The organism is Clostridium sp. LIBA-8841, assembly GCF_034439435.1.
Lineage (GTDB): Bacteria > Bacillota > Clostridia > Clostridiales > Clostridiaceae > Sarcina.
On the sequence record NZ_JAPCKJ010000001.1, the window covers coordinates 57,672 to 115,342 of the forward strand.

Annotated in this window: 33 protein-coding genes and 3 pseudogenes (2 of these 36 cut by a window edge); 11 read left to right on the plus strand and 25 right to left on the minus strand. The window is 27.8% G+C overall.

Going from position 1 to position 57,671, the window contains the following annotated elements:
* A protein-coding gene (locus OIF33_RS00205) for a serine hydrolase (protein ID WP_322502208.1) crosses the window boundary here: on the minus strand, positions 1-300 show its beginning. The gene continues 708 nt to the left of window position 1, outside the view; the window shows 300 of its 1,008 coding nt (coding positions 1-300); it begins with the start codon at positions 298-300; its stop codon lies off the left edge, out of view.
* Positions 301-516: 216 nt separating this feature from the next.
* Between OIF33_RS00205 and OIF33_RS00210 the strand changes: the two genes are divergently transcribed.
* A complete protein-coding gene (locus tag OIF33_RS00210; protein ID WP_322502209.1) occupies positions 517-873 on the plus strand; it encodes a DUF6483 family protein in 357 nt (118 codons plus the stop codon).
* A gap of 642 nt (positions 874-1,515) precedes the next feature.
* Here OIF33_RS00210 and asrC read toward each other — a convergent pair.
* The 3 genes from asrC to OIF33_RS00225 are packed head-to-tail and all read right to left on the minus strand — an operon-like array spanning position 1,516 to position 5,307.
* On the minus strand, positions 1,516-2,514 hold the full coding sequence (asrC, locus tag OIF33_RS00215) for a sulfite reductase subunit C (protein ID WP_322502210.1): 999 nt from the start codon (positions 2,512-2,514) through the stop codon (positions 1,516-1,518).
* A gap of 24 nt (positions 2,515-2,538) precedes the next feature.
* Positions 2,539-3,570: a 4Fe-4S dicluster domain-containing protein gene (locus tag OIF33_RS00220; RefSeq protein WP_322502211.1), complete on the minus strand. Its 1,032-nt coding sequence runs from the start codon at positions 3,568-3,570 to the stop codon at positions 2,539-2,541.
* A 15-nt stretch (positions 3,571-3,585) separates the two neighbouring features.
* The gene (locus OIF33_RS00225; RefSeq protein ID WP_322502212.1) at positions 3,586-5,307 is read right to left on the minus strand and encodes a ferredoxin hydrogenase; all 1,722 of its coding nucleotides are present in this window, start codon (positions 5,305-5,307) and stop codon (positions 3,586-3,588) included.
* A gap of 251 nt (positions 5,308-5,558) precedes the next feature.
* On the opposite strand from OIF33_RS00225, the gene OIF33_RS00230 reads away from it, so the two are divergent.
* Entirely contained in the window at positions 5,559-8,261 is a 2,703-nt protein-coding gene (locus OIF33_RS00230) for an SH3 domain-containing protein (RefSeq protein WP_322502213.1), read from the plus strand.
* A gap of 285 nt (positions 8,262-8,546) precedes the next feature.
* Here the strand turns inward: OIF33_RS00230 and OIF33_RS00235 are convergent, their stop codons facing one another.
* The 3 genes and pseudogenes from OIF33_RS00235 to OIF33_RS00245 form a co-directional block, all read right to left on the minus strand.
* A complete protein-coding gene (locus OIF33_RS00235) occupies positions 8,547-8,939 on the minus strand; it encodes an HIRAN domain-containing protein (RefSeq protein ID WP_322502214.1) in 393 nt (130 codons plus the stop codon).
* A gap of 28 nt (positions 8,940-8,967) precedes the next feature.
* Positions 8,968-9,789: a hypothetical protein gene (locus tag OIF33_RS00240; protein WP_322502215.1), complete on the minus strand. Its 822-nt coding sequence runs from the start codon at positions 9,787-9,789 to the stop codon at positions 8,968-8,970.
* 119 nt (positions 9,790-9,908) lie between these two features.
* Positions 9,909-10,130 (minus strand): annotated as a pseudogene (locus OIF33_RS00245) (YdbC family protein).
* 340 nt (positions 10,131-10,470) lie between these two features.
* On the opposite strand from OIF33_RS00245, the gene dndB reads away from it, so the two are divergent.
* From dndB to OIF33_RS00270, 5 genes are read left to right on the plus strand one after another with little or no spacing between them, the layout of a single operon-like run.
* Positions 10,471-11,571: a DNA sulfur modification protein DndB gene (gene dndB / locus OIF33_RS00250; protein WP_322502216.1), complete on the plus strand. Its 1,101-nt coding sequence runs from the start codon at positions 10,471-10,473 to the stop codon at positions 11,569-11,571.
* The gene (dndC, locus tag OIF33_RS00255; RefSeq protein ID WP_322502217.1) at positions 11,564-13,189 is read left to right on the plus strand and encodes a DNA phosphorothioation system sulfurtransferase DndC; all 1,626 of its coding nucleotides are present in this window, start codon (positions 11,564-11,566) and stop codon (positions 13,187-13,189) included. Before dndB ends, dndC begins: the two co-directional genes overlap by 8 nt.
* Positions 13,179-15,335: a DNA sulfur modification protein DndD gene (dndD, locus tag OIF33_RS00260; protein ID WP_322502218.1), complete on the plus strand. Its 2,157-nt coding sequence runs from the start codon at positions 13,179-13,181 to the stop codon at positions 15,333-15,335. Before dndC ends, dndD begins: the two co-directional genes overlap by 11 nt.
* A 2-nt stretch (positions 15,336-15,337) precedes the next feature.
* Positions 15,338-15,727 (plus strand): DndE family protein, encoded by a 390-nt coding sequence (locus OIF33_RS00265; protein ID WP_322502219.1) that lies wholly within the window; start codon positions 15,338-15,340, stop codon positions 15,725-15,727.
* Entirely contained in the window at positions 15,724-16,908 is a 1,185-nt protein-coding gene (locus tag OIF33_RS00270; RefSeq protein ID WP_322502220.1) for a cysteine desulfurase family protein, read from the plus strand. The genes OIF33_RS00265 and OIF33_RS00270 overlap by 4 nt, the downstream gene beginning before the upstream one ends.
* A gap of 80 nt (positions 16,909-16,988) precedes the next feature.
* On the opposite strand, the gene OIF33_RS00275 is transcribed toward OIF33_RS00270, so the two are convergent.
* The 10 genes from OIF33_RS00275 to OIF33_RS00320 form a co-directional block, all read right to left on the minus strand.
* Positions 16,989-19,079 (minus strand): hypothetical protein, encoded by a 2,091-nt coding sequence (locus tag OIF33_RS00275; RefSeq protein ID WP_322502221.1) that lies wholly within the window; start codon positions 19,077-19,079, stop codon positions 16,989-16,991.
* On the minus strand, positions 19,069-20,079 hold the full coding sequence (locus OIF33_RS00280) for a DNA sulfur modification protein DndB (protein ID WP_322502222.1): 1,011 nt from the start codon (positions 20,077-20,079) through the stop codon (positions 19,069-19,071). The genes OIF33_RS00275 and OIF33_RS00280 overlap by 11 nt, the downstream gene beginning before the upstream one ends.
* Before the next feature lie 115 nt (positions 20,080-20,194).
* Positions 20,195-25,366 carry a DNA phosphorothioation-dependent restriction protein DptH gene (gene dptH / locus OIF33_RS00285; RefSeq protein ID WP_322502223.1) on the minus strand — a complete coding sequence of 1,724 codons (5,172 nt, stop codon included), beginning with the start codon at positions 25,364-25,366 and terminating at the stop codon, positions 20,195-20,197.
* A complete protein-coding gene (gene dptG / locus OIF33_RS00290) occupies positions 25,347-26,732 on the minus strand; it encodes a DNA phosphorothioation-dependent restriction protein DptG (RefSeq protein ID WP_322502224.1) in 1,386 nt (461 codons plus the stop codon). Before dptG ends, dptH begins: the two co-directional genes overlap by 20 nt.
* Positions 26,733-26,734: 2 nt before the next feature.
* Positions 26,735-29,095, minus strand: a complete 2,361-nt coding sequence (gene dptF, locus OIF33_RS00295) for a DNA phosphorothioation-dependent restriction protein DptF (RefSeq protein WP_322502225.1) — start codon at positions 29,093-29,095, stop codon at positions 26,735-26,737.
* A 185-nt stretch (positions 29,096-29,280) separates the two neighbouring features.
* Positions 29,281-30,198 (minus strand): hypothetical protein, encoded by a 918-nt coding sequence (locus tag OIF33_RS00300; protein WP_322502226.1) that lies wholly within the window; start codon positions 30,196-30,198, stop codon positions 29,281-29,283.
* A 2-nt stretch (positions 30,199-30,200) separates the two neighbouring features.
* Positions 30,201-30,521, minus strand: a complete 321-nt coding sequence (locus tag OIF33_RS00305; RefSeq protein WP_322502227.1) for a hypothetical protein — start codon at positions 30,519-30,521, stop codon at positions 30,201-30,203.
* A 131-nt stretch (positions 30,522-30,652) separates the two neighbouring features.
* Positions 30,653-31,783, minus strand: a complete 1,131-nt coding sequence (locus OIF33_RS00310; protein WP_322502228.1) for a deaminase domain-containing protein — start codon at positions 31,781-31,783, stop codon at positions 30,653-30,655.
* A 623-nt stretch (positions 31,784-32,406) separates the two neighbouring features.
* The gene (locus tag OIF33_RS00315) at positions 32,407-33,198 is read right to left on the minus strand and encodes an Ltp family lipoprotein (protein ID WP_322502229.1); all 792 of its coding nucleotides are present in this window, start codon (positions 33,196-33,198) and stop codon (positions 32,407-32,409) included.
* A gap of 850 nt (positions 33,199-34,048) precedes the next feature.
* On the minus strand, positions 34,049-36,055 hold the full coding sequence (locus OIF33_RS00320; protein WP_322502230.1) for an FAD-dependent oxidoreductase: 2,007 nt from the start codon (positions 36,053-36,055) through the stop codon (positions 34,049-34,051).
* 414 nt (positions 36,056-36,469) lie between these two features.
* Between OIF33_RS00320 and OIF33_RS00325 the strand changes: the two genes are divergently transcribed.
* Both OIF33_RS00325 and OIF33_RS00330 read left to right on the plus strand, forming a co-directional pair.
* Positions 36,470-36,934: a transcription elongation factor GreA gene (locus tag OIF33_RS00325; protein WP_322502231.1), complete on the plus strand. Its 465-nt coding sequence runs from the start codon at positions 36,470-36,472 to the stop codon at positions 36,932-36,934.
* A gap of 288 nt (positions 36,935-37,222) precedes the next feature.
* Positions 37,223-38,278, plus strand: coding sequence for a transaldolase family protein (locus tag OIF33_RS00330; RefSeq protein ID WP_322502232.1), 1,056 nt, complete (start codon positions 37,223-37,225; stop codon positions 38,276-38,278).
* Positions 38,279-38,530: 252 nt separating this feature from the next.
* On the opposite strand, the gene OIF33_RS00335 is transcribed toward OIF33_RS00330, so the two are convergent.
* Positions 38,531-43,282, minus strand: coding sequence for a discoidin domain-containing protein (locus OIF33_RS00335; RefSeq protein ID WP_322502233.1), 4,752 nt, complete (start codon positions 43,280-43,282; stop codon positions 38,531-38,533).
* 1,349 nt (positions 43,283-44,631) lie between these two features.
* Here OIF33_RS00335 and OIF33_RS00340 point away from each other — a divergent pair.
* Positions 44,632-46,584, plus strand: a pseudogene (locus tag OIF33_RS00340) (glycoside hydrolase domain-containing protein); the annotation flags it as partial.
* 216 nt (positions 46,585-46,800) lie between these two features.
* Positions 46,801-47,073: pseudogene (locus tag OIF33_RS17075) on the plus strand (fibronectin type III domain-containing protein); the annotation flags it as partial.
* Positions 47,074-47,511: 438 nt separating this feature from the next.
* Here OIF33_RS17075 and OIF33_RS00345 read toward each other — a convergent pair.
* The 7 genes from OIF33_RS00345 to OIF33_RS00375 form a co-directional block, all read right to left on the minus strand.
* On the minus strand, positions 47,512-48,282 hold the full coding sequence (locus tag OIF33_RS00345; RefSeq protein ID WP_322502234.1) for an ABC transporter ATP-binding protein: 771 nt from the start codon (positions 48,280-48,282) through the stop codon (positions 47,512-47,514).
* Positions 48,283-48,293: 11 nt separating this feature from the next.
* Positions 48,294-49,832, minus strand: a complete 1,539-nt coding sequence (locus OIF33_RS00350; RefSeq protein WP_322502235.1) for a glycine betaine ABC transporter substrate-binding protein — start codon at positions 49,830-49,832, stop codon at positions 48,294-48,296.
* Positions 49,833-50,115: 283 nt separating this feature from the next.
* The gene (locus OIF33_RS00355; RefSeq protein WP_322502236.1) at positions 50,116-50,829 is read right to left on the minus strand and encodes a DUF434 domain-containing protein; all 714 of its coding nucleotides are present in this window, start codon (positions 50,827-50,829) and stop codon (positions 50,116-50,118) included.
* A 291-nt stretch (positions 50,830-51,120) separates the two neighbouring features.
* Positions 51,121-51,711 (minus strand): hypothetical protein, encoded by a 591-nt coding sequence (locus OIF33_RS00360; protein ID WP_322502237.1) that lies wholly within the window; start codon positions 51,709-51,711, stop codon positions 51,121-51,123.
* A gap of 276 nt (positions 51,712-51,987) precedes the next feature.
* Complete coding sequence (locus OIF33_RS00365; protein ID WP_322502238.1) at positions 51,988-56,055, minus strand: glycoside hydrolase family 2 TIM barrel-domain containing protein; 4,068 nt, start codon at positions 56,053-56,055, stop codon at positions 51,988-51,990.
* A 598-nt stretch (positions 56,056-56,653) separates the two neighbouring features.
* Positions 56,654-57,004 carry a hypothetical protein gene (locus OIF33_RS00370; RefSeq protein WP_322502239.1) on the minus strand — a complete coding sequence of 117 codons (351 nt, stop codon included), beginning with the start codon at positions 57,002-57,004 and terminating at the stop codon, positions 56,654-56,656.
* 381 nt (positions 57,005-57,385) lie between these two features.
* Positions 57,386-57,671 carry the end of an amidohydrolase gene (locus tag OIF33_RS00375; RefSeq protein WP_322502240.1) on the minus strand. Its footprint extends 1,049 nt past the window's final position, so only the last 286 of its 1,335 coding nucleotides appear in the window; the start codon falls outside the window, past its right edge; its stop codon occupies positions 57,386-57,388.

Below are 57,671 nucleotides of genomic sequence, written 5' to 3' on the forward strand. Positions count from 1 at the left end.
TAAAAGTTGTTCTATTGTTATAGAATCATCATAATTTTGAAAATCAATATAATTTTTTATTAAAGAATCAAATTTAAGTTTTCCTTCTTCAACTAACTTACATATAGCTATAGCAGTAAATATTTTTGCTCCTGAAGCAACTCCAAATCTTGTTTCTAGATTATTTTCTCTCTTATTGGGAATATCTGCATATCCACATGTTTTACTAAATATCAATCCATCTTTATCTCTTAAAGTAAGCACTCCCGAAAAGTTTTTTATTTCTTTAATACTATCATTTATTTTATCATAAACGCTCATTTTATCACTCCTCTAATAGTTTCATTCCCATAAAAATCTTCTAAATATATTTTTATTTGTATATCTCTATTTCATTATACCTTTTTCTAGAATTTCCCTATTTAGGTATAATTATAACACTTAAATTTATTTTTAAGATAAATTTAAATTCAAGTCATATATTAATACTATCTTTTAATGGTAAAATATAAATATTAATTAAAAGGAGAAATAGTAATGAGAAATGATTATATATTAGATTTAGCTGAATCCTTAGGAAAAAAATTAGGAAAACTTGTTCATGATGCAAAAGAAGATTCAGAGCCAATTGCAATAGAAAACTTAACAGATAAAGATATATTAACTCTAAACTTAAAAAAGATGATTTCAAAAGGTGAGTATAATGAAGCTGAAAATTTATTATTTTCTTACTTAAATACTAAAAACACTTATAATTTAGAAGATCTTATTATTGTAGCAAATTGGTTTTATAATGAACTTTCTCTTAAAAGTGATGAGAATTTAAACCTTCATAATTTTAGTAGGGCTGAAATTTATCAAGGTCTTGAAGACTTTAAAAATCTTATAGTATAAGTTCATTTTATTAATTTATTTTTGTAACTATTTCTTTTTATTTAAGACATTATTACGTAACTTATAAATGCTAAATTAATATTATTATTTATATAATAGTTTTAACTCCTTATACCCTTAAGTTTACGTATATAAATTATCCAGTATTAAAGATTTTAATACTGGATAATTTAATTTTATGATTTATTTAAAGAATTTAAAATCAAATATTTTTATACCACTTTAAATTTTTTTGATAATTTATAGTTATTAATTAATATAACAAAAGAGATGAAGGTTAAAAACTTCATCTCTTTATTTGATACCAGTAAGATTTATTATCTTCCTGACAATAGATAGGCTTATTATTTTTTATATTTAAGAAATTATTTTAAAAGTAATTTTGCTTTTTATTTTGTTTATTTGTTTTTATCTTGTTTAATTAGTTTAATTTTGTTTACACTTAATTTTGCTTTTTAATTTAGAATATTTATTTATATTTTATCTTTGAATTTAGAATACTTGTAATTCTTTTTATTAATTTTTATATTTTTTGTTCAATTTATCATAGTAATTTTTCATTTGGTTAAACTTGTTTATTTTTTGTATTTTTTCTTTAGAATAAATTGTTTATATTTGATTTTTAATTTATATTAATTTTTTTTATTTGACATTTATGTTAGCTTTATATTCACGCTCTTTCCAGTTAAGTCTTGTAGCAACCTTAGCTTCTTTGTTTAACTGAACTCCATCTAGCATGATTTCTTTAAACTTATTATATCCTGCCATGTCCATTAAGTGGCCACCATGAAGGTATCTTGGTGAGCCTTGCAGAACATGTTTAGAGAATTTTTCCCAGTTCTTTATTACTTCATACAATACTTCTTCTGTAATATAATCTAAGAATACTTCTCCAAGTCTAGGAGTCTTTTTACTTGTTCTTCCTCCTATTAAAACTCTATAATAAGTTTCTTTTGAACGAGTAAAGGCTCTTGTTGGACATGCTTCTACACACTCTCCACATCCTATACAAAGTTCTTCATTTCTTATTACTTTTCCATTCACTTCTTGAATAGCTGAAGTTGAATGAGCTGCACAGGCTCTTGCACATGCTCCACATCCTACGCATCTATCATAATCATACTCTGGAATAGTAACTCCTATTATTCCAAAATCTGTCATATGAGCTTTTATGCAATCATTTGGACATCCAGCTATACATATTTTAATATGATAATTACTTGGAAATATTATTTTTTCTAAGTTTCTTGCTAAATAAGGTGTTTTTGCATTAGCTTTTATACAATGATCTGCTCCAACACAAGCAGATATATTTCTTGCTCCTAAAGTTGGATAACCATAATCATCAACCTCTAAGTCAACATTACAAAGTTCATTTTCAACTTCTTCTATGTATCCTCTAGCTAATTTATTTACTGCCTCTATGTTGTCATATTTTATTCCTGGAATATTAAATGTTTGTCTAGTTCCAAAGTGGAAACTTCCATTACCATATTTCTCTGCTATTTCTTGAACTAGACTTAAATGTTTAGCACTTATTGTACCCCCAGGAACTCTCATTTGAAACATGAATTCTCCTGGAACCTTTGATTCACGGAAACAATTGGTACGTAATTTATCTATATCAATATCTCTATTCATAGCTATACTCTTCTCCCTTTAATATTATCTTCCTAATTCTTCATAAATCTTATCTAATTCATCACTTAATTTATTTACTGTTGTTGCAAAGTTTATATATCTTGGACATATATCTGTACATCTTCCACAACCTACACATATTTGCTCTTTAGAAACATCAAGCTTTGGTCTATAGAATTTATCTAAAACTCTTTGCCTTATTCTTGTAGGAACTATTTCACTCATACTCTTATTTTTTAAAGCAGAAGATTTAACTAACTGACATCCATTCCAAGTTCTTCTCACTTCCTTTAATTTAGAATTATCTGAATGAGTAACTTCCTTAGTAATCATACAAGAACAAGTTATACAGCTCATATTACAGCTACCACAGCCTATACAACGATTTTTATAAGTGTTCCATAAGTCTAATTCTTTAACTTTATCTAATACAACCTTGTCCCATATTTCTATTTCTGGTCTTCTAACCTTTATTTCATTTTCCTTTGCAAATTCCATTTCAAAGTTTTCTTCCTTTGAATTTTCAAAGTATTTATTGAAATCATCATCCTTAACCTTTATAGAAATTTCTCCATCTTCATGGAACTTAACTCCTAAAGAATAGTCATCTGATTGATTAGTACCCATTGAAACACAAAAACATGTATCAAAAGATTTTGGACATCCCATAAGCATAAACTTAACTTTATCTCTTCTATTTCTATAGAAAGAATCATGCTTTAAGGAATTATCTATTCTCTTTATTCCATGTAAGTCACAAGAACGTAAAATTATTAATATGTCCTTTTCCTCTTCTAAATCATCTGTTTTTAAAGATTTACCTTCAAATTGAAGTGATAATGTATGATTTATTGGAATTAATAATTCCTTAGGTGAATATTGTGATTTCTCTTTATACACAACATCACTAAAAGAATTTATCTCTCCATATCTAATATTATTTGTATAACTATGTCTTCCTTCCCCTTCAAAACTTACTGGGGCATATATTTTATATTGTTTTTTTAATTCATTTATTAATTCATTGCTTTCGCTTTTTGATAATCTGTAATCCATAAAAAATCCTCCATATTATTTTTTGTATTTAAGATGAAATAACTCATGTGCTTTTCCTTTAGTTGGTTCACCTATAAATGAATCATACATTTTTAATACAGAGTTATTTTTGTGAGATTTTCTCTTTGGTAAATTCTTATCTTGGTTATATAAAACAGAAGCTCTAAGCTCTTTAATATTAAATAACTCTCTATTTTTAGAAATTACAAATGGTTGTCCACCACCATTTACACAGCCACCAGGACAAGCCATAACTTCTATGAAATGATAATTTCCTTTTTCCATCATTCCACTTTCTATAAAGTTAAATAAGTTTTTACCACCATGAATAACAGCAATCTTATACTCATTGTTTCCTATCTTTATAGTAGTTTCTTTTATTCCTTCTAGTCCTCTTACTTCTTTGTAGTCAATATCTTCTAAAGATACACCCTCTAAGATATCTGTAGCAGTTCTTAAAGCAGCTTCCATAACACCACCAGTGGCACCAAATAATGTACCTGCTCCAGTATATTCTCCCATAGCTGGATCTGCATCTTCATCTTCTAAGTTAAGGAAATCTATATTATTATTTTTGATTAGCTCAGCAAGTTCCCTAGTTGTAAGTACTGCATCTACATTTTTTATATCATCATTCCACATTTCATCTCTATCTGCTTCAAATTTCTTAGCAGTACAAGGCATTACTGAAACTGTAAATACTTTTGAAGGATCTATTCCTTCTACATATGGATAATATGTTTTACTTGCAGCACCAAAAATCTGTTGTGGAGATTTAGCAGAAGATAAATTATTTAATAGATCTGGGTAATAATTTTCTACTAATCTAATCCAGCCTGGACAACAAGAAGTAAACATTGGGAAAGGACCACCATTTTGTATTCTTCCAATAAGCTCTATTCCTTCTTCTAAAATAGTAACATCTGCTGCAAAGTTTACATCAAATATCTTTGTAAAGCCTAATTTTCTTAAAGCAGCATATAATTTTCCTGTTACATCAGTACCATAGTCCATTCCAAAGGCTTCTCCAATAGCTGTTCTTACAGAAGGTGCTATACCTATAACTACATGCTTATCTTTCTCTTTAAGAGCATCTAACACTCTATCCATATGAGATTTCTCACTTAAGGCTCCAACTGGACAAGCAACTACACATTGACCACATAATAAGCATTTAGTTTCATCAAAACAAGCTAAATTTTCTGGCCCTACACAAGTTTTACCCTCTTCATTTCTAAATCCCATGATTTCTGTTCCACTATTTTCTCTGCATGCAGCCACACATCTTCCACATTTTATACACTTACTTCTATCAATAACGATAGATTTACTTCTATTATCTATGTACTTTTCATCATCAAAAACAAAATTTTCTGTTTTCTTTCCATTAACTTTTTTTATAAGTGCTAATAATTCACAATCTTTAAGCCTTTTACAAGTTCCACATTTAAAATTATGGTCATTAAGTATTTGAGAAACTCTTTCTTTTACAGCCTTTTGAACTCTTTCATTGGCTGTATTAATTATGTCTCCCTCTTTTACTTTATAAGAGCAAGCTCTTACTAAATCTTTTTCTGAACTTACTTCAACAAGACAAACACCACAATTCCCCATATTATTGCAATCTTTTAGAAAACATAGAGTAGGTATATCTATATTTTCTCTTTTTGCTAAGCTTAATATGGTTTCTTCATTTTTAGCAATAACTTCTTTTCCATTTATAATTACACGGCACATAATATCTCCTCTAAAACAATTTATTTAAATCAACTATTTTATGGTAGCACCATTAGAATATAATGTTAAATATCTATATCCTTTAAATCATATAAGTAATTACTTATATATAATTTTAAACTTTTGGTTAACACATATTAATTAACATTTAAGATGAATTTTAATTCACAAATATTCCATCATTTATTAACAATTATAATTATGGTATAATAACACTGGAAAATTTTAAAGAAAATAGGAGATGATTTTTAATGGCTGTAGCAATAGTTCAGCAACAGCAGCAAGCAAATGACAAGATTAATATTGATTTATCTAACTCTAAAGTTGCTGTAGTAAAAAGCAAAGAAGAAAGTAATCAACCTGAAAAAAAGGAATTAAATAATAAAGAAGATATTAAAACTGAAAATAAAGTACAGTCTAAAGATGAAGAAAATCAGAATAAATCTAAAGCACCACAAAAAGAACAAACTAAGTCTGAAGAAAAACAGAATAAAAATCAAGGAAAAAGTAATGCTGAAATTAAAGAAGAGGTAAAAAAACAAAAACCTGTTATGGAAGAAATTCAGTTACCTGTTCCAAAACAATCAAGATATGCTTCTTTTGCAGTTTCACCTTATGACTTAAATGACTTTGCATCAGATGTTAATAAAAGATTATATGAATATGAAAAAGTTAAAAGTAATCAATCTGATGCTATGAATGAAGCTATCCGCTTACATAATGGTGACCCTAGTAATACTTGCGTTTTCTTCCAATCTGCTTGTTTAAGAGCAATAGGAATTCCCGTTCCAAATAATATTGGATATACCTCAGTTCTTTGGAATTGGTTAGAAGATAATAATTGGGAGATGCATAGAGATTTTTCAAACATCCAAAAGGGAGATATTATCTTTGCAAGTGAATATCATACTATGTGTTTCATGGGATGGAAAGATAAAGCAAATGGAATAGCTTATGTAATGGGAAATCAAGCCTATACTCAAGGAGATTCTTATTCAAATCGTAATTTAAATGGACAAACTCCTTCTAAAGAAAATGGATGGAATAATCAATATAGAGCTACAAGATATTATAAATATAAAGGAACTCCTGTAAAAGGTAATGGAAATTCTGATATTACTGACACAAGCACTACACCTTCAAACCCTTCTATCTCACAAGATCATAAATATACTGTAGAAGCTTTTAAAGGTACTGTAACAGCTAAGCAAGATGTTTATATTAATGAAAAACCATTCCCTACTACTGAAGGAATAAAGGCTATAGGACTTGCTCATGGAGGAGATACTTTCACTGTAACTGGTAAAGCCTCAAATGGCTGGTATGAGGTTCTTTATAATGGTCAAAAAGCTTACATAAGTAATAAATATACTAACTATATTGAAGCAAAAGAAGATTCATCTAATAAACCAGTTAAACCAACTACTCCAACTACTCCTAATAAGCCAGATGACTCTAAAAAACCAGTTAATCCAAGTGAACCTTCTAAGTCTACTGATGAGTCTAAAGACACTGAAAAGCCTGTTACTCCAGAAAAACCAAACAAACCAGTTGAGCCAACAAAACCTACTGACTCTACTGATGAAAATAAAACACAGGATTCAAATAAACCTGTTAAACCTACTAAGCCAGTAGAACCAACAAAGCCTGAGAAACCTGTAGAACCAAGTAAACCTGCTGAGGCAACCGTGAAAACAGCTTTCATAAAAGCTAATGGTGGTTTATGGCTACACTCTAACAAAGATTCTTATACATCTTCTAGATTGGCTTTAATGAGTAATGGAACAAAGGTTGAGGTTTTAGATGAAAGTGGTTCTTGGTTTAAAGTTAAATATAATGGAAATACAGGTTGGTGTTCAAAGGATTATTTAACTGACATAACTTCTACTAAGGTTCCAAGTGCAGAACCTTCAGAACCTACTAAACCAGTAGCTCCTAATAAACCTGATAATACAGTTGTAAAAACAGCTTCTATAAAAGCTAATGGTGGTTTATGGTTACACTCTACTAAGGATTCGTATATCTCTTCTAGAATAAATATTATGGATAAAGGTGCAAAGGTCACGATTTTAGAAGAAAGCGGTTCTTGGTTTAAAGTTAATTACAATGGAAAAACAGGTTGGTGTTCAAGTGAATTCTTAACAGAACCAGTGCCAGTGGTTAAACCAACTGAGCCTACAAAGCCAGTAGAACCGGCTAAACCTGTTAAGCCTGTAGAACCAAGTAAACCTGCTGAGGTAACTGTGAAAACAGCACATATAAAAGCTAATGGTGGCTTATGGCTACATTCTAGTAAGGATTCTTATGCATCTTCTAGAATAACTATAATGAGCAATGGAGAAAAGGTTGAAATCTTAGATGAAAGCGGTTCTTGGTTTAAGGTTAACTATAATGGAAATATGGGATGGTGTTCAAGCCAATTTTTAACTAATCCAACAGTTACATCTAAAGGCTCAACAACTGATCATGCTGAGGAAAGTAAACCAATTCAGCCAACTACTCCAGTTGAACCAAGTAAACCTATTGAAACAACTGTAAAAACAGCTTACATAAAAGCTAATGGTGGACTATGGTTACACTCTAGTAAAGACTCATATGCTTCTTCTAGAATAACTATAATGAATAAAGGTTCAAAAGTAAGAATTTTAGATGAAAGTGGTTCTTGGTTTAAGGTTAACTACAATGGAAATATAGGATGGTGTTCAAGTGAGTTTTTAACCAACCCATCTTCTTCACAAGTTTCAACTAGCTCTACTAAGCCAAGTACAAAAACAGTTCATATACAAGCTAATGGTGGCTTATGGCTACATTCTAGCAAAGATACCTCTGCCTCATCTAGATTAACTAATATGTATAATGGAGCAAAAGTAACAGTTTTAGAAAAAGGTGATACTTGGTCTAAAGTTGATTACAATGGGAATATAGGATGGTGCTATAATAAATATATTATTTAATAAACTTTTCTATTATTTTAAATTAGTGTTGATTTTAGATAGAACTGTAGGAACATCTTAATGAGCATATAGAGTTTTATTATTTTGGAATAGATAATAGAAACTCTTTGCGAAATTAAGTAATTCTGAGGGACTATCTAAAATCAATATTTACCTAAAATATAGTCTTATATAAAAACTCCTTTTGTTAAAAAACTGGATTTAATCCTCGTTTTCTTCTAACAAAAGGAGTTTTTCATTTTCTCACTAAAGCTCATATTATTCTCTTTCAAAATAAGTATATTTCTAAAAATCATCTAAATATAATCTAATTTGAATATCCTCTATTTCATCAAAGTAATAATCAACACATTTCACCTTGGCTAATATACTTTTACCACCATCCATAAGTCTTGCAAAAACTTTATTGTTTCTTCTTGGTATGTACCCTATTTTCTTTTCTGAATTATATACTGCAATGGCATATTTATCATATTGATTCTCTGATTCTCTTTTTAATCTTAATTCTTCATTTTCTTCTAAATATAAATCGTTGTCTATGTAATACCTTATACCTGCAATGTTTAGTGTATAAAGATAGATTATATTAAAAAAAGGCATTAATTCTTTATCCTTATCTAAAATGTTCATAATACTTGCATTATTACTAATGATTGATAATTCATTTTCCTTACTCATACTTAATTATTAGTGCTTTAACTATTCACTAACCCCTCTCCTTCTCTAAGATATTTTTTATCTTAGTATTTAAAAATTCTATTTTCTCTTTTAACTCTTTAATTTCTAAATTCAGTTCTTTCTTTTTATCATTTATAAAATCAATATCATTAAGCTCCACAATATCAAAAGGAAATTCATTCTTCATTCTATCAATAAATTTTCTTAAATCTTTTATTTTTTGAGATATATCTTTTATTCTTTCATCTATTCCTTTTATATGTATATCATCATTTACGTGTAACTCATTTAAAACTATATCCTTTAAAGCCTCTAAAGTTAATAAATCATTACTCTCATATGCTAATAAAGTTTTTTCCCACAAAAGCCTTTTCTCAGCATCTAACTCTCCCACCATGTCTGGATGAAGCCTTTTTGCTAATTGACGGAATATATTTTTAATTTCTGCAAGCTCCTCTTTAGTAACTGTAGGACTTTCCATTAATTCTTTAGAAAAGGCCATTTTATACTTGAAACTTTTAAGTTCCTTATAGTACTCCTTAAGCTCTTCATCTATTTTTTTATTTATCTCTTTCTCATCAATCTCTTGATCCTTGTTTATATAGTTCATCATTAAAGTAAGCCTATACTTTAAACTTCTAAACTCAATGTTTAATTCAACCTTTCTTTTTAAAAGTCCACCAAAATAACTTAAGTATTTAGCTTCAATAGCAACTTTTTCTTTACTTATAAGCTCCTCTTTTCTCTCAAATAGTTCTATGTACTCTCTATTTAAGTTTTCCAAAAGCTTTTTCTTTTCTCTTACATTCTCTAAATCTATTAATTCTCTTTTGTGTTCTTCATTACTCAAACTCAATCACCTCTCATAATTAAAAATTTATCTCTTTATACAAATTATAACATTCTAAATTTTTTATGTAATTAATAAAAAATAGAGTACCTATAAAAAGTACTCTATTAATCCAAAACCTATATATCCATAGAATTTAAAAGTTCCTTTAAAGCTTTTAACTCATCTAAGTCCAAAGTAATTCCCTTCCCCATCTTGCTATGATCTTCAGACCAATCTCTTATATCATATTTAGCTTCTCTTCCATTCCAACTTATTAGGTTTAATTCCTTATTCTATCCTTTTTTAGACTCAGATATAACTCCAAGCTCTTTTTCTATATCATACTTTATATCAGCCATTATATATCCCTCCTATCTATGATTTAAGTCTATTATAACCTAAAATAAATTTTTTCTGTCACTCCTGTCATAACTTAAACCTTAGTAATATCAATGTTTATAAGTAATGACAGACTTTTATAAGCATATCATCAGATTAAAAAGTAAATATTAATTTTTCTTCTGTACTCTTCATCTTATAAATTTTTTTGCTAGTTTTATAATTTCACTTATAACCTCCGCATCGGTTAAGGCTTGATTTCTCTACTTTCCAAGGATTTTTTAAGCTTTTCTGAGAACTTTTCATACTTAATTTTTTTTGATATAATAGGTCTGTATTACGTACGTAAGGAGGTTAAAAATGGAGAATAATTTCTTTTATACATTCCCAGCACTTAAAGGAATTCAGGCATCTAGAGAATTCTTCGTAATTATGTGTCCTTTATCTGTATTATCAAAGTTATTCATCTTTAATGATGATGAACTACCTCCAGAATATCGTGCACAAAGATTATTAAATAAATCTAGAATACCTGAAATAACATCCTATATGGTTGATAATCCTAAGGACTATGTGTTTTCATCAGTTACTGCATCAATTGATGGCGACTTTAATTTTGAGCCTTTTGATAAGGCTTTAAACGAAAATATGGGTACATTAAAAGTCGCTATGGATAGCAGATTATTAATCAACGACGGACAACATAGAAGAGCTGCTATTGAAGATGCTTTAAAAGTATCACCTGAACTTGGAAATGAAACTATATCTGTAGTTTTGTTTATAGATGAAGGACTTAATAGAAGCCAACAAATATTTGCTGATTTAAACAAACATGCAGTTAATGTTTCAAAATCAATCGGCATTTTATATGATTCTAGAGATCCAATTGCCTTAATAACAAAATCACTTATTGAACAAAATAGTTTTCTTAAATACTTCACAGATAGAGAAAAACCATCTTTATCTAAATATTCAAATAAACTATTTACATTAAGTAGTATAAATGAAACAAACAAAAAATTGCTTTGTAAACTTAATCCTGATGATGAGTCTACTCAAAAATTTGTATATGAATTTTGGAATTGCTTATGTACAAATATGAAAGAATGGCAATTTGTTTTTAATAAAGAACTAAGTGCAAGTAATTTTAGAGGCTCATATGTTAGTTCTAATGCTGTTGTACTAGAAGCTTTAGGAATAGTAGGAAATTGTCTTTTTAGAAAGAATAAATCTAAGTGGAAAGACTATTTAGTTAACATAAAAAATATAGATTGGAATAGATCAAACCTCTCTGACTGGGGTAATCGTGCCATTGGAAACAACGGACGTATAGTAAAAAATTCTAATTATGTTAAATTAACTACTAACATGATAAAAATAAAATTAGGTATTGAGCTTAATTCAGATGAGTTAATATTAGAAAATTCGTATAGAAAGCAGAAGGAAAATAAAAATGAGTAGCTTAAATATAAATGACAAAGTTAACAATATACTAGAAGAAATGACTCGTGTATATAAAAATGACTCAAGGCCCTGGGTTATAGGCTATAGTGGTGGAAAAGATAGTACTACTGTAGTTTTATTAGCATTTAAAATGCTTCAAAATTTACCAAAGGAAGAAAGACATAAACCTGTTTATGTAATTTCATCAGATACATTGATTGAAAACCCTATAGTATTATCTTACTTACAGCAAAACTCACAATATATAAATGAAGGTGCTCAGAATCTAGGTTTACCTTTATATACTGATATGATACATCCAGATTATAATAATACATTTTGGGCTAATGTAATTGGTAAGGGTCTTCCAACCCCTACTTCTATTAGATTTAGATGGTGTACCGAACGTTTAAAGATAAAGCCTTCCAATAAATTCATTGAAGATAAAGTAAAAGAAAATGGTGAAGTTGTTGTATTACTTGGTGTTAGAAAATCTGAAAGTATAGCAAGAGGAATTAGAATTAAAAATAGAGAAATTGACGGTTATTTATTGACACCTCATGTAACTCTACAAAATACTTATGTGTATAACCCTATTGTTGAGCTTACAACAGATGATGTTTGGGCTATTCTACTTTCAAATAATGGTGAAACACCATGGGGAACTAATAATAATGATCTATTTGCCCTTTATATGGGTGGTGAAGGTGGAGAGTGTCCTTTCACCGTAACAAATGATTCAGAGACACCCTCTTGTGGAAACTCAAGATTTGGATGCTGGATCTGTACTGTTGTTAAAGAAGATAAATCATTAACTGGATTTATTGAAAGTGGTGAAACTGAACTTCAACCACTACTTGACTTCAGAAGTTGGCTATTAAGCATACGTGATAAACATGAATACAGACAACAATATAGAAGAGACGGGAACCATTATTATAAAAAACTTTACTTAGAAAAAATGCCTTTATTAAATGACTATATCATTGATAAAAATCATTTGTTTTTTGATAAAGAAAATAATGAAGGATATATAGATTTAGTCAGATCAAAAGAAACTGATAAACTTTCAAATAAAAAATCAACAGATAAAGATAAAATATTTCTTGAGTTAATTCCAACAATTGAATCTGGTGAAGATATTAAATTAGATAGTAGCAAAATTCAATCTGATTCAAAAGGTGAATTTATAAATGTTGTTGGATATGGTCCTTTTAATTTTAAAGCTAGAAAACTTATTCTTGAAAAATTACTTGAAACTCAAGCTAAAATACAAGAAGCTTATGACCTTGATTTAATTACAATACAAGAGTTAGAAGCAATAGATAAAATTTGGGATGACGAAGAAGATTTAACTCGTAGAAGCTTAGTTGATATTTATTACAATAAAACTGGTAATAGGCTTCCTTGGGATGATTATAAAAAGCCTATTTTTGATAGTTCCACATTAGAACAAATATCTACTCTATGTGTAGAATCGGATATCCCAGAAGATTTAATTAATAAATTACTTATAGAAAGTAATAAGTATAAACACTTTACCAATAAAACTGTACTGGATAAATCTATAAGTAAATTATTAAACCAAAAACACTTACACAAAAGTTTAGTTGAGGAGATAGACAATGATAATTAATAATATAACACTTAAAAACTTTAGATCATATGAAGATGAAACTACCTTCTCATTTACTCCAACTGGTAATAAAAACATAGTTTTAATTGGTGGTGAAAATGGAGCTGGTAAATCTACTCTATTTGAAGCAATTAAACTTTGTATATACGGTCCTACAACTTATGGTTATCTTGGTAATAACTATAATTATCAAACTAAAATAAAAAATAATATTAATGATAATGCATTTAAAAATGAAGATATAGAATCATTTATAGGCTTAAGCCTTTCATTTAAAGAAGGAACAGAATTAAAAGATTATTATCTTAAACGTATATGGAAATATAAAAAACATAAATTAAATGAAGAATTCAAAGTATTTTTAAATGATAAAGAACTTTCTGAAGATGATAAACTTTATTTTGATAAGTATTTAAAATCAGTATTACCGCCTTCACTATTCGACTTTTTCTTTTTCGATGGTGAAGAATTAAGCGATTTCTTTGTTGGTAAATCATCAAGTTCAAACTTAAAAGAAGCTGTACTTGAACTTTTCAACTATGATACATTTGATGTATTGAAAAAACAATTACTTTCTTATCAAAGAAGTCATTCTAAATCAAATAAAAATTTAGATGAAGCTCAAGCTAAGTATGATGAAATTTCATCAGAAATATATGAGTTAAAAAATGATATAAAAGAACTTGAAAATACTATTTTAAATAATGAAACTATTCTTGATGATTTATATATAAAAAAGCAAAATGCTGATGATAACTTTAGAAATAGTGGTGGAATCTTTGAAGAAGAACGATCATTATTGAATTCAGAGATTAATAAACTTGAATCAGAACGTTCAGAAATAAATCAACAAATTAAAGATTTTTGTAATGATACTCTACCATTTTTAATAGTACCTAGACTATTAAACCAGACTAAGAAACAAATTGAAGATGAAGATTCACTACTTTCTTTTAATAGTATAAGTAAAAAGTTATCTGGTAATATTATAGAATCAACATTAAACAAACATTTACCTAAACATAATAGTATTAATTATGATGAAATAGCTATAACTCTTTTAAAAGAAATGTTTGAAATAGAAAAAATGAAGGATATATCTAATATATTAGAACTTTCAAATGAAGATAAAAATTCAATTAACTTCACAATAAATAACATATTAAGTAAAAGCAAAGACTTAAAATTAGATATATTATCAAAATTTACTAGACTTAAAGAAATCTCAATAAGTATGAAAGTTTTAAGAGAGAAACTTAATTCAACGGTTTCTGGTGAGTTCTTAAATAGTTATTTAGAATCAACTGCTATTTTAAATAAACAAATAAGTGAAACTGAAAATATAATTACTTCTTCAAGAGCTAAACTTGAAGAAAAAAATAATCAATTGTCTTTAAAAGATTATCATTTAACAAGAGCAAAAAATGAACTCACTTCACTACTTCAAAATAATAATGTTTTAGAAATGTCAACTAGTATTATTAGCTATTTAGATAAACTTCTTAAAAATATTACTAGAGATAAGATTGATTCTATAGAAAATGAGTTTATTAATATATTTAGTAGCATTATAAGAAAAGACAACTATGTAAATAGCATTGTAATTGATGATTCATTTAATTCTACTCTTTACATAAATAAAGAGTACGATACAAATGAAATATTAAATATATTAACTAATCTTGGTTTTGAAGGAACTGAAAAGAAATATGGTTCTAAGTTCATAGATGATTTATTTAAATATTTTAATGTACTTGATTATAAGAATTTAACTAAAAAACTTGAACAAATAGCCTTAGTTGAATATATTTCTTTAAGTTCAAAAGTTAATATAAATGACTTCTCAAAAGGAGAAAAACAAATTTATATACTTTGTCTAATTTGGGCTATTATAAAGAGTTCTGGTGTTGAAATACCATTTATAATTGATACACCGTATGCTCGTATAGATGAAACGCATAGAAATGCTTTAACAACAACTTACTTACCTAATATAAGTAAACAAGTAATTATACTTTCAACTAATAAAGAAATAGACAACGAATTATATCAAGTTGTTAAACCTTATGTATGTAATGAATATCTGCTTCTTTACAATACAGATTTAAGAAAAACAGAAGTTAAAAATGGATATTTTGAGGTGTAATTATGGGATTTAGATTAAAAACGTCAAAAAAGACAAAAGAAATATTTGAAGAATTAGGTGGAAGTTCAAATCTTAAACCATTTGCTTTGAGTAAAATAGCAGTTTCTATGTCTCTAAATTATGAAACATCTATTGAAGAATATGAAAGCAAAGATACAAATGGACTTGAACTACAAAGAGCTACTGTTACTGGTGAATTTGATACTATATTTAAAGCTCTTATTGAAATGAATTTAGGTAGACATATTTCAGATGATGAATACTACCCTACTTATATGAAACTTCACATGGATAGAGGTGCTGAACTTCTATATAATAAATATAAATACTCAGGTGGTAACTTAGAAAAATTTATAACTAAGATACTTGATGAAGGAGATGCTAGTATATGATATATCTAGATAATAGTGCTACTACTCCAATTGATCCAGAAGTTTTGGAAGCAATGTTACCGTATTTAAAAGAAGAATACGGTAACCCTTCTAGTAGACACTATACATTAGCTGTTAACGCAGAAAAAGCTGTAGAAAAAGCAAGAGAGCAAGTAGCTACTTTAATTAATGCAGACCCAAAAGAAATTATTTTTACAAGTGGTGCTTCTGAAAGTAATAATATGATTATTAAAGGTGTTTCTGATTATCTTAAATTTTATGAAGATAAAGGTAATCATATTATAACTTCAACTGTAGAACATAAATCCATTTTACAAACATGTAAGTTTTTAAATGGTGATGTATTTTGGAATAATCCAGATAAAACAATTGCAAGTCAATTTCTAAAAAAGAAAAAGACTACTAAGAAAATTGATAGAGGTTTTGAAGTAAGTTTCTTGCAAGTTAATGAATATGGTCAAGTTACCGATGAAAGTTTTAAAAATTCTATAAAAGAAAATACTATCTTAGCTTCTTTTATATGGGGTAACAATGAAATTGGATCTTTAAATAATATAGACTCACTTTCTAAGATTGCTAAGGAAAATAATATACTTATACATTCTGATGCAACACAGGTATTAGGCAAAGTTTCTATAGATGTAAAGAAAACTCCTATAGACTTCCTATCATTCTCAGCTCATAAGATTTATGGACCTAAAGGGGTTGGAGCTGCTTTTATAAGACAAGAAAGCTTTAATAATTATAAAATGACTTCCCTTATACATGGTGGTCAACAAGAGTTTGGATATAGAGCTGGAACTCATGCTGTTCATAACATAGTAGGATTCGGAAAAGCTTGTGAAATTGCAAAAAGAGAAATGGATAATTATATAAAAAAGATACTAAAACTTGAAGAAGAAACTAAGAGTATTTTAAAAGAAAAGTATCCTGAAATAGAGTTTTTAGGAGATTCTGAAAACAAAATACCTGGTGTAATAGGTATGATTATACCAAATGTAATAAATGAAATGCTAATAAAGAATTTAGCTGATAAAGTAGCTATTTCAGCAGGTTCTGCTTGTGGAATTGGTGAACCATCATATGTTATACAAGAAATTGGGAAAGCTAATTGTACTAATCACTTTATTAGAATTAGTTTAAATAAATCATTATCAATAAATGATGTTTTAAATTTATAAAAATAAACTTCTTCTTATATTTAAGAAGAAGTTTATTTTTATTTGTTATCTTCTAACTCTTAATTAACTCAAAGAAATATTTAATTAGAATTATTTAGATTTTTTTTCTTATCTATACTAGATAATAATTTTCCTATTTTCTCTTCTAACTTCTGTTTCTCACTAGATATAATTCTAAAATCAGCATAATTACACAAACCTAATTTCTCCAAGATTTTCGAAATTTCCATTTCAAAATTTTCGCATTTTATAAAATTCTCTAATTCAGTAATATTAGATTTTATTTTTTCTTTTAAAATTTCTAATGAATAAACATATTCTTCTTTTTCTTCTCCTAAAATGCTATTTATTATATAATTAATTCTAAAAAGAAATAAATTTTCAATCCTATAAACTGAATTATCTTTTTTAAATATTAAATCTAATTTATTTTTATTCTTAATATTTTTTTCAATTTTTAACATTTGAGTTAAATCTGGTAATTCATATTTAAAATCACAAATTTCATTTATATATTCAGTTAATATATTTTCAATAGTAGATTTTATTCTATTTATAGTATCTTTTATTTTAGGTAACTCACTATAAAACATTACTTGACAATGTGCTATTCTAGTTCTATATTTATATAACTCACACCAACTACCTATTATAGTTTTTAATTCTGTATTATATTCCAACATATTATTTAACAATAGTTCAATTTTAGAAAAATTAGTTTCTTTTATTGCTTTGTTCAACTCTTTTTTTAAATTATCTATACCTTTGCTTGTATTATTAGGCGATTCAATTATTTTTATTAATTCAATAAAATCACAATCATAAATTGTATTAAATATTTCCCCACCATGACCAATTCTTACTGAATCAACCATTTTATCTTTATTATTATTATTATTTATTCCTTCAACATATTGAAATATACTTATATATTTCCTTAATAAATTTTCACAAATACTTAATTTATCTGATAGAATTAATGAGTTTAACCTACTTAAACTATCAAAACATATTATAACTTCAAAATCTTTAAGTTTATATAGTAAAGTTTCATTCAATTTCAAATTATCATTATTTAATGAATTAAATTTTATATCTAATATATAAATATTGCTAATTAAATTTTGAGATATTTTCCTTATTTTTAAATTCAAATCTTCTTCTTGAGTCTCATATTCATATAAATCATCTTTTATTTTGATATTATCTTTTATATATATATACCCAAGTTCAGCTAAAATTTTTATTATTAAAATTTCCAAATTTGTTTCTTCTTGATTTTTTAATACTAATGTTAGTCTTTCTTCCTTATTAACTGTATTATCTTCTGTTTCATTTTCGGTCTTATTAATGCATAATAATTCTTCAATTATTTCATTATTTTTTTTCATTGTTTTTTCTAATATGCAATTAATTTCAGTACAATGTTTACTTTTTATTAAATCACAATTTAAAAATCTATTATGACTCAGTATATTTCTATACTCTTTAATTTTATTTCGGCTTGTTTCTAAATCATTCTTTAATTCTAAAAAAATATTTTTTTTCAAAATATTTTTCATCTTAGAAAGATTATCCTCTTTATTCTTTAGATATTCGTTGTAATATATTTCATATTCTTTTCCACCCAAAGGATTTTCTATCATAAATTCTATAATTTTAGTTAATTCTATTTTTTGAAGATTGTATTTAATATGTGGTGGCAATTTAATCAAATCTTCTTTTGTTTTAAAATTGTCTATAACATCATATACTTCATCTTCATATTCTTTTAATAAAGATAAAACTAAATAAGCTTTCAAATTCTCTTCAAATATCAATAATTTTTTTAGTTCTTTTTTTATAAATTCATGAGATAATAAATCTAAAATAACTAAATTATCTTTATATAATCTATCTGAGCCCATAACTTCGATAACTCTATTTTTTTCACTTTCATCGATATTTAACAGATTTACAAAATATTCATTTTCTACAGAGTTATTTGTATTTATTTTATAACATTCTAAATATTTATTTTCACCTATATTTTTAACTATACAATTTTCATTATTTAAAATAACATTTCCTTCAATATTATTTTTAAAGGATGATGTTATTCTTGAAATTATAGTATTTATATTGTCATCACTGTTAATTTCACTATTTTTAATTAAAAAATTAAAGCTCATAATTCTCCCCCCAATATTTATCTATTATTTCTTCTATTGTAGCTTTTCTATCACTTTGAGTTTTACACTTCTTTTCAAAAAATTCATCTGATATATTTTTTATAGAGCTTTTAATTTTATCTATTTTTTTATTTATTTCATTTATTTTACTCATATCTATTTTTTTCTTTTCATAAAAATATAATTTTAATTCTTCAGAACATCGTGCTCCTAATTCTATGTAAAAAACTTCATATTTTACAATACTTTCATTTTTAGCTTCTGAAACTATTAATTCTTTAACTTTATTATTAATCAATAATAAATCATTAATATACATATCATCTATTTCTGAGATAACAATTTTATCTTTTTTAAAATTACTGCTTAAAACTTTCAATAACTTTTCATTGAATTTATATAAATATTTATAAGGAATAGTCTCATTTTTACCTGCTTGATTTTCATCCATATCAATATAATTCAAAATATTTTCATCAGAATCTAGAAAACTCAATGTTATATAATTCTCTATAGTCTTTTTAAACCTTAATTTAGTGCCTGTAGTTACCTTTTTAGGTGTATCATTTATATCTATAAATATTTTTCTTTGTTGAAAATCATTTATATTATCTATTAATAACACACTTTGATATCTATCATCAATTTTTTCATTTAATCCAACTATTGACTTAAATCTATGTTGTCCATCTATAACAATAAATTTATCATTTTCCCCAAATGATTTTATACTTATTGTTTTTAATTTTTCATTATAATTTATTAAATTTTTAGAATTTGTAGCTGCTACAATAGTTGGATAAAATGTATTTTTATCTTTAATATATTCTGACATTATCTTTGCTCTTTCCTCTTCCACCTCTCTATTTATCGAAATATTACCAAGTTTAAATAATTTATCCAAATCAGAATAAGCAACTTTTAATATATATATTTTACTATTTTCAGTATTACTTTCTAACTTTATTTCATCAATTTTGATAGCATCAAATTCTTTCATAGTTCCCCCTAAATTTTATCAAAAGATTAAATTAAATCTATATACAATATTATGTAAACTTATCTTATATAGACTATTTTAAAACTTATAAAATAGTCTATATATTATTTTATATCTATAACTCCCAAAAAGCTAAGTCCTTCATAAATGATGGTCTCTCACTATCACCTATCTTAACCAAACTATGATGTTTAGCTAATCCTTTTATAGTTGTTACCAACTTATCTTCTTCCTGTTTACTTTGAGCATTAAATAGTTTTTTAACATCTCTATTATTTAAATCATCAACTCTATGAACAACCCAGTTTAATATATAGTTAGCATAGTCATTCTTATCTGTTGAGAAGTGAGTTAATAATTGTGTTGAAAGTATTGTTCCTACACCAAACTCTCTACCTTCTTTTAGTATTTTCTTTAATGCTGCAAAATCTTTACTTAAGAAGTTATCAGCTTCATCTACTAAAACTATCTTATTTAACTGTCTTAAATGACCTTCTATTTTACTATGTCCACTAGCTTGCATTTGAGCATAGAATAGGTCTAACGTAATTGCTACAACTAAGTTTTGTATTCCTTCATCATATCCTGATAAATCTATTACTGTAACCCCGTCTATAAGTTCAAATAAGCTTTTAGTCTCAAATGGATCTGGTTCAAATATTTCAAAATCTATAAGATTGCTTAATGCAGAATATAAACTATCATCTTTCTTCAAATCTTCTCTTGAATCATATACATCATAAACATCTTTTAGTGTTGGTGCTGGTTTATCCCAAGTATCCGGTTTATTTTTTATAATTCCTCTCTTCTCATAAGCTTCCATTATAAGTTCTCTTAATAATGTTTCTTGCTTATTACCAAGTCTAAATCCTTTTGCAATAGTTTCTTTTAAACTATTAGCAGTATGAAGAGGAAGCATTGGTTTTGAATTTGGACCTTTTACAACTGATAATGGATTGAATGGTAAATGATATAATTCAAATACCTTAGCATCTGTAGCCTCTATAAAGTCTTCTTTTGACTTATTATAATCTCCCTTATAGTCAAAGATAAGAATTCCAATGTCTTTTCCGTCAACATTATTCTTTGATTCTCTATGAAGTTGAGTAATTACTGACTTAGTAAACTGAGTTTTACCAGTTCCCATAGTTCCAATTATTCCTGTATTCGTATGAAGAACCTTATTGGTGTCATTTGGATAAAGAATGATTTTTTTATTGTTTTTCTCATTGGTTCCAAATACTATTTCCATAGTTCTATTTTCTTCTATTTGACTATTACAGCTATCTATTGTTTCTTTACAATCATCTGAAATCTCTTCTCTTAATTCAACTATTTCTCCTGTTGTATTCTCTTCATAAATGACTTCGTTATTTACAACATCTTCACCATCAGTATTCTCAATAGTTTCTTTACTATCTACATCTTGTTCAGTTACACCTTCAATATTTTCTACTACTGAAAAATCAACTTTAGAAATTAAAGCTTCAATTTCGCTAACTGTTTTAGTTATAAATTGAATTCCATCTTCTTCTGCCATTTCTATAACCATAACATCTTCAGTTATTTCAGAAATATTTTTAGTTACTCCTCTTTTGAAAGATACTACAGCAGCTTGTCCTAAAACTTTATCTGTTGAATCTACTATTTGATAATCTTCATTTAATAGCTTTCTTCTTAACTCAGAATCAATTACTTTTTCCCAGTTTTGATTATTACATACTCCATATAGGTTTAATTTCTCTGCACTTGATACTACTAGTTGCATCAAGAAGTTTCTATATACTTTCTTTGTATTTGAAAGTAATTCACCTTCTTTAGGTAATAAAGTTTCTTTAAGAAGACCTTTTGTTTTTTTAGCTTGTGTTATACCCTTTCCTATATATCCATCATCATTTATACCAATTTTAACTTCTATAGGATAGTAATGAACAAACACTTTTTCATCTTTTTCTTCTATTCCAACTAGCAATAAGTCATCACTTGTAGCACCATTGTTATCAAATCCTAAGTTCTTAACTGAAAAAAATCCTTCTGATTGTTTTAATCCTACTCCTCCAGAAACTCTTAGAATCTCTTCTAATGATATTGGTACCCATATTATATTTTCACTTTTAAACTTAGCTAATGCTAACTTAATAGCTGAAAGTATGCTTATTTTCTCTTTAGGAAAATGTGATTTACTTGATAACAATCTTAACAACCAATCTCCATTTATAGCATTAAACATATTTATTATCATTGGTGAGTATTCTTCAGAATTTTCTATGTCATTCTTGTTTAAGAATTCTTCTATTACCCTCTGATAAGGAGTTGATTTTCTAGTTACAGTTATTGCATCATACCCTCCAGCAGTTGTATATTGATCACTATAATGTATTATTAACAAGTCTTTCGCATCAGGATCATTTTTAAAGAAGTTTAAATCAACCTTTGGATTTATAAATGTTACCCAATGACTTGCATTATATATATCATCTAGTGAACTTTTACTTTTATTAGGAACTGAAATGGCTTTACATTGATTACTATTAAAAGGTTCCCCATTAGAAGCTGTATTTAAGGCATTAAGTTTCATAGCAACATTCATTAAATCAGTATTTGTATTTGCATATTTAGTACCAAATCCTGTTCTATATGCATCTCCTAAAAATACTGATGGAATTCCAGAGATTTCACCATTTAATATTACTCCTGATGGTATATCACTCATATTTGATGTTATAGTCCTTACATCCTCACTCATCTCTAAGAATGTAATATGAGCATATTCTATTCCATCTTCAACTTTTTTTGTATAGAATTGTACTTTTTCTCTATAAAGATTAAGTACATCCTCCTCTGACATGTTATCTACTTTTAAATCTATTCCATATAATCCTTTTATACTGGCTATATTTTCATTAAAAGCAACTTCTTCAAAAGCATTTGTTATATTTTCATCTGAATATATAAATAAATCTATTGGTAATACATTATTTCCTGATTTAAGTCTCTTTGTATAATATTTAAAAATTCCTTGAAGAATTTCTTTACTATCTCCTGTGTTTATCAAATTTATTCTAATTGCTGCATTTTCAGACATGTTAAATAAATATCTAAAATGACCTACAAACTCTTCAATTTTTTCTGTAACCAATTTTGATACAAATTCCCTAGATCCTTTATATCTTGGTAATTTTTCATCAACATAATATTTCCATTCTGGAGAATGTAATTGTTCCATTGGAATATATAATTCATTTTCTTCTCCAACTATATAAGGTAAAAGATAAGTTGAAGTAAACCTCTTAATGATTTCATCTGATAAATCCTCACTACCAAGTTCATTATTTATTTTTAATTGGTATGCTATATTTAATGGATGTAATGGCGTAAATATTAATTCTTTATCTTCTATTTCTCTTTTTATAATACCTAACTTAAATAAATTCTTTTGTTCTTTATTTAAATACTCACCTTCATTTATTGAATTTAATGCTTCTAAATAAACAATTATGAAATCCTTATATATTGATTTCAAATCATCATTTAAATATGTTAAACTAGGTAGCTTTCTAGATTTTTTATAATACTCTAAAATTTTAGAGTAAGCTTCTCTAACTTCAGAATATAGTAATATTTCATTTTTCTCTAATCCTTCTGTAGTTTCAATAAAACAAAAACCTTCTTTTTCTATAATTTCTTTCTCTAATGATAAATTTTTCCTAAATTCATCTCTTGTTAAGTATTCTCTTGTTCCAAAACCTAGCTTGTTATCACCTATAGACTTAAAATCAGCCTTTTTTTCTCTTTTAAGTTTCCATACTTTCATACCTGTTGCATACTCTGGCACTTGACTTGTCCCAATTATTCCAAACGGTACAATATCATTTTCAATCTTTGCTGTAAATCTAATAAGTTCCTCATCATTTTCATAGTTAAAGTCATCTGATATTTTAATCTCTACTAATTCATCACAGGGTATCTCTATCTGTTCATTATTAGACGTTAATTGATATTCTGATTTATTACTTTCAAACTCATTAAATATAATAGTTGAATCATTTGTATTTATAGATATATAACTATTATTTTTCTTAACAACTAATGTATATTTAGATTTTATCTCTTCTAAATATTTTTGATTAAAGTTTACAACAACTATTTTAAATTCGAACTTCATTTTTTCTGGTTTATAGACTACTTTATAAAAGTTTGATTTGAATTCATCTACCTTTAAGGTTACATTTAATTTCCTACCTGAAGTGGTAGCTTTTAGATTACCGACTATTCCTTTTTCATGAATATATTCTTTTTTTAGCTTATCATCAAATGTAAATTCTAAATTTATTTCTTCTAAGTTATTTTCATTAAAAACTATTATATTTCTAGTTCTTGATTTAGCCTTAGAAGTACCTTCTTCTTTATCCCATTCAACAGAAGCTCCTATATATTCTAGAGGTTTTATTTGTTTTTTATCTTCAACAGATTTTATTACATACTTATATTCAACATCTTTCCAATTAGCTTCTTTTAGCTTATCAATACCTTTATCATCAAAATACTTCTCTAATTGAGTCTCTGGATTACCATAGTTATGAATTTCATCTACTCTACTAAAATATAATGCATTTTCATTTATTTTATTTTCTAATTCTTTTCCTGATACTTGCTCTAATTTACTATCATAAAACAATCCAAAATTTCTATATTCATTTTTATCTATATAACCTTTATTTATTATTTCTAATATTTCTCGGTATTCAAAAATTGAATTACTATCTTGAAATAATGAACTTTTTTTTCTTTCCAAGTCTTTTTCAACAATAACTTTATCTACTTTACTAAAGTTATTGTTTGAAATTTTTTCTTTAATATTATTTTGTATATAATTTACATGAAATGGCATACCTTCTTTTGAAAAAGATTCTGTTCCTCCAACAATACTATCTAAAGTTGTATTATGTATAAATAGTATTCCCTTATTCTCATATCCTGGTTCATGTCCAACCATATTTCTAAGTCTGGTTAAAAAGTCTGGTTGAACATTATCAATAGTAGCAGCAACTATTAATTCTTTACCATTATGAAAATTTAATTTATATGATTTGTACTTAACATTTCCATTTTCATCTTTATATTCATAAGTTTCACTTAAAGTATTTTCCTTTAAAACATTATATAGATTTCTTACTTGTTCCTCAGTCTCAAATTGAATATTATATTTTGCTCCTGAATTTAAAGGATTATCTTTAAAAAACTCTAAAATTCTTTCTGATAAATAACTATAAAACTGATCTAACATATTGTGCATCCCCACTATCTGATTTCTTTTCTAGTAAGTTTAATTTTTCATAAAGCTGAATTATTTTTTTACTTGAATCCCTATCAAAGAATAATCCTCTTTTTTCAAATTCTTCAAATAAAACATTTAATTTCAGCTTTTTCTTATCATTAATACAAATTTTGGTCATTAATATTATATCATCTTCTGTCATATTAAGATTGTACCCCAATGCACCTCTTCTTTTTCCAAAGTTATTTTCAACAAACTTTACAAACCAATTTTTATAAGCATCATATGCTCTTTTTCTTGTTCCTTTATTGAATTGATATTCTAAGGAGTCATAAAGTCTATAGACTTCATTAAATCCATTAACAGAGCTTTGTTTTGAAGTTGGTCTAAATTCATCCCAAGCTACATCCTTTATCTGACTTTGATACATGTTTACAGCTTCTCTTAAACTGTCTTCTATTTCCTCTTTATCCATTGAATTATAAGCTTCTGCTAATTCCAAATAGCTAAGTTGATTTTCATCTCCATTTGTATTTAATAGTTCTAATGCTATAGCATGTGAAAATAACGAGTTGACTTTACCTTTTAATAACTCCCATCCCAATCTATAGGCAGTTCTATTTTTTGAAGTACTTTCCCAAGATAATGTATAGTACACTTTTTCTATTTTATCTAATTCAGCATTTTCAAATTTATCTAACTTTATACTTAATTGTGAGATATAAAACATATAGTAGTATTCTAATAACCTTTTTAACGAATCCTTATATAACTCTTCATGCTTTATTAAGAAGCTAAAATCTTTTATAAACATCTCCTTTACATAAGGAACATAGCATTTATATCCATCCATTGAGTACTTTTTCTCTTTTAATGTTGGTAATGATTTTAAGACTAATTTATATAGTATGTTATTTACTTCAGTATCATAATGACTTAATGCTTCTTTTTTTACATTTTCATCAAATAATACTGAATATAAAAAGCCAGCTATTTTTTCATCTGCATTTGTTGAGTTTATATAATTTAATGTTTTAATATCAAAGTTAACTAACTTTCCATCTTCTATAAACATTATTCTTATTATATCTTTAAAAGTCTCTCTACTTAAATTCCCTTCATAGTCACCAACCTGTTCAGCAACATCTTCTATAAACTCTTCATAATTAAAGATACCTTTTATTTCTTTATTTGAAATAAATCTTGAAAAACTTCCAAGAACACCTGAAAAATCATCAACTAATGTTTTTTCATTAGCTGCATATGGTAAAAGTTTATATCTAGATCCTTGTTTATGAGTTAACCCCTTTTCTGTAAACTTAAATCCATTCTTAAACTCTTCTAAATCTATTTTATAATCCTTAAATTCACTCATTCTTAAATCTCCACAAATCTATACATTTCAAATTCGTCATCATATTCTAATCTATATTTTTTATTATCATCTCTATTTTTTTCTGTAAATAAAAGACTTTCATTTTGTGACCCCGCCACCTCTAACTTATTTATAAACTCAATAAATTTAACAAATTGATTTTTATCCTTCTTATTTGGTCTATATCCGTTAGTAACCTTTTTTAATAATTGATATAATGAATAATCTATATCGATAGTTTCTGAACTTTCTAATCTCTCACTCTTAAATTTAATTTCCATAGTATTTAAAAACTTTATTAATTCACTATCTTTATTACTAGGTAAATTACTTATGTCAGCCTTAAAATCAATCTCTTCACTAACCTTGTATTTAGTTTGACTATTCCCAATAAAAATGTTTATGCTATCTTTATCAGCTTCCCCGTTCCATTTTAGAACTCCATTTTTTATAAAACTATATAAATCTTTAAGTTTACCTTTTTCACCTTTATTCCAATAATAAAGATTTCTTATAAACTCATCATAAATATCATCTTTTAATGAAAAGATATTGTTTTTACCACATAATAAATAACTTCTAATAAATAGTTTTAATAAGTCAATTCTTATTTTATTTACTACTTGTTTATCATTAAAATCTAACTCTTGAATACTACCTAAAAAACCTTTTGGATAATCAATATTTTCATTAAATAATTCTATTAGATTTACTGAGTTGTTAAATTTAATCACAAAGTCATCCAACTCTTCATTTCTTATGTTTAATGGATCTAATCTATTTAATCCTTCGAATATTGCTGATAATTCTTTATGGCTAAATAATATATTAGGCATTAAAGAATTTATATACTCTTCAGGTTTTAATCTTGATATTTTTTGCTTAAATGTTGGTGAGTTAATATCTATATACGTTCTAGATATTAAGATATCATGCAAGAAATTCAATAAAGCTCTAGTTGATATTATAGCTTTATTTTTTATTATTACTTGAACAAGTAAGTCTATAATACTTTCTTGAACCTCTTCGCTATTTAAAAGATCATAATTAGCTCTTATTGGACATCTATTAGAAATTGAACAGTTTGCACAATTCTCTTTATACGACTTATAAAAATAATTTAATTCTGATTTATTAGTCAGTTTTCCAAGTAACTCTTTTATGTATTCAGATTTAACTTTACCATCTTTTATTGTATAAAGATGATAATCACAAAAATTCACAAATTGAATATTACTATCTTCATCAAAATCATTTTCTACTATGGTTTGTTCAAGTATTTTATGACTTTCTACAAAGTCTTTTAACTTAGTAAATCTTGAACCATACTTAGAATCAATAAAATTATTTAAAGTTCCAAGATTTATAGCTAATATAAATTTTTGATTACTTGAATCAATTTTTTCATCACTAAACTCATCTAATACATCATTTAAAGTATCCATAGATGTTTGATTAGGTTCTAAACTTTCTGTAGCATCATTATGAAGCTTAAACTTTGAAATAATATCTGGATATTTATTTTTAAAATAAGATATGATGTGCGATTTTCCATCTCCTACACTACCACAAACTAATATTAGTTGTGCTTTATCACTTTTAGAGGTATTTATTATTAAATCTTCAAGTTTACTTTGAACATTTCTTTCTATATGCATATACTTTTTAAAATCACTAAAACTATTTAATCCTTCTACAGCTTCTTTAGAAGACTCTTTTAATCTTCCTAGCTCATCTATTAAACATGCTCTTTTTAGTTCTTTTATTTTTTTCGTTTCTATTTTTTGTTCAGGTTTTTCCTGAATAGTATTTAACTTTATATTTTCTTTTTCTAGAGTAGTACTAGCAACTTCTATTCCATTTTTCTCTTCATTTTTTCCATTAATACTATCCATAAATTTATTTAAAAAATTCTTTATGATACCTTTTTCTAATCCACTATTATCATTTTTAGGTTCTTTATATGGTGGTAAAGTAAAGTTGTGATCTAAATAAACTTCAACAAACCATCCTGTCAACTTATATACACATCTGTGGATTTTTAAAGCTTCTGAAAGTTCACCTTCAACACCTTCATGAACTGCTAAATTACCAGTTAATCTAATTGTATGAAATAAATCTTCAGCTTCTTTATTTAAATCTACATCCCATTTTAATTTTTTCAATCTTTCAACTTGGGTAAGTTCATCTAAAGATCCTAATCCTTCAATTTTAGCAACTTCTTGCGCTAATTTCTCTCCAAATAATCTTCCTTTTACTATAGAAGTATATGGTGATTTAAATATATTTTCATTTATTTCACTTATATAATCGTTTAAATCGCTATAATCTCTCTCTAAATAGCCGAAAACATTCTTGTCCACTAAAATTTCTCCTTTATATTTTGATTTTCACCTTTTTTCTTATAAATAATTTAATTAATTCTTTCAAAATTTACTAAAGAATCCAATATATATTCTTATTATAAAATCAATAGAGATAATTGTCCAATTCCCTGTAAGTTCTACCTATTTATAAAATTAAAAGGTAGTTTAAAACTACCTTTTAATTAATAATACCAACAATTACATGTATGCTTTCCACTAGCACTAACACTAACCTTACTTGCTGATTTTCCTCTTATAAACTTACAATTTGCAGTTTTATGAATATAGTTATTTCCACTTGCTACATATCCATAATCAGATGTTACTACTGGTTCATTAGGATCGCTATCCTGACTATCATATCCTGTTCTATTATCATGGCTAGCTGTCCCACCATTTGATTTAAATGTTCCGCTATTTTTGTTGCTAGATTGATTATTTTTTGAAGACTCTTTTTTAGCCTTAGCTTCTTTTTCTATTCTTGCCTTTTCAGCTTTTTCGGCTTCCTCTTTAGCCTTTTTCTCAGCTTCTGCTTTAGCTATTCTTTCTTGCTCTTCTTTTTTAGCTTTCTTCTGTACAAGATTATCATAAATCTCTTGTTTTTTATCTACTTCACTTTTTAAAGCTTCATAAGAATTCTCAAGTCTTTTATAGTTATCTTCAGCTAATTTATATTCATTTTCATCAATTTTATTATTGTTTAATTCTTCTTTTATTCCTTCATATTTTTCTATTGTATCTTTATATACAGCTTCATCTATTCCTAATTCTTTTAGCCCATCTCTTTTTATATTATTTTCATTGTTTAAATCTAAATTAATATTAACTCCTAATAAAAATATAAATAATGTTGGAAGTAATAAATAATTTAACTTTCCTCTTTTATCTAAGGTCTTTACTCTCTTTACTCCTACTATTACTGATGGTAAAACTAAAAAGAATAAATATATACTAAAAAGAACATTATCCATAGTAATGTTAGTTATGAAATCTAATAAAGCTAGAAAAGTAAAAAATATATAATATGTAATCATAAACACTCTATGGTTTCCACTTACTCCAGGTAACTTATCTAAAAAGTTTTTCAAGCTATTTCTCATTGTTATTCCCCTACTTCACTTTTTAAATCTGCTATTTTCTCATCTAAAGTTTTTAAAGTGTTTTTTTCATAATCAGTATATTTTTCATTTAGTTCATCATACTTCTTCTTTAATTCCACATATGATTCTTTTCTTTCCTTAGCTTTATCATTTTCTAAAGCTAAATCATTATATTTTTCTTGAGCTCTTATATATTTATTTTTAAAATACTCAATCTCATCTCTATAAATCCTACTATTTAAAGATATCAATAATATTAATCCTGCTACAAATGCAATAAGAGCTTTAAAATTAGAAATTTTCTTAATAAAAGAATTTCTCATATTGTGTCCCCCTTAAAAATATAAATCCTCGTATATATTTACATATTTATACTTTTAAGTCAATAAAGTTTAAATTAAATTTAAACTTATCTAAAATTATTCAAAATTAAGCTTTTAAAATTCCTTTTACTCTATATATAACCATACTTTTCACCATACTTTACTCTAACATTTATTAAGGGATACTTTTTAGAAAATTGGTTTATTACTAAATAACAGCTTGGACAAGGTTCCCACTTACTATATAAAGTAAGATCTCCTTCACCTTCAATTTCTTTTTCCTCTATTTGTCTATGTATTTCCTCAAATATCTTTTTTTCACTATCATTTATTCTATTGTAACCTATACCTAACTTACCAAGCTTATTTACCTTCATACTTTTAAAGGCTTGTTTCTCTTCTTTTCTTGCTTCACAATATCCAATTATCTCATTGCTTCCACTAATAGCTTTAAATTCTTTCCCATTAAATAATGCTACAGCTACATTTATTGAATCTTGAAGAGCCTTGCTTTGGTTTATTCTTATTTTTCCTATATGTACTTTATCACGCTCAATATACTTGTCTATATTTTTTATTAATCGTCTCATTCTTGGAATACTTCTATTTAAGTATTCATGATATTCCACTGTTCCTTTTTTTGCCTTAACATATCCAAGCCCTAAACTCTCCCCTGGCTTAATTAAAAGCCTTTTCATCTTTGTCTCCCTATTATAACTTTCCTCTACTTCACAATTATTTTTTATAACTATGTTTTTAAGAAGCTCTATATCCTTTGCATAAAGGTACTCCTCTTCTATTTCCTTTTCTAAAGTTATTAGTCTTTCACGTTCTTCTTCTGATATTTCTCCCTTAGTTTTTAATTTTATCTCTTCAACAATTTCCATAAGGTTATGAATATCCTCTTGAAATTGCACTTCTTTTTCATATTCAATTCTATCTATATAAAATTCATCCATATTATTAATCTTACTTACTAAAAGATTATGATTCCTTTCAAAAAGCAAAATCTTTTCTATATAATCAATAAAGTCTTTTATATTCTCTACTCTATAGGCAATTTCATCATTTATACATTCTTTCATTTTTTTCAAAGTATTATCATTTACGATGAACTCACTTAAAAGTAACTCCTTAATTTTTTCCTCTTTAAAATCTTTTATTTCAAAACCTTCATTTTTTAATACATTCCTAAATTCTTTTTTATCCTTAATCCTTACCCTTAGTTTTTTTATATTTAAATCTTTATTCTTCTGCAACATATATTTTTCCCTTCCAATTGAAAACTTCCTTTATTATTATACAATTATTTTTTAAATTAACCTAAAAGATTAATTTTACAATTTTATAATCTTCATAAATTACTAGTAAAAATATAAGTTGATTTCTAAAAATAAAGAGGTTGTACCAAAACTAATATGATGTAAAACTTATAAATAGTATGAAGAGAATATCTGGATGAACTTTAGAATTTAAGCTATTACGTAGAAGATTTTACGTTTAAAAGCGAAACTGTTTGACCGAAGGAAGTTTTTCGCTTTAGTAAAATCTTCGAAGTAATTGCTATAAATAAGGACTACAATGTAACTAACGTTCCATTGTATAAGTTCAAGCAACCAAATTAAAATTTGGACTTTCACTTAAAATCCAGTAATTCTCGGAATATATTTATAAGTTTTACATGTGAGTTTTGGTACAACCCTTTTGATCTATAATTTTATATTAATTTTTTATAAGTTTATAATGAAACCTATCCTATAATAATGATTTTATCTTCAATTAGTTGATTTAAATATTCCATTATTTCAATTATTAATATAAATCCTTTTCTACAAGCATTTAGTTTTATATAAAACTAATAGCTACTATTTAAATTAATAATAGCTTAGTCTAAGTTGTCCACAGCATATTGTGCTTCTTCTGCTGTAAATTTTTCTCCGTGCTCTGATACTAATTGATCATAGACTGCACTTGGAGACATTGCCATAGTCTCTTGATATGTTTTTGCTTTTTTTAATGCATTCTCTTTCCAATCTGCTTCTACATTATCTACTGCATATTGAGCTTCTTCCGCTGTAAATTTTTCTCCATGCTCTGATATTAATTGATCATATAAACCTGCTTTAGACATACTCATAGTCTTACTATATGTTTTTGCTTTTTTTAATGCATTTTTGTTCCAATCGGCATCTACATTATCTATAGCATATTGAGCTGCTTCTTCTGAAAACTTCTCTCCGTACTCTGATGTTAACTGATCGTATAATCCTGCTTTAGACATATTCATTGTATTGCTATATGTTTTTACTTTTTTTAATGCAGATTTATGTTCTGTTGGAACATTTTCATCACTCTTCTTTTCGGCTAAAACATCTTTTTCTGTATCTTGCTCATTGCTAGTTTCTTTTTCTTGATTCTCTCTATTTTCTGTTTCTTGCTTCTGATTAGGTTCTGTATTTTGATTTTGGCTAACTTCCTGTCCAGCTTCATTACTTGGTGTATTGGAATCCTCACTACCTGCTGCACCTATTGATCCAAGTACTATAAAGACTGCTACCACTATAAACCACGGTCTTTTGTATATTGCCTTTTTATTTTTTTCTCCACATTCTGGACAAGCCTTAGCATTAGGTGATATTTCTTTAGAACATTTTTTACATTTTGTCATTTTCGCCATTACACAATTCTCCCTTATTATAATTAATTTTCTATATTTTATAGGCATTTTACTCTTTACTTAAAACTTAATATTGCTCATTCATTTTTTTATGTGCTTTAGATTTTTATTTTCTTTATTGTTTCCCCTAACTAAACCTTAATAAAGTTTTTAACCTATAGATACCTGTTCCCCTATAAATATCTAATTTTAAAATACTAGCTATTACTCTCACAGATACTATTAAGTTTATAAATAAAAAATATTATCCCTATTAATTTAGAATTTTTTTAACAATTTAAAGTTTTTTCTTTAATAAAATATTAACATTAAAATTCCATTTCCATCTTTTTACTAGTACATATTTACATATTTATATTTATAAGTCAATCAACTTCAAATTAAGTTTAAATTCTATTAATAATGTTCAAAATTAAAGTATATATATTCAAATTTTACTATATTGAGTTATATTTTTTCACTAAATTTTCATTTTTTATATAGTATTTTTTCTTTTTTCATTATACTCATTTACGATGAACTCATTTAATAGTAATATCTTTATTTTCTCTTCTTAAAAATCTCTTTCCATTGAAAAACTTCATCCTCTAATATATTTCTAACTTTTCATTACTAATCATTATTATTCGTTTTTATATTTAGCTATACTTAAATGTAATTCTTATATTAAGAAAAATTTAATAAAAAAAGTAGAGATATATCAATTTAATAATATACCTCTACTTTTTTGTAATATTAATTTTGATAATTAACATTGCTTATTATGCTAATACCAATAACTCTTTATACTGAGTTATTGATTAATCATTCTCTCTTTAAGTATGATTTCTACTGCTATTTTTTCTAATTTTTAAATACTTCTTGCTACTTCGTAAGCATCCCATATAGCATACATAATATTATGGACCTCTCTAGCATCTCCAAGAAGATATATATCTTCGAAATTCATCTTCAATTCATTATATAACTTTCTATCTGGCTTATATCCTATTGCAAGAATTACAGTATCTGATTTTATTTCTTCTATATTGCCTTCTTTAGTTTTTACAATGGCAATATTTTCTTTTATTTCTTCAATTGATGTTTCAGTTTTAATTTCAACATTTTCAAAGGCTAATAAATCCTTAAGCATATCATAGTTCATGAAAGGCATGCTATGTTCTCCCCCTAAGATTTCCTTTGAAACTTCAACTATCTTAACCTTTTTACCCATCTTAGTTAAATATAAAGCTGTTTCGCATCCTACTAATCCTGCTCCTACAACAGTTACCTCTTCTCCTGCTAGCTCTGGATTTAATAATACCTTATCAGCTGTTACTACATTTTCACTATTAACTCCAGGAATATTTAGTATTATTGGTGTTGAACCAGTTGCAATTACCACAACATCGTAATTATTTCTATTTATATTTTCTTTCTTTATTTCAGAGTTCATAAATATTCTAACACCAGCATCTTTTATTGCTTTTTCATACCATTTAACTAACTTGTGATCATTTCTTTTGAAGTTAGGTGCTCCTCCTGGTATTAAATTTCCTCCTAATTTATCTAATTTTTCATATAAATCAACCTTATGGCCTCTTAATGCACTTACTCTTGCAAACTCAAGTCCTGCTACTCCGCCTCCAATAATTAAAACTTTCTTTGAATTTTCTGCTTTACTTATTCCATAAGTAACTTCTCTTCCACATGCCGGATTAACAGCACAGGATATTGATCCTACCTTTGCTATTCTTCCCATACATCCTTCATGACAGGATAAACAAGGTCTTATATCATCTATTTTATTAAGTCTTATTTTCTTAACAATATACGGATCTGCAAGAAGTGGTCTTCCTAAACTTATGCTATCTGCTTCCTCATTTTCTAAAGCACTTAAAGCTATATCTGGATCATCCATTCTACCTGCAAGTATTATAGGAACATCTATAACTTCTTTAATCATTTTACCAAACTTTCTATATAATCCCTCTTCAAAATACATTGGTGGGTGATTCCAATACCATGAATCATAAGTTCCTACATCCACATTTAAAGAATCATATCCTGCTTCAACTAATAATTTAGCAGCTTCTAATCCTTCTTCATAATCACGTCCTAATTCAACAAAGTCTTCTCCTGGAAGAGCTCCCTGTCTTAATCCCTTAATCATACTCTTTAGAGAATATCTTAAGGAAACTGGGAAACCTTCTCCACAAGCCTTTTTTATTCCCTTAATAATTTCTGTAGGGAATCTTAATCTATTTTCTAAACTTCCTCCAAATTCATCCTTACGTTTATTATAAAAAGCTATTGTAAATTGATCTAATAAATATCCTTCATGGACAGCATGTATTTCAACTCCATCAAAACCTGCTTTTTTAGCAATTTCTGCTGATTCTATAAATTTTTCTATATAAGTTTTAATCTCTTCAATAGTCAATTCTCTATGTATTAAATTAGGGTCCCATCTATTTTCCTGTTCTGATGGTGCAACAGCCTTACCTGCTATTAAATTTGGTATTCCAGCACGTCCAAAACCAGCTGTTAACTGTAAAAATATTTTGCTTCCATAAGCATGTACCCTTTCTGTTAAAACAGTAGCGCTTTGAATAAAATGAAATGGACTCATTGTTACACAAGGTATGCATGGTCTTTTTAATGGCTCAATTTCATTTTCAACATTACATATTCCTGTTATTATAAGCCCTGTGCCACCTCTAGCCCTTTCGACATAATAGTCTATTCCAGCTTGATTAAATGCCCCTTCCTCAGTAGCAAAACCAACTGGCCCCATAGGTGCCATGGAATATCTATTAGGTATCTCTACCTTTCCTATTTTCAACGGCTCAAATAACTTGCTATAATTCTTATTCATAACAAACACTTCCCTTACTATAAATTTTAAAAGTATAGCTATATCGACCATAATTTGACATTATCATTATGTAAACGTTTTGTCAAATAAGCTACATATGACCAAAATATAAAAATCTTATTGTGAAGATTTTATTTTATAAATATATTAAAAAAACTATTCAATCTATTAAACATATTCCTTTCTTCTTATTTAAAATTAAATTTAACTTTAGTAAATCAATATTCTTTTAGAATTTGCTTATTGGTAAGTAAAATTTTTTCTAATATATATTTTTAAATAAAATCCCCCAAACTTTTATTTTCACTTCTTAAAACTTTATAAAATTCAATATTACTTATATAATATCTTTAAAATTTATGTAAATGTTGTATAATGATAAAATAAAGTATTTCATTTAAGGGAGATTTTACTATGAACAATTATTTGACAGAAGAAAACGTTAAAAAGTTAAGAGAAGAATTAGACTATAGAATGTCCGTAGTTAGGGCAAAAATTGCAAAAGAGAAACTTGAGGCTGCTGCCCATGGTGATAGATCAGAAAACGCTGAGTATAAAGAGGCATGTAGAAACTATAGAGAAAATGATAATAGAATACAATATCTTTTAACAATGATTTCAACTGCTATTATAGTTGAGGATGAATCAGTTGATAAATCAGTATTAGGACTTAATAGTAAAGCCAGAATAAAGTTCATTGAAGATGATGATGAAGATATAGTTACTTTAGTAACTACATTAGATTTAGACTTAGAAAATATGTGTATAAGCATTGAGTCAGATTTAGGCAAAGCTTTAATGGGTAAAAAAGTTGGAGATATAGTTGAAGTTGAAGCACCTGGTGGAAACTATACTGTAGAAGTATTAGAAATATTATAATTAATAAAAAATCTAGTGAATAATATTATTTACTAGATTTTTTTACTATATAAAACCTTATATAAAAAATTCAACACCCAAAATATAAATATCTGGCTTCTATTAAAGTTACTCAACAGCACCCAAAAGTTACCCATATTTTCGTTAAATTATAGTGTTATTATGGGTATTTGTTGTATTTTAATATTGATTTTAATTATATTAAATTTTAAAATATACTTGTATAATTATTTTTATTATACAAATATCCTAATTAAATAATATATAAATAAAAAGGGTGGATGAATTATGGGAAAACTATTAGAAGTAACAAAAACTTTTTATCAAACTGAATTTTGGAACGATTCTTGTTCCTATGAAGAATTAAGACAAGCAGTTGAAAATGGTGCTTCAGGTGCCACAACTAATCCTGTCATAGTTCTAAATGTATTAAAAAAAGAATTAAATGACTGGGATGCCACTATAAAAGAAGTGGTATCAAACAATCCTACTGCTACTGAGGATGAAATTGCATGGATCATAATAAAATTATTAGGTGAAAAAGCTGGTTCACTTTTATATCCTCAATTTAAAGAAAGCAATGGACAACGTGGTCGTATTTCATTTCAAACTAATGCAAAATTTTACAGAAATAAAGAAAAAATGATAACTCAAGGACTTGAACTCTCAAATGTTATAGAAAATTCCCAAATAAAACTTCCAGCATCTAAAGCTGGAATAGAAGCCTTTGAAGAATTAACATACCTTGGCGTAAGTATCAATGCAACCGTTTCCTTTACTTGTCCTCAAGCTATTGCAGTAGCAGAAGCTGTTGAGCGTGGATTAAATCGTCGTCTTGAAGAAGGACTTTCAATTGATCACATGCATCCGGTTTGTACAATTATGGTTGGTCGTTTAGACGATTATTTAAAGGATTATACTAAAGAACACAATATAGATATTGATCCTGAAATTCTAGGTTTAGCTGGAGTTACTACTTGTAAAAATACTTATAAACTATATAAGGAAAGAGGATACCACACTAAACTATTAGTTGCAGCCTTCCGTAATAATTATCATTTTACAGAATTTATAGGTGGAGATATTGTTTTAACAATAACTACTAAGTACCAAAATATTTTTAATGAATTAGATATTAAAGTGGATAATTACATGGATAAGGATGTAGCTCCTGAAGTTTTAAATGAACTTTTAAAGTTGGAAGAATTTAGAAAAGCTTATTATGAAGATGGCTTAAAACCTGAAGAATTCGAGCATTATGGTGCTTTTTTAAGAACTATGAACCAATTCTTAAATGGATATGATGAGCTTGTAAAATTAATTCGTACTTATATAGTTAAGTAAGTTTCCTTAAAGACTTTCAGTAATTATTTTGAACTTACAACTTTTCATTTCATTCAAAGGTATAACTTCAAAATACAAAATTGAAAATTTTGATTTTCACTTAAAATTAAGCTAAGTCTGAAGGACTAGCTAAAAATCAACATTTACCTAAAACTGAGCCAAAAGTAAAAGAGTCACTACACTTTTAGGTGTGGTGACTCTTCCTATATACCTAATTAAATTTTATCTTTTAAAATCTAATTAACCATCTTATTATCTAGCAGTTCTTAATGTTATACTCTCTTTGCTTGAAAGCTCTCCATTAGAATATTTAGCAGCAATCTTGAAATTGTAGATTGTATGTCTACTTAACCCGCTAAAATTATATGATATTTCTTCAGATCCTATTTCAGCAACCTTTTTACCATCTCTATAAAGAACATATCCTTCTAATCCTTTAGTTGATTCAGGAACATCCCAAGTAGCAACTACGTTTTTCTTGTTAATTTCAGAAGAATCAAAGTTTCTAACTGGTTTAACTACTATCTCTTCTCCTCCAACAGTTTCAAGAGCTTCCATAGCCGCTTTTAGATTTATTGTAATCTCATCAACTTGTTCCTTAGTAGTCTCTATATCATTGTTTAATGCCTTTGCATTATTTAATACTTCTTCAAAGGCAGTCCAACTTTCAACTGTGTAATCACTAGATACTAATTTAGAAGCTTCAACTAATAATTCATTTAACTCTCTAGCTTCAACTAATCCAGCCTGTGCTTCTTCAAGTTTATTTCTTAATACACTTAATTGTGAGAAGTTTATTACATCTAAAGCACTAACTTTATTAGCTACATTATTATATCTTTCTGAAGAAGCTTTTGTATAATCTGCTTCATTGATATCCTCTACTAAAGCCTTTAATTCATTGATTTCCTCAGTAGTAGCAGCTCTATCCTTCTTAGTAACACTTATTTCTTTTATAGCTGCAAAGTTTTGTCCATTAAATGTAGACATGGCTGTTAATCTAATTCCATTAGCTTTTATTGCCTCATCTAATTCTATTTTTTCTCTAACTCCATCAGTGAACTCGCCTTCTTTAACAACAGTCCATTCTCCACCTATATTAGCTTCTAATTTATAGCCTTTGATTGAACCATTTGTTCCTTTTCCACGAGATAATACATTTACAGTATCAAACTCTATTTCTTCTCCAAAGTCAACAGAAAGCCAGTGTTTTCCACTATGATTATCAGCTCCACGATAATTTGTATGCCATAAAGTAGCCTCATTTCCATCAATAGCATATGATGCAGGACCATCATTACCACTTGGTGGATTCATTTCTGAACAAGCACTTGCTTCCCAATTCTCTTTGTTATATTCTATAACATCTGATCCTTCATATGAGTTCGCTATTTCTCTTGCTTCATCATAATAAACAGAGCTATTTCTTAATTGAATATCTCCTATAATTCCATTAAAGTTATTATCACTAACCTTAATAGTTCCACCGCTTATTTCTTGATTTATAATTGATTTGTCATATACAGAATTTATTAATTCTCCATCAATATAAATCTTAAGCATTCCATTAACTTCTCTAACAGCTGAAATATGGTGTAATTCTCCATCATTAACTTTACCAACAAAAGTTGATTCTGTTGAAGTTGGAACATATTGGTCTGTTCCAAAAGTTCCATGTGCTTTTTCAACCACAGTAGTTACCTCTGACTTAGAGTTAACATTTAAATCTTTAACTTTAAAGTTTACATATCCATCTTCATCAATTGATAACTTAATGTCATCCCCTTGACTTAATAAATTTACATTAGTTGATGTAGTATCAACTGCCATAGTCACTGCAAAGTCAGTTGTTCCTTCAAAGCTATTAATTGTATCAACTTCATATTCCTTATTCATGTCTAAGAAATAAGTATCTGAGTTTCCATTGTATTTTTTATTTATATTTTCTCCGCCAATTAATTCATCACCATTTACTATTGATGCAACATTTCCATTTTGGTAAACAGGAATTGTTAAGCTTGTTGTTAATGAATTACCTAAAGCATCTCTCTCTCCATTAACATTTAAAGTTACTTCTTTATCTAAAGCTTCATTAGTAGTTATAACAATAGTTCTATAATCATCTAATAACTTAGATTCGGCCACTTCTGCTCCTTCAACAGAGTAAACTCCCTCACTATTTTCAACACGATCATTGTATTTTATAGTGATTTCACTTTCTCCTGTTACCTTTGCAGAAACTATTTCTGCCTCTTCATTATCTACTTTACCATATTGAAGTATTCTAGTTTCATATGGTTTTAAAGTTACTGTTATGCTATCTCCATAAGATACTGTACCAGCATCTCCAACAACATATGGTAATACTTGATTTCCTTTTAAGTTTGAAACTGATTTTGGAACTCCAACTATATCAGTTAATTCTAAAGTATATTCTTTAGTCTCTCCAGTTGGGTTTCTAAATGAAACTATTCCTTCATTTCCATTCCATGCAGAATATCCATAAACCCCTTCAGTTGCTCTATTACCAAACAATTTTGCTTTTTCTAAAATATGAGCATTACTCTCAGCAAAATCTAAAGCATCAGCATTTACTTGCCATTTCTCATCATCCATTATTGAAGGTGAATAATATAATTCCCAGAATGCTGTTCCACGAACTGCATTTGCAAATAAGAAGTCTCTAAAATCCTCTGTAGTTGCTGAACTACTATCTGATACTCCATATATTGGATCATGGTTATATATATTTTTTGCTGGGAATTGAACTTGGTTTGACTTATAAAGATTGTAATAAACATTATCTCTATAAGTTATTTTTTGTTGATGTCTTGAACCAGTTCCAGCATGACCAGTATCACCTGAATCTTGTACCCATACAGTATTTACCCATTGAAGTAACCATGGACTTAAGTTAACATAGCAAGTTGCATTTATAAATAATCCTTTTCCTTCTTCGGCTCTACTTGCACGCATTGTATCCCAAGCATCAGTCCATTTTTCCCATAAATCTGTTGTATAATACATATTGTTATGTCCGCCAGTCATATGGTCGTGATTTGAATTTGTACAAGGTCTAAGTGCAAATCCATCTAATTTCCAATAGTCTATATCAAATCTTTTTTGATAATCTAAGAATAGACTTGTTAAATTCTTTACATACTTATCTGAACCTACACAAACATTAGTCCAGTAATCATTTTGGGCATATCCAGTTCCCATTTTTTCTAGATATCTTGCAAAACCACTAAAGTAGTTATATCCACCTTGAGGTCCAAGCCATAATCCAAACTTAGATTGGAATTTATTTGTTAACTCTGTAGATGTATATAACTCATTTGGGAATTTATCATTGAACTCCCAGAAATCAGTTCTGTTCATACTATTTCCAGCTTCTGCTGTTGATATATTAGGATTAAACTCTGGATCTCTATAGTTATGCCATCCATCATCAACAACATAAGAATCAACTGGCTCTACTCCATTTTCAGTTAATCCTTTTTCAGAACCATAGAAAGACTTCGAAATACTCTCATCTGTAATTGTAAGCATGTTATCATACCATGAGTTATATTGTTTTCTGAACTCAGTTGGTGTAGCTATTTCTGAAATATACTCAAAGAAGTCTGTTTGTACAACATCTGTATCTACTCCCTCTGCTGCCCCAACAACATTTTGCCATGATACAAATTTCCCATCTGTAGTTAACTGGTTATCTCTTTCTAATTGTTCAAAAGTCTTACCACTATAATATCTTATTTGCATTTCATCATTTACTACATCTGTATCTGCTGCTGGGAATTCTGAACCAAAGAACATACCATTTGCATAAATAGGTTGTCCAAGCATTAACTCATTCTTACCAATCCACATTGAAGATACATCTTTTAAATCTGGATGTGACCAAACTGTGTCTTTTATACTATCATCTAGTACAAAGTTATCTAAATCAATATAATCAATTTGTGCTTCTTCATTATCAGTTATAATCTCAAGGAATGATCTCATATAATGATCATCACCTTCAAGAACTGTTACCATATCAATGTTATATTCTGTTCCAAAAATCTCATATGGCTCATATGAAATAGTAAGCTTTTTACCATTTTCAATGTCTTCTATCTTTGTAGTAGATACATCTATTGTTAAATCACTAGACTTGATTTCTGTTTTTGAAGTTTCTGGAATAACATATTTATCAGAATATAAGTTTATTTCTGCTCCTGAAAATTCTTGAGTATTTCCTAAAGCATCTGATAATTGATCGATTCTTATATATCTTGTTTCATAGGTTTTATCAAAATTTCCATAAACCACATCACCTACATTGTGTAGATTTCCTTCTTGATGTAGATTATAATCCTCTGCAGTAAATTCACCTTCACCTGCCTCTGTCCAATTTACCCCATCTTCACTTACATAAAGCTTGTATGCTCCCATTGTTCCATTCTTACCATAATTAGCATCAGTATATCCTGGACGTTTTAAGTATGAAAAAGAAGATATTGTTTGAACTTCACCTAAATCAATTTTCAATGATGTTGGGTATCCAGTTATTCTATAACTATCGATGTAAGTATTTTTGTCTCCATCAAATAGCTTAGTAATATCTGTTTGAGGATACTCAGTTCCATTTTGAACAGAAAGTGTTCCTTTCCAATTATCTCTTTGTAAAACCTCTGTAGGTAAAGTAGGCTCTGGATTTTCTAGTTCAGGTTTTATTGTGTTTATAACAAAGTCTTCTGAGCCAGCCTGTGGAATTATATTAGTATTGGCTCTACTATTTTCTATTTCCCTTGTTAATACCTTTCCATCAACAATTGAAAACTCTCTTGAAATGAATTCGTTTCCAATGAATAGTTTATCATTACTCTTACTAGCAACAACATCGCCATTATTTTCATTTCCTTCTGCTAGTACTGCCATTGGTGCAATATTAGTTAAAGCAACACTAAGCCCTAAGGTTAAGGATAAAGTTTTTTTTGAAAATTTTTTACCCGGCATTTCTTTTTTCTCCCCCTTTTAATTTTAGAAAAATATTTTTAATATACTTTCCTATTAATAAGTAGCCTAAGATTTATTTCCTCAAATATATCTTACTTTCTAAAATACTTTATTGAATTTTACACCCCCTTTTAAAATTCACCGCCCTATTTCCATTTATTGGTAATAATACTGTAATTATATCATTACCACTTTTTCAATTCAACTATTATAAAATTTTTAATAAGTAATTTTAAATATTAATTACTATACCATTCTTAATTAATCTAAATACAAAATTCATGATTATATTTTATAAAAAATAATTATATGTAATATTTTACAAATTATATAATAACTGTTTTATTATCTATAATATTATCTTATAATATTTTGTAAATAGATTTTAAAAGAAAGGAGGATAAATCAAAATCAGTTAAAAGACTATTTTTAAGCTTACTAAGTTCTAAGAAAACTTTATTTTTTACAACTCTTAGAATTTATATTTCTAAAAATACTTAAGTAAGGGGTTTATTATGATGAAATTTAAAAACAAATTCACTAGGCTGTTAAGTAATTCATTGACACTTATTATGTGTTGTTCTCTACTTCCAATTGGAACTTTACAAACTCAAGCTAAAGAAAAAAATACTTCTTTAGATACTGAAGAAGTAACAACTATTATTGATGACTCTGAAAAAGGTACTGGCTTAAATCAATTTAACTTTTCAGAAGGTTGGGTAGCTGATAGAGCTTCTATTGATTATAACGGAACTGAACATTGGACAAATAAAAATAGATGGGTAAATGGAGAAGCTCCTTCTTTTGAATTAAGGTTTAAAGGAACTAAAATAGAGCTTTATGGTAAAAAAGATAATGATTTAGGTATTTATGCCATAAGTATTGATGGTAATGAACCTATAGAAGTAGATGCCTATAATCTTAATGCTCAAAATCAAGAAAAATTATTTGAAGCTTCTAATTTAACTAATGAAGAACATACTCTAAAATTTCAAATTTTAGATAAAAGAAATCCTATGGCAAGCAATTCAAAACCTTTAGGTGCTCAAATAGATTTCGCTAAGGTCTACTCTACTGAAATTGTAGATCCTAATAAAGAATATGTAACACCAGTAAACGATCACACCATTGGTGATGATTTATTCCAATTTACTTATTCAAGTGGTTGGAGCGAAAGTACTGGCATAGGTTCTTTCTATAATGGTGATGAATTCTGGACTTTAGCTACTGCTGATTTTCAGCCTAGTTATACCCTAAAGTTTTATGGGAACAAAGTAGAATTATACGGTGTTAAAGAACCTTCTTCTGCTATATGTGAAGTTACTATAGATGGTGGTGAACCTGAGGAAATGGATCCATACAACCCAACTAGATTAGTTGGTCAAAAGTTATATGAAAAAGAGGGATTATCAGATGGTGAACACACTCTTACTGTAAAAGTTACTCATAGAAAAAATCCTTCTTCAAGTAGCTATAATGGAGAAATAGATTATGCAAAGGTTTATCATAAACAAATTCCTGCTACTGGAATAACTTTTAATACAGAGGGTATTCAAATTGAAAATGGTATGAGTGATTCAGTAAACGCAACAGTCATTCCTTCATACTCAACTCAGAAGACAATAAACTATTCGATAGAAGATGAAAATATAGCTTCTATTGATGAGAATGGTGAAATAACTACTAAAAATGAAGGAGAAACTAATATAATTGCTACTGTTAAAGGAACTAATATTTCTAAAACTATACCATTAAAAGTTACTAAGGCAGGAGCTCTTCTTGGCGTCGCTGTTGGTTCCACAGATTTTCATTACCTTCAAAAAAATTATAATGATATAAAAAATTTAAATTCAAATACATGGAATGATGTAGCTTGGATAGGAGATGAGCTTAATTCTAAAATTGTTACTTGGACAAAGTCATCCCCTGTTAATAATGTTGCAGTAACTTCAAGTGATTTTATAAATGAAAATGGAAATACAATTTCTTCAGATAATGTTGAAATATCTTGGCTTAAGGAAACTTTAGCAAATATAGGTCGTGGTAACCCATCTGCTCCTGTTGAGCTATTTCCAGATATAATCCATAAATCTGGTTCATTAAATATAGAAGCAAATAAAGTTACTTCTGCATGGGTTAATATTTCAATTCCTAGAGATACAAAACCTGGAGTTTATACCGGTTCTTTAACTGTAAATGCAGATGAATTAGAGAAACCATATGTTTTTGATTATTCCTTTGAAGTTTTAGATTTAGTACAACCTCTTCCAAAGGAAACAAATACTCAAATTGAATTATGGCAGCATCCTTACACTACAGCGAGATATTACGGTATAACTGAAGAGGATTTATTTACAGAAAAGCATTTTAAATATTTAAGAGAAAACCTTGAAGAGTATAGAGACATGGGTGGTCGTGGTGTTATAGCTAATATAGTTGAAGAGGCTTGGAACCACCAATCCTATGATAGTGATCCTTCAATGATTAAGTGGAAAAAGAAAGCTGATGGTACTTTTGAATTTGATTACTCTCACTTTGATAAGTGGATTCAATTTAACGTAGATTTAGGAATTCTAGATCCTGAAAATGGTTTTGGACAAATAAAATGTTATAGTATAGTTCCTTGGAACAATAGAATACAATACTTTAACGAAGCTACGAATAAAAATGAATCAATAAGTCCTAAACCTGGTAGTGAACTTTGGATAAATACCTGGACTCAATTTTTAACTTCATTTATGTCTCACCTTGAAGAAAAAGGTTGGTTTGATATAACATACATTTCAATGGATGAAAGAAGTATGGATGACTTAAGAGCCTCTGTTGATTTAATTGAAAGTATTACAAATAATAATGGCGATCACTTTAAAATATCCTCTGCTATGAATTATCAAAGTGGAAATGATTATTCTTTCTTAGATAGAATAGATGATATATCAATTGGCTTATCTCATATAAATCATAATTCTGATGATATGAAAAACATGGCTGCACATAGAGAAGACCTTGGATTATTGACTACAATATATACTTGTACTGGAGATTATCCAAATAGTTTCACCATAAGTGATACGGCAGAAAGCGCTTGGACTATGTGGTATTCATTAGCTCAAAATACTGATGGATTTATGCGTTGGTCATGGGATGGATGGGTTGAAAATCCATTAGAAAATGTATCATATAAATATTGGGAGCCTGGTGACCCTTGGTTTATATACCCAGCTGAAAAAGATAGCACTACTAATACCTTCTACTCTACTCCTAGATTTGAAAGATTAAAGGAAGGTATAAGGGATATAAATAAAGCTAAATATCTAATGGAAAATGCTCCAGAATTAAAGGATGATATAGATGCTTTAGTTAAATCACTTAAAAGACCTAAGCAAGGTGGAAATGGATATGGCTCTGCAGTAGCTGCTTCTCAAGCTGATAAAGATTTAACTATTTTAGAAGTGAACAGAATGAAAGAAGGAATAAATGATTTTGCAAGAGAATTTATCTCATCACAAGATGAAAATATAATAGTTAATCCTGTTAGAAACTTTGAAGCACTAGAAATTAATAAGAATAATGTTTCTGTCACTTGGGAAGCTCCTGAAACTACTAAGGGTTTAGAGGGCTATATTCTTTATAAGGACGGTAAAAAAGTGGTAGAATTAAAACCTGAAGAAACTACTTATAAATTTACCAATTTAAATAGACACACTATTTATAACTTTAAAATAGCAGCTAAATATAGCAATGGTGAAATATCCAATAAAGAATCTATTACCTTAAGAACTACAAGATAAAAACTTAATAAAAAAGGGGCTGTATCAAAATAACTCATCAATAAAACTTATAAATAATATGAAGAGAATATCTGAATGAACTTTAGAATTTAAGCTATTACGTAGAATAATTTGCGTTAAGAAGCGAAGCTGTTTTACCAGCGGGAGTTCTGAGCTTTAGCAAATTATTCGGAGTAATTGCTATAAATAATGACTCCAATGTAACTAAAGTTCCATTGGATAAGTTCAAGAATCCAAATTAAAATTTGGACTTTCACTTAAAATTCAGTAATTCTCGGAATATATTTATAAGTTTTATATACGAGTTTTGATACATCCCCTTTTGTATTGTTTATAATATAATTTAGAACTTTATAAAATATATTTGGTATTATACAAATAATATACTATAAACATTTTTTGATTTATATAATTCTCCAATAAACCAATGAATCCTAACTATATTTCTTCTACTTTATTTTGTAAAAAATCATGTAATTTCTTTTCTCTTGCAACTAGTTTTTCTACAAATTCTGTTTTTGGGTTATTTAATATTTCTCTTGGTTTTCCATATTGTTCTATTTTCCCATCATTCATAACAAGAATCTTTGTTCCAAGTTTAATTGCCTCTGAAATATCATGAGTTACAAAAATAATAGTTATACCAGTTTGCTTATGGATTCTAATTATTTCCTCTTGTAATTGCCCCCTAGTAATTTCATCTACAGCTCCAAAAGGTTCATCCATTAAAAGTAAGTCTGGTGATGTTGATAAGGCCCTTGCAATTCCCACCCTTTGTTGTTGTCCTCCAGAAAGCTCATCTGGATACCTACCTAAAAGTTCTTCATCTAACCCTACAATATCCATCCACTTCTTCACTGCATTCCTTGTTTTCTCTTTATTTTTTTTATTTAATAAATTAGGAACATAGGCAATATTTTTTTCTATGGTCATATGAGGGAAAAGAACGCTCCCCTGTATGGAATAACCTATATTTCTACGAAGTGATATAATATCTTCCTCTTCAATATTTTTATTCCTAACTAGTATGGTTCCTTCCTCTGGTTTTATAAGACCATTTATCATCTTTAAAATCGTTGTTTTACCGCATCCTGAACTTCCTATTACAGTTAGGAACTCTCCTTGTTCAATATCAAGATTAAAATTCTCTATAACGGTGTTTTCCCCATAAGTTTTCTTTATATTTTGGAATTTAATAATTGCACTCATTTATTCTCCCCCTATTTAAGAATTCCCTTTTCTATCAAGAATTCACGAGCAACAACTTCAGCGTCAACTCCTTCCGTCTCTACCCTATAATTTAAGTATGCCATCTTTTCATCATCTAAAATTCCTTCAAGCTTCTTGAAAACATCATTTAATTCAGGATAATCTTCTAAGATTTCATCCCTTACTACCATAGCTGCCATAGCTGAAGAAAAGAAATTTTTATCATCCTTTAAGACTACAACCTCAGCAACTGCAAGCTGTCCATCCGTAGTGAATATATCCATAACATCAACTTTACCTTCATTCATAGCCTGATATTTTAATCCAATATCTAAATCAATGGTTTCTTTAAAATTGAATCCATATGTTGAACAAAATGCCTCATATCCATCTGGTCTCTCATAAAAATCATACTCTGCACCAAATACCAGCTTGTCAGATATTTTTGCAAGATCAGAATAGGTCTTAAGGTTATATTCTTCTGCTATATCTTTTCTTACTGCAAGTCCATAAGTATCATTAAATCCAACTACTCCTGTCCAAGTTAAATGATATTTTTCTGCATATTCTTTCTTTAACTCTTCATACATGGTTTCATCATAAAATCCCTTATGATTTAATACCATATTCCATCCAGTAGAAGTATACTCTGGATACATATCAAACTCTCCACTTTCCATACCTGGCATAATATTAGATGTACCTCCACCAACACCTTGAGTTAATTTAACTTCTAAATCCGTGTCTTGTTCAATTACATCTTTTAGCATAGCTCCTATTATATACTGTTCAGTCATAGGTTTTGTAGCAATATTTATAGTATCAATATTACCTTCTTTTGTTAATACTCTTCCAAATATTAATGCACAAATTATAATTAAAATAATTCCTGCTATTCCTCTTTTCTTTCCTATATTTCTTCTCTTCCTTTTTCCTATACTCTCAACTTTACTAAGAATAAAATCTACCACTATGGCTAATAAAGCTATAAGTAAACTTCCCGCTAAAGTCATGGCAGAATTATTAGTAGTTATTCCTCTATAAATAGCGACACCTAATCCCCCTGCACCTATAAAAGAAGCTATACCAGCAAGAGCAATTGTCATAGTAGCCATATTTCTTACTCCAGCCATAATGACTGGCATTGCAAGGGGAAGTTTTATCTTATATAAAATTTGAAATTTTGTGCTTCCCATGCCCTCGGCAGCTTCTAAAATTCTACTATCAATATTGGTAATTCCAGTATGAGTATTTCGAACCATTGGTAAAAGTGCATATATAGTCAATGCTATAATTGCAGTAGTATTTCCAATACCTGATAAAGGAATTAAAAAACCTAATAGTGATATTGATGGAATAGTATAGACAAAATTTATAATTGCAAGAATTGCCTTAGAACTTTTCTTATATTCACTAATTAAAATTCCTATTAATAGCCCAATAATGCAAGCTATAATAATAGCAAGGAGTGAAATTTGCAAATGCTCAAGTAAAAGATTCAAATAGAATTCCTTCTTTTCTGTTAATTGCACAAATATATCACTAATCACCTTTTCCTGTCCCCCTTTATAATTTTTAAAATAACTTTCTACAAATAACTAATTAAGTAAAACACGCTCTTTTTTACTATTTTATAATTAGGAATCACTATTTATTCCTTTAAATATTTTTATATGAATTAATCACAAATAACTTAAAATATATTTCAAATCAAAAGACTTGAGTAAGAAAATTAAAAACACCCTATATTTAAACTTTTAAATATAGGATGTTTTATAAATAGAATCACAATCATTTTATAATTCAAAGTTTACACCTTTTTATATTATTAAACTATTTTTCCAAATCTATTATAATAGTCTCTTCTATATAATTTTCAATTATCTCTCGCGCCATATTAAAGTAATTTACACACTTATCAATTATTACTGCATCAGTACTTACAACTCTATCTAATTTTTCTAAAATTACATCAGCATTATTAACTAAATTAACCTCTACATTTATATTCCATTCCTTAGAATACTCTAATATTTTATGCTTTAAATTACCTGAATTAGAAACAGGAGAATCCAAATAAAAAATAACATTTTTACAATTATACTTATTCAAAAATTCTCCAATTATTTTTAGAGCTTTATCTGTTTTATCAATAATTTTATAAGTCCCTCTAAGTCCTGCTAAATCTCTAATACAACCATCACTTCCTATAATTAAAGTTCCTCCTGATAGAGCAACTTCAAGGGTTATTAATAAATTGAAGCCATCTATATGTATAGCTCCTTCTCTTAAACATTCTAAAGGAAGTCTTTTTTCTCTTCTTATCTTCTTACTTTCTTCAGAACAGACTCCTCTTTTTAAAGCATCTCTCTGTCTTAGAGAAAATTGATATCTATCTCCAACAAATTTAATAACATGCTCCATTTTATAATCTCTACTTATTAACCATTCAATTTCTTCTTTTGCTTTTTGTAATCTTTCTTGTTCCTTATTATAAAACCATCTCTTATCACTTTCGTCAAATCCTCTTTTAGTTACCTTGCTCATTCTTATCCTCACTTTATAGTATTAAAATTATTTTTCATTAAGTAAATACTTCTCTATTTTACTTTGTACAACTTTAACATTCCTTCTAACTTTCTATCAATAATCTAAATAAACTTTTTCTTCTACAAAACAGTCAGAAGAGACTCTATTTAATTCAACATCTAATTATAGTATTTCTTAATAGTTCCCACTTATGATTTTTAATATATTTATGTATAAGTTTACTTTTAATTATATACTATTAAAAAGTAAAAAATCCACGATATAATATCATGGATTTTTTATTCGCAATTATTTATAATAGTTTGTCCACTCTTCACATTTATCTAGTGTCATATTAATAAATTTTTGATATTTAGCTAATTCATCATTTTTAAACTCTTTTTCAATTTTCTTTTTATTGTCTATCCATTTCTTTTGAACTTTTGTTATTTTTTTAAAATCTTCTTGAGATAAATTTTCTTTAAATTCTCTATACATATTATTTAATAACTCATCACTTAACTCATAAACAACTTTTGCATTTTCTACGTTGCTTACATCATAAGATCTTAAAGTTGTTATTAAAGCATTATAGTACCTAAAAAATCCTTGACCCTTTGGAAGTAATTCTTCTGCACTTAAACTTTTGTTTTTAAAGTCTTCCCTTATATCTTCATTTACTTCTTTACTACTATTTGCATCTTCATTTTTTGCAACATATTCATGTGTGTCATTAGAGGTAATATTAGTATTTTCTTCTTTAGTGCTAACTTTCTCATTAGTTGGCTCAGACTTATATTTAACCTCTATTAAAAGATATGCTATACCGCCAAGTAATATAGAGATTATTACTACCACTGAAACATATTTTAAAATACTACTTTTATTATTTTTCTCCATTTAACCTTCTCCTTCGTTAAAATTTCATTAATTGGTATGGATGTCTTTATGATTCCAGTAATAAATTATACCTATTAAAATAATAATGCTCAACTAATTTACATATTTTCAGTCATATAATAAACTTCTTCATATAGTACACTCCTTTAATAAACTCCTTTTTTTCTCTATATTCTCTATATTCTTTATATAATAAAAACACAAGGCATTTTATATGGTGCCTTGTGTTTTTACATAAATTAATTTTTATTTAAGAAAATATTATATTCAGTAAAACTATTCTCCTAAAATGCTATTCATTACTATTTGAATGTCAGCTGTATCTACTATACCATCTCTATTTATATCAGATTTCTCACTTAGAGAATTACCTGGTATAACATCACCTTGATATTTAGATACTATTGACAAGTCTCCTACGTTTATAACTCCATCACCATTGACATCAGCTGAAATCTCATCCTCTTCTAATGCATAATTTAGAGTATAAACATTCTTAGAACCAGATTCTGAACGAACAACTATTGTTGATTTATTTTTATAAACCGGTAAAATAGTTATTGCTGCATTCTCATCTGCTAAAGCTTCTACAGTTGTAGGTAATGTTTCTAAATTAACTGTATACTCAGTGGTATTAGGATCAAAACCTTCTAAAGCTTTTCCATCTAATTTAATTTCAGATAAAGTATTATTTGTATTAGCATTCATTTGTGGTATATACTCATAAACAGCAACTTCTGATAATCCAATACACTTTCCTACTTCAGGTTGTTGCATGTATATACGTATGCTATCAGTATTTATTACTTCATCTAAGAAATAAGTTGTCTCTCCAGCAAGGTATGATACCTCTGTTGTATTTGAATGAGGAGCAACAACATATTCACCAGCTTCATTTTTATAACTTATTTCAACCTTCTTAGGAATTCTTCCATATACATTATCAGTAAATAACCATAAATCTAGTCTATCTACATCATATTTATTTTCCCAATCTAATTGAACATATGCCCCTTTAGGTTCTCCATTTACTGTTAAGTTACGCTCATTCCAGTTTGTCCAACGCTCTCTTGTATCTAAGCTATTATTAGTTATTCCATTATTAATAGCATTTAAATTATCTGATTGAGAAATACAACTTTGACTTAAAGTAGGAATATCTTCATTAGAAGAATTATTTATAGCAAGATTAGAAGCTGCTTTTAAAGCCTCAACTACACGCACTGTTGAAGTTACAGTATATCTCTTACCTAATAAAGAAACCTCTCCTTCAACAGCAACTGTTGTATTAGGTTCACTAAAATCTACTTCTTCTAAATTCCAATCTACTTTAAATTCTTCACATTCTCCTCCATCTGCCAAATATCCTTTTACTGTCTTAGGAAGTGTAGGAGCTTGTCCAGCATATGTGAATGTCGAATAGTTTTCCATTGAAACAACATCACCAATTACGTGAACATTAACATTTACAGCAACATCTGTTCCTTCTAATTTACCATTCACCTTAAAGATCTGTGGAGTATCTAATTCTGACTCATCATATTCATTCCATAAGATATTAAAATTCTCAGTTGTTCCATCGCTATATCTTCCCTCTACAGTTGATGGTAATTCTGGCTTTTCACTTAAATTAACATAATAGTCTTTAACAATTTCATAAGACTCTAAGAATTTATCATCTCCAGCATTGTTTACAGTATTAATTTCTATAGATTGAGATTGTAAACCCTCTCCAGAAACATTTAATGTCATAGCACCTGCATCCTTAGTTGATTGTACTATTACTAAGGCTTTACCACTTAATGCCTTTCTAGTGGCAGTTGTATCACTTGTAGGTTTATAAGATTCTGTATCAGTTTGATCTCCATTATCAACACCTACAATCTTACCATTACCCTCTAATTCAAAGTTTAATCTATTAGATGCACCTGGAACTATATTTCCATCCTCATCTACTATATCTACAGTAATATAAGATAAATCATATCCATCAGAATCAATAGTATCTCTATCTGCACTTAGTTTTACAGTAGTAGGGTCACCTGTTGTTGTAACTGACTTTCTACCTTCTGTATTTGTAATTTCATTTCCATCCTTGTCATATGCCTTAGCAGTTAAAGTACCTTCTTCATAAGGAACGTTAAATACTGGATATAATGAATCATTTCCAAAAGTATAGTATTTATAACCAGCCTCAGTTGTATGCTCAGTTGAAGTTTGCTCTCCAACCTTTTCATCATTTAGATATAATTCTACTTTATGAGCATCAGTAAATACATTTACCTCAACATTTCTATTTTCTATAACTATATCTTCTCTATTCCATGTTGGAAGTACATGTAATGTATTTACATCATCATTCCATTGACTTTGATATAAATAATATATATCTTTTTCAAAACCTGCAGTATCAACTATACCAAAGTAACTTGATTTTGGAGATGGACCATTTCCACCACCAACACTACCACTACCAGTACCATTCCAAGGAGTAGGCTCACCTATATAGTCAAAGCCTGTCCATACAAATTCTCCTGCATTATAGTCATTCTTTATAACGAACTTCCAAGCGTCACTAGCTGAGTGTCCCCAACCAACTCTTGTAGTATCATTGTCGTACTCTGAAATACGATGATTTCCATAATCTATTCCTTTTGTTTTATAATATCCTCTAGTATGAACTGCACTACTAGTTTCAGAAGCATATAATGTCCAATCTGGATGTCTTTCTCTTTGTTGTGCAACTTGTCTCTCATTAGCATAGTTAAATCCAACTAGTCCACCATTATCATCAACTACTTCTGAAATAGCCTCTGCCGTTCTATCACCATTTTTAGTTCTGTTATCACCTATAGTAACAGGTCTTGTTGCATCTTCTGCCTCAATCCAATCAATTATATCTTGAGCTACATTAGTATAGTTAGATGCACTTCCACTAATTCCTTCTAATACCTCGTTACCTATTGACCACATTATTATTGATGGGCTATTCTTAGAATTTTTGACCATAGATCTAGCTTCAAACTCTCCCCATGTCATTCCTGATGTTCCATTTATAATCTCATTTTCCTCTTCTATTACTTCATTAAAGTACTTAGAAAAGTCATTTACGTTTCCGTTCTTAGGATTTGTCCATGTATCAAAAGCTTCATTTATAACCAATAGTCCTAAACGGTCACAAATTTCTAGTAACATGTCACTTGCTGGATTATGAGAAACACGTATTGCATTAACTCCCATTTCCTTCATTATTTCCATTTGACGCTCTACAGCACGGTAGTAAGAAGCAGCTCCTAAGGCTCCTTGGTCGTGGTGCATACAAACACCTTTTAATTTCATCATTTCTCCATTTAATGAGAATCCAGTATCTTTATCAAAGTTATAATATCTGAATCCAAAGTCTGTGAAATAAGTATCCACTACTTTACCATCTATTAAAACTTCACTTTTCACTTTATACATATTAGGATTGTCAACTGACCATAAATCTGGTTTATTGACAATACCAGTTTGATTGAAAGTTACACTCTCATTAGCAGCTATAATTTGTTCACTTATTACTGGTTCACTAACTTCCTCTCCATTAGCATCTAATATAGTACTTTTAACTGTAACATTAGATTCTTCTATGGATTCGTTTTCAACAATAGTCTCAATAGCTACGTCTACATTACCATCTTTTTGTTCTTCAATATTTGGAGTTGTAACTGTCGTTCCTAAATGAGAAACATGGATAGAATCTGTAACACTTAATGTTACATCACGATAAATCCCACTTCCTGAATACCATCTACTAGTTGGCACAGGATTAGATACCTTAACAGCAATTATATTTTCTGTTTGTCCATCACATACTAATGCATCAGTAATATCAAAGGCAAAAGCAGTATAACCATAATTATGTTCACCTATCTTTTTACCGTTTACATAGACTTCTGCATTCATATACACACCATCAAAATTTAATGTAAAGTCTTTACCATCATACTTTTCAGGAACTACAAAGCTTTTACGATACCATCCAGTCCCTCCTAATAAAAATCCACTTTCAGCTTCTCCTTGTACAGTAAAGTCTCCTTCAATACTCCAGTCATGAGGTAAATTTAATCCTCTCCAAGAAGAATCATCAAAATCTACAGCCCCTGCACCTGATGGATCACCCTTAAAGAACTTCCAATTGTCATTAAAGATAGTTGACCGTTCTCCATCCTTAATAAATCCAACATGTACTGTTTCAGATTCTGGAACTTGTCTTGTTTCAGCCATTACTAAAGTAGGTGACAAAGTTAAAGCAAAAGCTAATGCTACCCCTAGAGCAGAGCTTTTTTTGTGAAATGGTTTCATGTTACTATTCCCCCTTTTAATTAGCATAGGTTAAAGTTAATAAAACTATAAATTATAGAAGTGTTAATTTCTTATAATTAATTTAAGCCATCAACCTATATTACTTTTATTAACTATTATGTATAATAATAACATTTTATTAGTGAACAGTAAAGTATTAACAATTTTTATATAAATACTTTTTCTTTATCATTTTAATTAGTTGATAATTCTAATTTATTATTCTAAAAAAGATATATTACAATGTTTAATGATAATACATCTTAATATTAATAAAGCTAATTTTTAACTAAAATCATCCATTTATTTATGTATATCATAAGTTTCAGAAATATAAATATTTTAATATCCTTAACAAAAAACACATTGAAAATAAATTCAATGTGCTTTTTTTATATAATACTATTCTTCATACAAAATACTGTATAAATTTTCATATTGTTGATATTCCTATTTATTATATCTTTTCTAGAACTATTTAAGGTTATCTTATGTTATAAGATTTTAATTTAAATTATCTTTTTATTTCTTAAATATTATATGAAATAAATTAATAAAATATTGTTATAACTACTGTAACAAATGTAAATTTATTATTCTAAAATCCTGGAAAAAAAGGAAATGGAGGTACAAAAAATGGATATCCTAATAATCCTATTCTATGAATGTTACGCATTGGAAATTTTCTTCTTCTAAAGCGTCTATGCCTTCTTCTTCTTCGAGGTCGATAACCAAAGGATTCTTGTCTATCCATTAGGTCTTCCATATCATCCGTTATTACATCTTCACCAACTAATACAGTAGCATTATCAGCATCTACATCATCCATAATACCATCAAATGTACTTCCATCTCTCATTACTATGACAACATGATATGTCATACAGTTTTTGCATTGATCATATAGAGTACTTTGATCTCTATAATAATCCATAAATTCTAATGACATTTTATACCAACTCCTTTCCATATCATGCTATTCACTTGTACTATTATTGGTGTCATTCTTTTTAAAATTTTTATAGCTAATATAATTAATTCATATCTATTTTCAAAGAATACCCGCACACCTATTAAATTTAAATGTGCGGTTAAAAATTTATCCTACTAAATAATATTTACTTAATTAGACTCAGTTAATCTTTTATTTAATTATTTAATATCTTATTGTTTATATTCACAAGTCCAATATCAAATACTTTTTCTCCATATATGTGAACTTCAAAAGTTACTGCTGCTCCAGAATTTTCTTGGTCTGGTCTTGCATATGCTTCAAAATATTTATAATCACTATAATTATTCCAAATATAAATATAATAAAGAACAAAAATTAAAATTCTCTAGCAACTTTTTTTATTTTATCTTGTAAATTTAATAAGCTTTTTCTGATCTCAGAAAAATTTCCACTTAATAACCTCTTATTTTTAACAACAATCTTACCATCAACCACTACTAACTCTACATTACTTACATTAGCTGAATATACTATAGCCGCATAATAATCATATATCGGTTGCATGTTGACTGATTTTGTTTCTATTAAGGTTAAGTCTGCTTTTTTTCCTTCTTCTATGGATCCAACTTCTTTATCTATACCTAATACTCTAGCTCCACCT

Coding starts and splice junctions, on each gene's coding strand:
- OIF33_RS00270 (WP_322502220.1), top strand. CDS start 15,724: ATGATATATCTAGATAATAGTGCTACTACTCCAATTGATCCAGAAGTT.
- OIF33_RS00225 (WP_322502212.1), bottom strand. CDS start 5,307: ATGTGCCGTGTAATTATAAATGGAAAAGAAGTTATTGCTAAAAATGAA.
- OIF33_RS00230 (WP_322502213.1), top strand. CDS start 5,559: ATGGCTGTAGCAATAGTTCAGCAACAGCAGCAAGCAAATGACAAGATT.
- OIF33_RS00275 (WP_322502221.1), bottom strand. CDS start 19,079: ATGAGCTTTAATTTTTTAATTAAAAATAGTGAAATTAACAGTGATGAC.
- dndC (WP_322502217.1), top strand. CDS start 11,564: ATGAGTAGCTTAAATATAAATGACAAAGTTAACAATATACTAGAAGAA.
- dndD (WP_322502218.1), top strand. CDS start 13,179: ATGATAATTAATAATATAACACTTAAAAACTTTAGATCATATGAAGAT.
- OIF33_RS00330 (WP_322502232.1), top strand. CDS start 37,223: ATGGGAAAACTATTAGAAGTAACAAAAACTTTTTATCAAACTGAATTT.
- OIF33_RS00345 (WP_322502234.1), bottom strand. CDS start 48,282: ATGAGTGCAATTATTAAATTCCAAAATATAAAGAAAACTTATGGGGAA.
- asrC (WP_322502210.1), bottom strand. CDS start 2,514: ATGAATAGAGATATTGATATAGATAAATTACGTACCAATTGTTTCCGT.
- OIF33_RS00360 (WP_322502237.1), bottom strand. CDS start 51,711: ATGGAGAAAAATAATAAAAGTAGTATTTTAAAATATGTTTCAGTGGTA.
- OIF33_RS00365 (WP_322502238.1), bottom strand. CDS start 56,055: ATGAAACCATTTCACAAAAAAAGCTCTGCTCTAGGGGTAGCATTAGCT.
- OIF33_RS00370 (WP_322502239.1), bottom strand. CDS start 57,004: ATGTCATTAGAATTTATGGATTATTATAGAGATCAAAGTACTCTATAT.
- OIF33_RS00325 (WP_322502231.1), top strand. CDS start 36,470: ATGAACAATTATTTGACAGAAGAAAACGTTAAAAAGTTAAGAGAAGAA.
- OIF33_RS00300 (WP_322502226.1), bottom strand. CDS start 30,198: ATGAGAAATAGCTTGAAAAACTTTTTAGATAAGTTACCTGGAGTAAGT.
- OIF33_RS00280 (WP_322502222.1), bottom strand. CDS start 20,079: ATGAAAGAATTTGATGCTATCAAAATTGATGAAATAAAGTTAGAAAGT.
- OIF33_RS00315 (WP_322502229.1), bottom strand. CDS start 33,198: ATGGCGAAAATGACAAAATGTAAAAAATGTTCTAAAGAAATATCACCT.
- OIF33_RS00265 (WP_322502219.1), top strand. CDS start 15,338: ATGGGATTTAGATTAAAAACGTCAAAAAAGACAAAAGAAATATTTGAA.
- OIF33_RS00355 (WP_322502236.1), bottom strand. CDS start 50,829: ATGAGCAAGGTAACTAAAAGAGGATTTGACGAAAGTGATAAGAGATGG.
- dptH (WP_322502223.1), bottom strand. CDS start 25,366: ATGTTAGATCAGTTTTATAGTTATTTATCAGAAAGAATTTTAGAGTTT.
- OIF33_RS00320 (WP_322502230.1), bottom strand. CDS start 36,055: ATGAATAAGAATTATAGCAAGTTATTTGAGCCGTTGAAAATAGGAAAG.
- dndB (WP_322502216.1), top strand. CDS start 10,471: ATGGAGAATAATTTCTTTTATACATTCCCAGCACTTAAAGGAATTCAG.
- OIF33_RS00305 (WP_322502227.1), bottom strand. CDS start 30,521: ATGAGAAATTCTTTTATTAAGAAAATTTCTAATTTTAAAGCTCTTATT.
- OIF33_RS00310 (WP_322502228.1), bottom strand. CDS start 31,783: ATGTTGCAGAAGAATAAAGATTTAAATATAAAAAAACTAAGGGTAAGG.
- dptG (WP_322502224.1), bottom strand. CDS start 26,732: ATGAGTGAATTTAAGGATTATAAAATAGATTTAGAAGAGTTTAAGAAT.
- OIF33_RS00335 (WP_322502233.1), bottom strand. CDS start 43,282: ATGCCGGGTAAAAAATTTTCAAAAAAAACTTTATCCTTAACCTTAGGG.
- OIF33_RS00220 (WP_322502211.1), bottom strand. CDS start 3,570: ATGGATTACAGATTATCAAAAAGCGAAAGCAATGAATTAATAAATGAA.
- OIF33_RS00235 (WP_322502214.1), bottom strand. CDS start 8,939: ATGAGTAAGGAAAATGAATTATCAATCATTAGTAATAATGCAAGTATT.
- OIF33_RS00210 (WP_322502209.1), top strand. CDS start 517: ATGAGAAATGATTATATATTAGATTTAGCTGAATCCTTAGGAAAAAAA.